Annotated in this window: 51 protein-coding genes (1 of these 51 only partly in view); 31 read left to right on the forward strand and 20 right to left on the reverse strand. The window is 69.2% G+C overall.

Annotated features, from left to right (window positions below):
- Positions 1 to 69: 69 nt before the first annotated feature.
- Both ACGF7Y_RS16850 and ACGF7Y_RS16855 read right to left on the reverse strand, forming a co-directional pair.
- Positions 70 to 237: a hypothetical protein gene (locus ACGF7Y_RS16850; protein ID WP_393234521.1), complete on the reverse strand. Its 168-nt coding sequence runs from the start codon at positions 235 to 237 to the stop codon at positions 70 to 72.
- A complete protein-coding gene (locus tag ACGF7Y_RS16855; RefSeq protein ID WP_157106552.1) occupies positions 234 to 398 on the reverse strand; it encodes a hypothetical protein in 165 nt (54 codons plus the stop codon). The genes ACGF7Y_RS16850 and ACGF7Y_RS16855 overlap by 4 nt, the downstream gene beginning before the upstream one ends.
- 198 nt (positions 399 to 596) lie before the next feature.
- Between ACGF7Y_RS16855 and ACGF7Y_RS16860 the strand changes: the two genes are divergently transcribed.
- From ACGF7Y_RS16860 to ACGF7Y_RS16870, 3 genes are all read left to right on the forward strand, one after another.
- Positions 597 to 1,343 (forward strand): helix-turn-helix transcriptional regulator, encoded by a 747-nt coding sequence (locus tag ACGF7Y_RS16860; RefSeq protein WP_393234523.1) that lies wholly within the window; start codon positions 597 to 599, stop codon positions 1,341 to 1,343.
- Between the two features lie 98 nt (positions 1,344 to 1,441).
- Positions 1,442 to 2,629, forward strand: a complete 1,188-nt coding sequence (locus ACGF7Y_RS16865; protein ID WP_393234526.1) for a helix-turn-helix domain-containing protein — start codon at positions 1,442 to 1,444, stop codon at positions 2,627 to 2,629.
- Positions 2,630 to 3,137: 508 nt separating this feature from the next.
- Positions 3,138 to 4,847: a glycoside hydrolase domain-containing protein gene (locus tag ACGF7Y_RS16870; protein WP_393234529.1), complete on the forward strand. Its 1,710-nt coding sequence runs from the start codon at positions 3,138 to 3,140 to the stop codon at positions 4,845 to 4,847.
- A 56-nt stretch (positions 4,848 to 4,903) separates the two neighbouring features.
- Here ACGF7Y_RS16870 and ACGF7Y_RS16875 read toward each other — a convergent pair whose 3' ends face one another.
- Together ACGF7Y_RS16875 and ACGF7Y_RS16880 are read right to left on the reverse strand one after the other, a co-directional pair.
- A complete protein-coding gene (locus ACGF7Y_RS16875) occupies positions 4,904 to 5,329 on the reverse strand; it encodes an HIT family protein (protein WP_393234532.1) in 426 nt (141 codons plus the stop codon).
- A gap of 50 nt (positions 5,330 to 5,379) precedes the next feature.
- Positions 5,380 to 5,757, reverse strand: coding sequence for a PH domain-containing protein (locus tag ACGF7Y_RS16880; RefSeq protein WP_040864711.1), 378 nt, complete (start codon positions 5,755 to 5,757; stop codon positions 5,380 to 5,382).
- 131 nt (positions 5,758 to 5,888) lie between these two features.
- Here ACGF7Y_RS16880 and purD point away from each other — a divergent pair, with 131 nt between their 5' ends.
- Positions 5,889 to 7,160, forward strand: coding sequence for a phosphoribosylamine--glycine ligase (gene purD, locus ACGF7Y_RS16885; protein ID WP_393234535.1), 1,272 nt, complete (start codon positions 5,889 to 5,891; stop codon positions 7,158 to 7,160).
- A 203-nt stretch (positions 7,161 to 7,363) separates the two neighbouring features.
- Here purD and ACGF7Y_RS16890 read toward each other — a convergent pair whose 3' ends face one another.
- Positions 7,364 to 8,350, reverse strand: coding sequence for a M23 family metallopeptidase (locus tag ACGF7Y_RS16890; RefSeq protein ID WP_393234537.1), 987 nt, complete (start codon positions 8,348 to 8,350; stop codon positions 7,364 to 7,366).
- A 54-nt stretch (positions 8,351 to 8,404) separates the two neighbouring features.
- On the opposite strand from ACGF7Y_RS16890, the gene ACGF7Y_RS16895 reads away from it, so the two are divergent.
- From ACGF7Y_RS16895 to ACGF7Y_RS16910, 4 genes are all read left to right on the forward strand, one after another.
- Positions 8,405 to 9,574, forward strand: a complete 1,170-nt coding sequence (locus tag ACGF7Y_RS16895; RefSeq protein ID WP_393234540.1) for a pyridoxal phosphate-dependent aminotransferase — start codon at positions 8,405 to 8,407, stop codon at positions 9,572 to 9,574.
- Between the two features lie 127 nt (positions 9,575 to 9,701).
- Positions 9,702 to 10,400: a TetR/AcrR family transcriptional regulator gene (locus ACGF7Y_RS16900; protein WP_245548814.1), complete on the forward strand. Its 699-nt coding sequence runs from the start codon at positions 9,702 to 9,704 to the stop codon at positions 10,398 to 10,400.
- A gap of 6 nt (positions 10,401 to 10,406) precedes the next feature.
- Positions 10,407 to 11,828, forward strand: coding sequence for an adenylosuccinate lyase (gene purB / locus ACGF7Y_RS16905; RefSeq protein ID WP_393234543.1), 1,422 nt, complete (start codon positions 10,407 to 10,409; stop codon positions 11,826 to 11,828).
- Between the two features lie 378 nt (positions 11,829 to 12,206).
- Complete coding sequence (locus ACGF7Y_RS16910) at positions 12,207 to 12,629, forward strand: HIT family protein (RefSeq protein ID WP_393234546.1); 423 nt, start codon at positions 12,207 to 12,209, stop codon at positions 12,627 to 12,629.
- Between the two features lie 37 nt (positions 12,630 to 12,666).
- On the opposite strand, the gene ACGF7Y_RS16915 is transcribed toward ACGF7Y_RS16910, so the two are convergent.
- A complete protein-coding gene (locus ACGF7Y_RS16915) occupies positions 12,667 to 13,755 on the reverse strand; it encodes an alkene reductase (RefSeq protein WP_393234548.1) in 1,089 nt (362 codons plus the stop codon).
- A 46-nt stretch (positions 13,756 to 13,801) separates the two neighbouring features.
- On the opposite strand from ACGF7Y_RS16915, the gene ACGF7Y_RS16920 reads away from it, so the two are divergent.
- The 3 genes from ACGF7Y_RS16920 to ACGF7Y_RS16930 all read left to right on the forward strand — a co-directional run bounded on the left by ACGF7Y_RS16920 (position 13,802) and on the right by ACGF7Y_RS16930 (position 17,199).
- Positions 13,802 to 14,173, forward strand: coding sequence for a MerR family transcriptional regulator (locus ACGF7Y_RS16920; protein WP_393234551.1), 372 nt, complete (start codon positions 13,802 to 13,804; stop codon positions 14,171 to 14,173).
- A gap of 10 nt (positions 14,174 to 14,183) precedes the next feature.
- Positions 14,184 to 16,355 (forward strand): S9 family peptidase, encoded by a 2,172-nt coding sequence (locus ACGF7Y_RS16925; protein ID WP_393234554.1) that lies wholly within the window; start codon positions 14,184 to 14,186, stop codon positions 16,353 to 16,355.
- Between the two features lie 142 nt (positions 16,356 to 16,497).
- Positions 16,498 to 17,199, forward strand: coding sequence for a DUF2334 domain-containing protein (locus ACGF7Y_RS16930; protein ID WP_393234556.1), 702 nt, complete (start codon positions 16,498 to 16,500; stop codon positions 17,197 to 17,199).
- 120 nt (positions 17,200 to 17,319) lie between these two features.
- Here ACGF7Y_RS16930 and ACGF7Y_RS16935 read toward each other — a convergent pair whose 3' ends face one another.
- Entirely contained in the window at positions 17,320 to 18,711 is a 1,392-nt protein-coding gene (locus ACGF7Y_RS16935) for a glutamate decarboxylase (RefSeq protein ID WP_393234559.1), read from the reverse strand.
- Positions 18,712 to 18,915: 204 nt separating this feature from the next.
- Here ACGF7Y_RS16935 and ACGF7Y_RS16940 point away from each other — a divergent pair, with 204 nt between their 5' ends.
- The gene (locus tag ACGF7Y_RS16940; RefSeq protein ID WP_393234562.1) at positions 18,916 to 20,271 is read left to right on the forward strand and encodes a dipeptidase; all 1,356 of its coding nucleotides are present in this window, start codon (positions 18,916 to 18,918) and stop codon (positions 20,269 to 20,271) included.
- Between the two features lie 2 nt (positions 20,272 to 20,273).
- On the opposite strand, the gene ACGF7Y_RS16945 is transcribed toward ACGF7Y_RS16940, so the two are convergent.
- On the reverse strand, positions 20,274 to 20,918 hold the full coding sequence (locus tag ACGF7Y_RS16945; protein WP_393234564.1) for an MBL fold metallo-hydrolase: 645 nt from the start codon (positions 20,916 to 20,918) through the stop codon (positions 20,274 to 20,276).
- 131 nt (positions 20,919 to 21,049) lie between these two features.
- On the opposite strand from ACGF7Y_RS16945, the gene purS reads away from it, so the two are divergent.
- The 4 genes from purS to ACGF7Y_RS16965 all read left to right on the forward strand — a co-directional run bounded on the left by purS (position 21,050) and on the right by ACGF7Y_RS16965 (position 24,582).
- On the forward strand, positions 21,050 to 21,286 hold the full coding sequence (gene purS / locus ACGF7Y_RS16950; protein ID WP_062968638.1) for a phosphoribosylformylglycinamidine synthase subunit PurS: 237 nt from the start codon (positions 21,050 to 21,052) through the stop codon (positions 21,284 to 21,286).
- Complete coding sequence (gene purQ, locus ACGF7Y_RS16955) at positions 21,283 to 21,960, forward strand: phosphoribosylformylglycinamidine synthase subunit PurQ (RefSeq protein ID WP_040864722.1); 678 nt, start codon at positions 21,283 to 21,285, stop codon at positions 21,958 to 21,960. The genes purS and purQ overlap by 4 nt, the downstream gene beginning before the upstream one ends.
- A 654-nt stretch (positions 21,961 to 22,614) precedes the next feature.
- The gene (locus ACGF7Y_RS16960; protein ID WP_393234572.1) at positions 22,615 to 23,046 is read left to right on the forward strand and encodes a MarR family winged helix-turn-helix transcriptional regulator; all 432 of its coding nucleotides are present in this window, start codon (positions 22,615 to 22,617) and stop codon (positions 23,044 to 23,046) included.
- A gap of 237 nt (positions 23,047 to 23,283) precedes the next feature.
- Entirely contained in the window at positions 23,284 to 24,582 is a 1,299-nt protein-coding gene (locus ACGF7Y_RS16965) for a M18 family aminopeptidase (RefSeq protein ID WP_393234574.1), read from the forward strand.
- Here ACGF7Y_RS16965 and ACGF7Y_RS16970 read toward each other — a convergent pair.
- A complete protein-coding gene (locus ACGF7Y_RS16970; RefSeq protein WP_393234577.1) occupies positions 24,531 to 25,844 on the reverse strand; it encodes a glycosyltransferase 87 family protein in 1,314 nt (437 codons plus the stop codon). The two genes, ACGF7Y_RS16965 and ACGF7Y_RS16970, sit on opposite strands and share 52 nt — an antisense overlap.
- A 128-nt stretch (positions 25,845 to 25,972) precedes the next feature.
- On the opposite strand from ACGF7Y_RS16970, the gene purL reads away from it, so the two are divergent.
- Positions 25,973 to 28,267, forward strand: coding sequence for a phosphoribosylformylglycinamidine synthase subunit PurL (gene purL, locus ACGF7Y_RS16975; RefSeq protein ID WP_393234580.1), 2,295 nt, complete (start codon positions 25,973 to 25,975; stop codon positions 28,265 to 28,267).
- A gap of 61 nt (positions 28,268 to 28,328) precedes the next feature.
- On the opposite strand, the gene ACGF7Y_RS16980 is transcribed toward purL, so the two are convergent.
- On the reverse strand, positions 28,329 to 28,619 hold the full coding sequence (locus tag ACGF7Y_RS16980; RefSeq protein ID WP_393234583.1) for a YiaA/YiaB family inner membrane protein: 291 nt from the start codon (positions 28,617 to 28,619) through the stop codon (positions 28,329 to 28,331).
- A 185-nt stretch (positions 28,620 to 28,804) separates the two neighbouring features.
- Between ACGF7Y_RS16980 and ACGF7Y_RS16985 the strand changes: the two genes are divergently transcribed.
- From ACGF7Y_RS16985 to ACGF7Y_RS16995, 3 genes are read left to right on the forward strand one after another with little or no spacing between them, the layout of a single operon-like run.
- Complete coding sequence (locus ACGF7Y_RS16985; RefSeq protein WP_393234586.1) at positions 28,805 to 30,538, forward strand: alpha/beta hydrolase; 1,734 nt, start codon at positions 28,805 to 28,807, stop codon at positions 30,536 to 30,538.
- A gap of 32 nt (positions 30,539 to 30,570) precedes the next feature.
- Positions 30,571 to 31,191: a CPBP family intramembrane glutamic endopeptidase gene (locus ACGF7Y_RS16990; RefSeq protein ID WP_393234589.1), complete on the forward strand. Its 621-nt coding sequence runs from the start codon at positions 30,571 to 30,573 to the stop codon at positions 31,189 to 31,191.
- A 49-nt stretch (positions 31,192 to 31,240) separates the two neighbouring features.
- A complete protein-coding gene (locus ACGF7Y_RS16995; protein WP_393234592.1) occupies positions 31,241 to 31,633 on the forward strand; it encodes a sterol carrier family protein in 393 nt (130 codons plus the stop codon).
- Between the two features lie 74 nt (positions 31,634 to 31,707).
- Here ACGF7Y_RS16995 and ACGF7Y_RS17000 read toward each other — a convergent pair whose 3' ends face one another.
- Positions 31,708 to 32,976, reverse strand: coding sequence for a YhgE/Pip domain-containing protein (locus ACGF7Y_RS17000; RefSeq protein WP_393234680.1), 1,269 nt, complete (start codon positions 32,974 to 32,976; stop codon positions 31,708 to 31,710).
- Positions 32,977 to 33,191: 215 nt separating this feature from the next.
- On the opposite strand from ACGF7Y_RS17000, the gene purF reads away from it, so the two are divergent.
- The 6 genes from purF to purM all read left to right on the forward strand — a co-directional run bounded on the left by purF (position 33,192) and on the right by purM (position 41,817).
- Positions 33,192 to 34,784 (forward strand): amidophosphoribosyltransferase, encoded by a 1,593-nt coding sequence (purF, locus tag ACGF7Y_RS17005; protein ID WP_040864730.1) that lies wholly within the window; start codon positions 33,192 to 33,194, stop codon positions 34,782 to 34,784.
- A 463-nt stretch (positions 34,785 to 35,247) separates the two neighbouring features.
- Positions 35,248 to 36,783 carry an ABC transporter substrate-binding protein gene (locus ACGF7Y_RS17010; protein WP_393234683.1) on the forward strand — a complete coding sequence of 512 codons (1,536 nt, stop codon included), beginning with the start codon at positions 35,248 to 35,250 and terminating at the stop codon, positions 36,781 to 36,783.
- Positions 36,784 to 36,905: 122 nt separating this feature from the next.
- A complete protein-coding gene (locus tag ACGF7Y_RS17015) occupies positions 36,906 to 37,919 on the forward strand; it encodes an ABC transporter permease (RefSeq protein WP_393234595.1) in 1,014 nt (337 codons plus the stop codon).
- Positions 37,920 to 37,954: 35 nt separating this feature from the next.
- Positions 37,955 to 38,929: an ABC transporter permease gene (locus tag ACGF7Y_RS17020; protein ID WP_245659803.1), complete on the forward strand. Its 975-nt coding sequence runs from the start codon at positions 37,955 to 37,957 to the stop codon at positions 38,927 to 38,929.
- On the forward strand, positions 38,922 to 40,610 hold the full coding sequence (locus ACGF7Y_RS17025) for an ABC transporter ATP-binding protein (RefSeq protein ID WP_393234597.1): 1,689 nt from the start codon (positions 38,922 to 38,924) through the stop codon (positions 40,608 to 40,610). Before ACGF7Y_RS17020 ends, ACGF7Y_RS17025 begins: the two co-directional genes overlap by 8 nt.
- A 130-nt stretch (positions 40,611 to 40,740) precedes the next feature.
- A complete protein-coding gene (gene purM / locus ACGF7Y_RS17030; RefSeq protein ID WP_040864733.1) occupies positions 40,741 to 41,817 on the forward strand; it encodes a phosphoribosylformylglycinamidine cyclo-ligase in 1,077 nt (358 codons plus the stop codon).
- A 148-nt stretch (positions 41,818 to 41,965) separates the two neighbouring features.
- On the opposite strand, the gene ACGF7Y_RS17035 is transcribed toward purM, so the two are convergent.
- From ACGF7Y_RS17035 to ACGF7Y_RS17050, 4 genes are all read right to left on the reverse strand, one after another.
- Positions 41,966 to 42,175 carry a DUF3073 domain-containing protein gene (locus ACGF7Y_RS17035; RefSeq protein WP_040864734.1) on the reverse strand — a complete coding sequence of 70 codons (210 nt, stop codon included), beginning with the start codon at positions 42,173 to 42,175 and terminating at the stop codon, positions 41,966 to 41,968.
- 175 nt (positions 42,176 to 42,350) lie between these two features.
- Entirely contained in the window at positions 42,351 to 43,304 is a 954-nt protein-coding gene (locus ACGF7Y_RS17040; protein ID WP_393234599.1) for an asparaginase, read from the reverse strand.
- A complete protein-coding gene (locus ACGF7Y_RS17045; protein ID WP_393234602.1) occupies positions 43,301 to 44,020 on the reverse strand; it encodes an MOSC domain-containing protein in 720 nt (239 codons plus the stop codon). The genes ACGF7Y_RS17040 and ACGF7Y_RS17045 overlap by 4 nt, the downstream gene beginning before the upstream one ends.
- 101 nt (positions 44,021 to 44,121) lie before the next feature.
- The gene (locus ACGF7Y_RS17050) at positions 44,122 to 45,285 is read right to left on the reverse strand and encodes a YgfZ/GcvT domain-containing protein (RefSeq protein WP_393234604.1); all 1,164 of its coding nucleotides are present in this window, start codon (positions 45,283 to 45,285) and stop codon (positions 44,122 to 44,124) included.
- A gap of 134 nt (positions 45,286 to 45,419) precedes the next feature.
- Here ACGF7Y_RS17050 and ACGF7Y_RS17055 point away from each other — a divergent pair, with 134 nt between their 5' ends.
- From ACGF7Y_RS17055 to cydC, 5 genes are all read left to right on the forward strand, one after another.
- Positions 45,420 to 46,340 (forward strand): aminodeoxychorismate lyase, encoded by a 921-nt coding sequence (locus ACGF7Y_RS17055; RefSeq protein ID WP_040864737.1) that lies wholly within the window; start codon positions 45,420 to 45,422, stop codon positions 46,338 to 46,340.
- A 240-nt stretch (positions 46,341 to 46,580) separates the two neighbouring features.
- Complete coding sequence (locus ACGF7Y_RS17060) at positions 46,581 to 48,074, forward strand: cytochrome ubiquinol oxidase subunit I (RefSeq protein ID WP_393234607.1); 1,494 nt, start codon at positions 46,581 to 46,583, stop codon at positions 48,072 to 48,074.
- Between the two features lie 9 nt (positions 48,075 to 48,083).
- Positions 48,084 to 49,115: a cytochrome d ubiquinol oxidase subunit II gene (gene cydB / locus ACGF7Y_RS17065; RefSeq protein ID WP_393234610.1), complete on the forward strand. Its 1,032-nt coding sequence runs from the start codon at positions 48,084 to 48,086 to the stop codon at positions 49,113 to 49,115.
- 4 nt (positions 49,116 to 49,119) lie between these two features.
- The gene (locus ACGF7Y_RS17070) at positions 49,120 to 51,114 is read left to right on the forward strand and encodes an ABC transporter ATP-binding protein/permease (RefSeq protein ID WP_393234613.1); all 1,995 of its coding nucleotides are present in this window, start codon (positions 49,120 to 49,122) and stop codon (positions 51,112 to 51,114) included.
- A gap of 226 nt (positions 51,115 to 51,340) precedes the next feature.
- On the forward strand, positions 51,341 to 53,125 hold the full coding sequence (gene cydC, locus ACGF7Y_RS17075; protein WP_393234615.1) for a thiol reductant ABC exporter subunit CydC: 1,785 nt from the start codon (positions 51,341 to 51,343) through the stop codon (positions 53,123 to 53,125).
- A gap of 358 nt (positions 53,126 to 53,483) precedes the next feature.
- Here cydC and ACGF7Y_RS17080 read toward each other — a convergent pair whose 3' ends face one another.
- The 5 genes from ACGF7Y_RS17080 to ACGF7Y_RS17100 all read right to left on the reverse strand — a co-directional run.
- Complete coding sequence (locus ACGF7Y_RS17080) at positions 53,484 to 54,191, reverse strand: FABP family protein (protein ID WP_393234618.1); 708 nt, start codon at positions 54,189 to 54,191, stop codon at positions 53,484 to 53,486.
- A 189-nt stretch (positions 54,192 to 54,380) separates the two neighbouring features.
- Positions 54,381 to 54,686: a DUF1416 domain-containing protein gene (locus ACGF7Y_RS17085; RefSeq protein ID WP_040864741.1), complete on the reverse strand. Its 306-nt coding sequence runs from the start codon at positions 54,684 to 54,686 to the stop codon at positions 54,381 to 54,383.
- A gap of 5 nt (positions 54,687 to 54,691) precedes the next feature.
- Positions 54,692 to 55,525, reverse strand: coding sequence for a sulfurtransferase (locus tag ACGF7Y_RS17090; protein ID WP_393234621.1), 834 nt, complete (start codon positions 55,523 to 55,525; stop codon positions 54,692 to 54,694).
- A 29-nt stretch (positions 55,526 to 55,554) separates the two neighbouring features.
- Entirely contained in the window at positions 55,555 to 56,049 is a 495-nt protein-coding gene (locus ACGF7Y_RS17095) for a DUF4395 domain-containing protein (RefSeq protein ID WP_393234623.1), read from the reverse strand.
- 287 nt (positions 56,050 to 56,336) lie between these two features.
- Positions 56,337 to 56,486, reverse strand: partial view of a thioredoxin family protein gene (locus tag ACGF7Y_RS17100; RefSeq protein ID WP_393234626.1) — the final stretch only. The gene runs 288 nt beyond the window's last position; the window shows 150 of its 438 coding nt (coding positions 289-438); the start codon falls outside the window, past its right edge; its stop codon occupies positions 56,337 to 56,339.

Consider the following 56,486-nt stretch of genomic DNA (forward strand, 5'->3'; position numbering starts at 1 on the left):
TTGTAAGCGAGCGGTCGTCAGTTCAATCCTGACAGGGGGCTGGATGTCGCAGCCGCTGCGCGTCTGAGCTCAGTGGTAGAGGCCGTGCTCGCGGAGATAGCGCTCCGCGCTCAGCTTTCGCGGACACGGCGGGGCGCAGCTCGCGTGCAGTTTCATCAGCCCTCGCGCGTGCTCGTCGTCGGCAGGCATATTGCCGTCTTCGCAGTAGTCCTCCACCCAGGAACGCCGCGTCGTCATCGCTGCTCGTCCTCCAGCCGCGCGAAGATCTCACGCGCCGAGACCGACTCGTCCGGCTCGCCGCCGAGGTCGAGTAGCCAGGGCAACACCCAGAAGACGAGTATCAGCAGTCCGCCGACGGCGGCCATGACGATCAGGGTGACTGCGAGCTCTGCGGGCATTCTGGTTACCCCTTCATGTGTTGTGTTGTGTTGTGGTGTGGTTGGTAGGCGCCCGGCGCCGAGGAGGTCGGGTCTCGACCCGACGCCGGGGCCATATCCAGACTCGGCTGACGGGGTGTGTCCGCGCGATGACGTAACCGGCGTCAATGCACCTCTATTCAGGGCGACATTAAGGCGTCAAAGGGCTACCGTGGCGACATGGCTTCCGCACCTAATACGGCACTGCGCGCGGCCCGCAACGCGCGCCTGATGAGCCAGGACGACCTGGCGCGGGCACTCCGGGAAGCCGGGTGCGCCAGTGCGACCAAACGCCTTGTGCAGCGCTGGGAATCCGGGCTCACCGCCAACCCACGGCCGTCGCACGCGCGGGCTCTGGAGAAAGTGATGCGGCTACCGATCGAGTCGTTGGGGTTCGGTGCCGTGATGGCCGGCCGAAGTCTCTCCGGCGGTGAGGACGGAACCGAGGTCGACTCCGCTATCGGTGAAGTCGCGCCCGAACAGTTCGCCGCCGCACGGCGACCGAGGACGCCAGGCAACTACTCGGGGATTTGGCTATCCCGCTACGAGTACTACTCGTCTGGGCGAGATGCCACGTTCACGGCTGTACACCATGTCGTGGTGTTGCAGCACGACGGCCGCCTGACTGTGCGCTCCTTGCCGAACTCCGCGCAGTCCTCCATGGAAATGGACCTGACCGTTGACGGGCACGTCGCTACGGGCACATGGCGCGAACACACTGCCCAGGACGGTTACTACCGCGGTGCCTACTACCACGGGGCTATCCAACTGCTGATCGAGCTGACCGGCGCACGGATGGCGGGTAAGTGGGTCGGGTTCGGCAAGAGTTTCGAAATCAACTCCGGGCCGTGGGAGTTGGTGTTGCAGGACTCCTCGACATCCAAGGCCGCGATCGACGCCTACGACCGCCCGCCGGACCCGGCTTGAGGGATGTCGCGTCGCCTCCAACCCGACGCCGGGGCCTGCGAATACCTTGTCCTGAGTGAGACCCCGCGAAGCGGCACATCGTGTGTCACCGTGGAGACATGGACGATGCCGGGATCGGGGAACGGACCGCCAGGGCGCGCAAGCTGGTTCGGCTCACACAGATACAGCTCGCGCAGAAGGCGAACGTCTCGATTTCGCTGCTGCGCAAGGTCGAGCGAGGCACCCGGCCTGCCTCGCCCGCGTTCGTCGCAGCCGTGGCAGCCGCTCTCGGGGTGAGCATCGAGAACCTGACCGGGCAGCCCTACACCCCGGCGGGTGACGATGCCGGAGCGCACGCCACCATTCGCGAGTTGCGCCGGAAGCTGCTGGCATTCGACGACGAACCTCCGAGTGCGCCGAGCACGCTGGAAGAGTTGACGGCCACGCTGCGTCGGGTTCAGGAGAGCAGGGGTCGCGGCCGGTACGGAGATCACACTGCCGAACTGCCGGAGGTGATCCACGGTTTGCATGTGCTCGCGAGCGACGAGCCTTCCGGGCATCGTGTGGAGAAGATCTATGCGACGCTCGCCTACGCCTACAACAGCGCGTCGTCGGTCGCCTACCGGTACGGCTACCTCGACCTCGCTGGACTGGCCGCCGAGCGCTGCGTGTGGGCCGCTGAGCGCAGTGGTGACCCGGTGTGGCCGCTCGCGGCGGAATACCATCGCGCGCTGATCCTGCTGTATTCCGGCGCGTACGCCGGTGGGCTGCGGATCATCGAACGCGCGCACGCCGCCGCCGAACAGTTGCCTGCGACACCGGAAGTCCTCGCGGTGCGGGGCGCGTTGCACTTGCGCGGGTCGATACTGTCGGCCCGCGCGCTCGACGCCGACACCGCCGACACGCATCTCCGGGAAGCACGCCGGATCGGCGAGGCGATCAGCTCCGAGCGGTATCAGGAGTACGGGACCGGGTTCCAGTTGTCGAACGTCGAGATCCACTCCGTCGCTGTGCCCGTCGAGTTGTCCGATGGCACGACCGCGGTGAGCCGCGCCGAGCGGATTCGGCTACCGGCATCGGTCACACCGTCCCGTGCCGGGCATCACTGGATCGACGTGTCGCGCGCGTGGTTGCTACACGGTGACAAGCAGCGCGCCCTCACCAGCCTCGACCAGGCGCGCCGGATCGCACCGGGCCTGACGCGCAACCATCCCCAAGTCCACGAGACCGTGCGCGTGCTCGCCCACGCCCGCCGTGGCACCGATTCCCTGGCCCGGTTCGCGAAGTGGGCCAACGTCAAGATTTGAGCTGAAAGACCAGGTTTCCCGGCTGCCCTGGGAGACGCAGTCTCCTTGCGGGCGGCGAGACCACGCTGACCGGGTTCGGTCGCCACTTCCTCATGGTGAAGGTCGGCAGTGAGTGGTTCCGGGTGTCGCCGAACGTATCCGGTGCGAATTCGGCCGGAAACGTCGGGCGATTCGTCGTCGGACCCGGCCGAAATGGCCGAGCGAAGCGGCCGACCAGTATGGCGAACGCTAGCGAACTGTCAGCAGATCTGATTACCGACCGACGAGCATGTTTTCGGCTACGAGTCTGTTTGTAGTCTGGTGTGCGCAAACATCTCTCGCAAAGGGCCTGTTCAGGTCACAGGCAAACACCAGATGAGCCACAAACGGGACATGTCGGCATACTTCGCGCACACTGGGTGAACCTAGCTGTATCGGGTTCTTCATCTGCCGAAAGTTGCTGAGATGGACGAATACAACGCGTCGCTGCCGACCGATACGCGGGCTCGTACGAGCACGGGGGTGCGCGATGACTGAGCTGATCGATTTCTCCGCAGCCCTTATCGATCCGCAAGCGATCAAGGACGCCGGATACGCGGGCGTCATCGGTTACTTCAGCGATTCCCGTCCGGGCGCGAATTTCGGTGCGAAGCCGCTGCGGCGGGAATACTGCGACCGATTGCGCGCCATCGGGCTCGAGATAGTGAGCAATTACCAGTACGGCAAGGGTGAGACGTCGGATTGGAAAGGCGGTTACGACGCGGGCGTGCGTCATGCGCGGATCGCGCTGGATTACCACCTCGCGGCCGGCGGGCCACGTTTCCGTCCGCTGTACGCCCCGGTCGACGCGAATCCGTCTTTGGCGGAGTGGAATTCGCTGATCGCTCCGTTTCTACGGGGCTGGGCATCGGTGGTCGGATGGGAATGGACCGGTATGTACGGCAATGCCCGGTGCATCGACTGGGCACTCGAGGACGGTGTCGCCTGTTGGTTCTGGCAACACAACTGGTCCGGCGATTCCTCGATCAACGGCGACCATCCCGCCGCGCACCTCCATCAGATCCGCATCGACAGCGATCGGGTCGCAGGCGTCGTGGTGGATGTGAACAAAGTCCTCGCCGACGACTACGGCCAGTGGTCGAAGGCCATCTCGAATCCAGGGGGAGCCATGCAGAAGCCGGATTACGTCGAACTGGACCGAATGGGCGACTCCGCCTCCAGCAGGCACGGGGCGCGCGTCGAGAACTTCCTGCTACACACTCAGGAAGGCAACGGAACGGCCGAGAGCCTGGCCAACTACCTGAACAATCCGGCGAATGGGGTGAGCTACCACTACACCGTGCGCGATCGCGTGGTGGTAGACGTGGTCGACACCGATCTGGCCAGTTGGTCGGTGCTGGACGCGAACTCGTTCACGATCAACCTCTGCTTCGCGGGCAGCCGTGCCGCGTGGAGCCGCAACGACTGGCTCAGCATCCGCGACGACATCCGGATCGCGGCCTGGCTCGCGGTGCAGGACGCGCGCAAATACGGGTTCGACACGTATGTCATCGCGCCGCCTTATCAGCGGCGCCAGGGCATCTCCGACCACAAGTACGTCACCGAGTGTCTCGGCATCGGCACGCACACCGACGTGGGACCGAATTTCCCCTGGGACGTGTTCGCCGACGACGTGCGCGGTTTCGCCACCGGCGAGCCGACCGGGTCGGAACCGAACGCGATCAACGATTGCGCGGCCGCGAATCCATGGCTGGGCACCCGGATCACGCAGGGTGAGATCGCGACGCCCGACGGCGCGGGCCGCTTCGCCCAGTTCGAGCACGGGTACATCTATTGGCATCCGGATACCGGTGCGCACGCCATCCCGGAGACGCTGTGGGGAAAGTTCGAGCAGTTGGGCTGGGAGGCGGGTCCGCTCGGCTACCCGATCACCGACCGTGCCGTGCTTTCCGGGCCGGACGGCCAGGCGGCGGGTGAGGTGCAAGGCTTCCAGGGCGGGGCGCTCTACCGGCGGCAATCCAGCGGCAGCGTCTACTGGGTGCACGGCGCGATCCGCGACCGCTGGAACCGCGCGGGCTACGAGAACGGGCCGCTTGGCTGGCCGGCGAGCGACGAGATCCCCTGGGACACCGGCACCTATCAGGATTTCGAGCACGGCCGGATCTATTGGACACCGGCCCAGACGCTCGCGACGGTGGCGGTCGGAGGGGTGGATACTCCGCTGCGCGACGTGGGTTGACGGATCGAAGCGGAAGGTCCGACCGCGAGCCGCGGCCGGACCTCGCCGAATGCGATTCAGTCGGGGACGTTGCCGCCGTGGCCGAGGTCGCGCAGTGCCTGCTTGATCTTGGCCTGGGCCTCGTCCAGGGACTCGGGGCTCGGATTCGGGTCGGCGCCGGAGATGTCGAAGTTGCCCATCGAGAAGGCGGGGAACACATGGACGTGCAGGTGCGGCACCTCCAAGCCCGCGATCAGCAGACCGGCGCGCGGGGCCTCCCAGGCAGCACGCACGGCCTGGCCGATCTTCTGGGCGACGGCGGTGAGCCGGGCGAAGGTGTCGGCCTCGACGTCCTGCCACTGGTCGATCTCTTTGCGAGGCACCACGAGGGTGTGACCAGGGGTGACCGGGGCGATGGTGAGGAAGCCGACGAACTCGTCGTCCTCCCAGACGAAACGGCCCGGGAGCTGACCGGCGATGATCGCGCTGAAGACAGAAGCCATGTCCCGCAGCGTAGACGGGCCGGTGCGCCGGGGAGCCGTACCGGCCCGCGCTACACCGCGACGAAATGCGACAGGATGCCCTGCACCTCGTAGATGTCCACCTGGCGGTTGAACCGCTTCAGCAGCGGTTCGGCGGTGCCCGCGATCCAGATGGCCAGCTCGGCGTCCAGATCGAAGGTGCCCGCGGTCTCCACCGAGAAATGGGTGATCGCGCGATACGGCACGCTGTGGTAGCTCACCTTGCGGCCGGTGACGCCCTGCTTGTCGATGAGGATCAGGCGGCGGTTCGTGAACAGCATCGCATCCCGAACCAGCAGGTAGGCGGCATAGACCTGTTCGCCGCTGCCGAGGAGCTTGCCGTACTCCTGTTGCGCCTGCGCGGGATCGATCCGGCCGGCGTTGCCCATCAGTCCGTCGATCAGACCCATTCTCAGCACTTCCTTCGGGTGCTCCGGTGGCAGGAGCGGTCAGGCCCCACATCCGTTGTCCCTATTCATCATCCCCTTCGCGCGCACCGGCAGCGGCGAAGACGGCGAACGGCTCGTTTAGGCTGTCTGCCGTGCGTGTACTCGTCATCGGTTCCGGAGCCCGTGAACATGCCCTCGTCCTGGCCCTGCGCCGGGACCCCGCGGTGACCGCGCTCTTCGCCGCCCCCGGCAACGCGGGCATCGCCCAGCACGCGCAGGTCCGCCCGGTCGACCCCTGCGCCGCCGAAGACGTCGTCGCGCTGGCCACCGAAGTGGATGCCGACCTGGTGGTGATCGGTCCCGAGGTCCCGCTGGTGCTCGGCGTCGCCGACGCGCTGCGAGTCGCGGGCATCCCGTGCTTCGGCCCGTCGGCCGCGGCCGCCCGGATCGAGGGTTCCAAGGCATTCGCCAAGGATGTGATGTCCGCGGCGGGCGTGCGCACCGCGCACAGCGAGGTGGTGGACAACCCGGCCGAGCTGGACGACGCGCTCGACCGCTTCGGTCCCACCTGGGTGGTGAAGGACGACGGACTCGCCGCGGGCAAGGGCGTGGTGGTGACCGCCGACCGCTCCGCCGCGCGCGAGCACGGGGCCGAACTGCTCGAGCAGGGCCACCCGGTGCTGCTGGAATCGTTCCTGGACGGACCGGAAGTCTCGCTGTTCTGCCTGGTCGACGGCGAGACGGTGGTCCCGCTACTGCCCGCGCAGGACCACAAGCGCGTCGGTGACGGTGACACCGGGCCCAATACCGGCGGCATGGGCGCTTACACGCCGCTGCCCTGGCTGCCCGAATCGGCCGTCACCGCCATCGTCGATGACGTGGTGAAACCCGTTGCGGCCGAATTGGTGCGGCGTGGCAGCGGGTTCTCCGGCCTGCTCTACGCGGGGCTGGCGATCGGCGCGGCCGGGCCCGCCGTGGTCGAATTCAACTGCCGCTTCGGCGATCCCGAGACGCAGGCGGTGCTCGCGCTGCTGGACAGTCCGCTCGGCGAGCTGCTGTACGCCACCGCCACCGGCACGCTGGCGCAGGTCGCCCCGCCGCGCTGGCGCGACGGCTCGGCGATCACCGTGGTGCTCGCCGCGGAGAACTACCCGGGCCGCCCGCGCCTCGGCGACGCGATCTCGGGAGCGGGCGAGGGCGCGCTCGACGAGAACGCGACGGTGCTGCACGCGGGCACCACGCAGCGCGAGGACGGCGCTCTGATCTCCGCGGGTGGACGGGTGCTGAACGTGGTCGGCGTCGGCGCCGACCTCACCGAGGCCCGCACCCGCGCCTACGACCGCATCGCCGCGATCAAACTGCCGGGCAGCCACTACCGCACGGACATCGGCTTGGCCGCCGTCGAAGGCCGCATCGAGGTCTGAGCCGGCGGCTCGGCGGACTGTGCGCTGCCCCTCGGATCGCTGATCCTGCGCTCGGTCGGCAGTCAGTTCGACAGCGCAGGCGCGATCCGCCGCGGCCATGTGACCGAACCCGTGGCCGACCGTCTTCGACCACGACTCGCGCCGCGGGTCGATCCTCGGGTGCGCGGAGTCGTCTCCGATACCGCTGAGCAGACGCGCGTTCCTCAGCCGAACGTGAGTCCGCGCACCGCCAGCCACTGCTGCGGGTCCACGTGCTGCGCGCCGACGATCACCTCGAAGTGCAGGTGCGGGCCGGTGGAGTCGCCGCGGTTGCCCATGCGGGCGATCTGCATTCCCGCGGGCACCCGCTCGCCGACCGAGACGAAGAAGTCGTACATGTGCCCGTAGACGGTGATGCTGCCGTCGTCGTGGCGGATGCGTACCCACAGCCCGAAGCCCTGCGCCGGTCCCGCGTCGATGACCGTGCCGTCGGCGACCGCGTAGATCGGGGTGCCGATCGGGCCCGCGATGTCGATACCGGCGTGGAAGGTGCCCCAGCGCGACCCGAAGCCCGAGGTGAACACGCCGTGCGCGGGCAGCGCGAAGCCTCGGCCGCTCGGCGGCATCGCCCCTGGCTGCACCGGCGCGGTCGCGGTCATCCACGGCTGACGCTCACCGGCGACGGCGGCGGCCGCCTCGGCCTTCGCGCGTTCCAGCGTCGCGCGCGCGGCGGCCGCGACCACTGCCTGTTCGCGCAGCCGCTCACCATTGGCGATCGCGTTCAGCAGCCGCGTCACCGACGGTGGGGTGCTCTGCATCTGCGGCGGATACGCCACGGCCACGCGCTGGCCGCGATCCGGCGCGGGAGTGCGACCGGTGACCGTCCCGGCGAACGACGTGTCGCCCGCGGCGAAAACCGCGGTCGCGACGAGCCCGGCCAGCAGCACCTGGTGCTTGCGCGCCAGTGCGAGCAACTCCTCGCCGGTGGGTTTGCGCCGCCACAGGTCGCGCGGGTCCGGTTTGCGCTCCCACCAGGCTCGCGGGTGGCGGCGGCGGGCCCACAGGGCGCGGGGATCGAGCTTGCCGCCACCCCCGATGAGCCGCCTGCCGGATCGTCGCGGCGAGCGCGCGCGCCAATCGCGCGGAATGACGCCGACACCGGCCACTCCGCGCACTCGGTCGAGCCCGCCTCGTCGAGACTTATCGAGCATCAGGGGAGACCATAACCGCGGCCGCGCGGTAATAGGTGCTCTACCGTCTGTCGAGTGTCCAGAGAATCTCGCCGGTCGACCATTCCACCTTTCTACGTGATGGATGTCTGGAAAGCCGCCGCGGAACGCGCCCGGACCCACGGTGATGTGCTCGTGCTCGCCGCCGGGCAGCCGTCGACGCCCGCGCCCGCGCCGGTCCTGCGCGCGACCGAGCTGGCCATTCGGTCCGAATTGCTCGGTTACACCGAGACTTTCGGCATCCTGGCGATCCGGGAAGCGATCGCCGAACACCATCGAGACACCTATGGTTACCGGGTCGATCCGGACGACGTGGTGGTGACGACCGGCTCGTCCGGCGCGTTCTCGCTGATCTTCCTCGCCGCGTTCGACCCGGGCGACACCGTCGTGGTCGCCCGTCCCGGTTATCCGGCCTATCGCAACACCCTCGCCGCGCTCGGCTGCCGGGTGCTCGAACTCGACTGCGGCGCGCAAACCAGATTCCAGCCCACCGTCGCCATGCTCGATGCGCTCCCGGAGCCGCCCGCCGGTCTCGTGGTGGCCAGCCCCGCCAACCCCACCGGCACCATGATCGCCCCCGCCGAACTCGCCGCCCTGGCCCGCTGGTGCGAGGAGCGCGGCACCCTGCTGATCTCCGACGAGATCTACCACGGCATCACCTACGACAGCGTGGGCGCCGACAACGCGACCTCGTCGGCCTGGGAGACCTCGCGGGAAGCGGTGGTGATCGGCTCGGTGTCCAAGTACTTCTCCATGACCGGCTGGCGGCTGGGCTGGATGCTGGCCCCGAGCGGGCTGCGCCCCGCGTTGCAGCGGCTGGCCTCGAACCTGACCGTGTGCCCGCCCGCGATCTCCCAGTACGCGGCGTTGCACGCCTTCGGCGCCGAGGCCAAGGAGGAACTCGACGGGCACGTCCGGCGGTACGCGGTGAACCGGCGGTTGCTGCTGGACGGGCTGCCGAAACTGGGCATCACCGAACTCGCCCCCGCCGACGGCGCCTTCTACGCCTACGCCGACATCGGTCACCTCACCGACGACTCCCGCGCCTGGTGCGCCGACGTACTGAACCACACAGGCGTCGCGCTCGCGCCGGGGGTGGATTTCGACACCGTCAACGGACACCGCACGGTTCGTTTCTCGTTCGCCGGAGCCACCGCCGACATCGAGGCGGCGCTGCTGCGTCTAGGGCACTATCTAGGTGGGTGATGCCCTGCCCGGCAAGAACTTTCCGCAGTTCGGCACCCTGGCCGCGCGGATGCGGTAAAACAACCTTGGTTGCTTTTCCTCGCTGATTTCCCCTGGAAGAACTGATGACGACTGGCACGATGGCACGGTGATCACCGCGACGACCCCGAAAGGCGAACGGCGTCGCCAGGCTTTGATAGCCGCCGCCGCCGAACTCCTGCTCGAAGGCGGGTTCGAGGCGGTGCGGCACCGTTCGGTTGCGACGCGCGCTGATCTGCCCCTGGCGTCGACCACCTACTACTTCGAATCCCTGGACGACCTCATCGCCCGGGCGGTCGAGTTCAGCGGCAACGCCGAGCTGGACGCGATGCGCAGGCGGGTCGGCGAGGTCAGCCACCGCCGCCGCGGCGCTGAGGCCACCGTCGACCTGGTGCTCGACCTCCTGGTGGGCAGCGACGGCCCCGACGAGGGCGCGCGCGGGCAGCTGATCGCCCGCTACGAGCGTTCGGTCGCCTCGGCGCGGCACCCGGAGCTGCGCGAAGTCCAGCTCCGGTTGCGCGCTCAGCTGGACGAGCTGCTGGCCGACGTGCTGCGCCGCTCCGACCGGATGGTGCGGCCGGAACAACTGCGCAGGCTGGTCGCGGTGGTGGACGGCGCGGTCGTCGCCGCGCTCACCGAGATCGACCCCGAACCGCGGCGGATGGCCCGCGGCGCGCTGCTGGAAGTCATCGACATCGTCGCGCCTCCGGCGCGGGCGGCCACCCCCGAACCGGCGGCCTACGCGAGCGCGGACGGCCCCGTGCGCGCCACGCCCCAGCAAGTGGATCGTTACCGCGCACTAGACTGACCGGACGTGAGCATCGTCCCCAATGTCCTCGCCACCCGTTACGCCAGCCCGGAGCTGGTGCACCTGTGGTCGCCGGAGCACAAGATCGTCCTCGAGCGGCGGCTGTGGCTGGAGGTGCTGCGGGCACAGGCGGAGCTGGGCGTCGACGTGCCCGACGGGGTCATCGCGGACTACGAGCGGGTGCTCGACGAGGTCGACCTCGCCTCCATCGCCGAACGTGAGCGGGTCACCCGGCACGACGTGAAGGCGCGCATCGAGGAATTCAACGCGCTGGCCGGTCACGAGCACGTGCACAAGGGCATGACCAGCCGCGACCTCACCGAGAACGTGGAGCAGCTGCAGATCCGGCTCTCGCTCGAGCACGTGCACGCCCACGGCGTCGCGATCGCCGCGCGACTGGCCGAGCGCGCCGCCGAATACCAGGCGCTGGTGATGGCCGGCCGTTCGCACAACGTCGCCGCGCAGGCCACCACGCTGGGCAAGCGGTTCGCCTCCGCCGCCGACGAATTGCTGATCGCGCTGACCAGGCTGCGCGAGCTGATCGACCGTTACCCGCTGCGCGGGATCAAGGGCCCGATGGGCACCGCGCAGGACATGCTCGACCTGCTCGGCGGCGACCCGGCCAAGCTCGCCCGGCTGGAGCAGCAGGTGGCCCGGCACCTGGGTTTCGCGACCGTGTTCACCAGTGTCGGCCAGGTCTACCCGCGCTCGCTCGATCACGACGTGCTCTCCGCGCTGGTGCAGGTGGGCGCAGGCCCGTCCTCGTTCGCGCACACCATCCGGCTGATGGCCGGGCACGAGCTGGTCACCGAGGGTTTCCAGCCCGGGCAGGTGGGCAGCTCGGCGATGCCGCACAAGATGAACACCCGCTCCTGCGAACGTGTCAACGGCTTGCAGGTGGTGCTGCGCGGTTACGCCTCGATGGCGGCCGAGCTGGCGGGCGCGCAGTGGAACGAGGGCGACGTGTTCTGCTCGGTGGTCCGCCGCGTCGCACTGCCGGACGCGTTCTTCGCCATCGACGGCATGATGGAAACCTTCCTCACCGTGCTGGCCGAGTTCGGCGCCTACCCCGCGGTGGTCGCCCGCGAACTGGACCGTTACCTCCCCTTCCTCGCCACCACCCGCATGCTCATGGCCGCTGTCCGCGCCGGTGTCGGTCGCGAAACCGCGCACGAGGTCATCAAGGAGCACGCCGTAGCGGTCGCCCTGGCCATGCGCGAGCAGGGCCGCGAACCCGACCTGCTGGACCGCCTCGCCGCCGACCCGCGCTTCCCCCTCGATCGTCCCGCCCTCGACGCCGCGCTGTCCGACAAGTCCGCCTTCGTCGGCGCGGCCGAAGCGCAGGTCGCCGACGTCGTCGGGCAAGTGCAGAAACTGGTCGACCGGTACCCGGACGCGGCACGGTATTCGCCGTCGCCAATCCTCTAGCGGGACTGCGCCTTTCGCGACGGAATCGTTCGTCGGCATGATCGGGGGCCGGTATTGTCCCTCGGTGCCCATTCACGCCTTCGTGGACGAGTCGATTCGTCGCGACCGCTACATACTGTGCGCCGCGCTCGTTCCCACCCCGCAGCTCGACCATGCACGAGCGCTGGTTCGAAATTTGTGTCTGCCCGGGCAGCGGCGGTGGCATTTCGCGAAGGAGCCAGACCAACGGCGTCGGCAAATTCTCTCCACGATGGCTCGATGCGAAGACGTGCGTGTCGCGGTCTTCGTCGGGAAAGGCGCCGGGTACCGCACCCGTTGTGTTCGAGCTATGCGATTGCGGAGCACGAACGCGACAGATGACCGCATAGGCTGCGGGTCGTGAATCCCTACACGATTTTCGCCGATATCGTTGCCGGGCGGGCGCCGTCGAGCAAGGTCTACGAGGACGACGATGTGGTGGCGTTCATGGACATTCGGCCGATGACGCCGGGGCATCTGCTGGTGGTGCCGAAGGTGGCGGCGCGCAGTCTGGCGGAGCTCGATCCGGTGGTCGGGGGAAAGTTGTTCCAGGTGGGGCAGCGGCTCGCGGCGGCGATGCGGGCAAGTGAGGTGGGGTGCGACGGGGTCAATTTCTTTCTGGCGGACGGGGTGACGGCGGGGCAGGAGGTCTTCCATGTGCATCTGCACGTCATCCCGCGCACCCCGGGGGACGGCTTCGGGTTGCGTGGCCGCCCGACCAGTCCGCGGCGGGAGGATCTGGATTATCTCGCCGCCTCGATCCGGGGTGCGCTGGGGGACTGAGTCCGCAGGCTCGGCCTCCGCCCTTCTGAGGGACGGGTCAGTCGCGCACCAATTCGGCTGCCGTCCAGTTCGGATAGTCGCTGTAGCCCTCGGCGGTGCGGCCGTAGAGGAATTCCTCGCGAATGGGAGCCAGGGGCAGGTCGTAGCGGATGCGGTGCACGAGATCGGGATTGGAGATGAACGATCTGCCGAACGAGACCAAGTCGGCGAGGCCGGCGCGCAGCACCTGTTCGGCGCCCGCCGCCGTGGTCGGTTCGCGGTTCTCGCCGATGTTCGCGATGAGCGTGCCGTGCCAGCGCGGCCGCAGGTCACGCAGCGCGGGGTAGCGGTCGTCGTCGGTGAGGTGCAGGTACGCCAGGCCGCGCCGGTCGAGTTCGGCGACGAGTGCGCGGTAGAGCGGGCCCGGGTCGGCCTCGGACATGTTGAACTGCGGATTGCCCGGCGAGAGCCGGATGGCGGTGCGTTCCGCGCCGATCGCCCCGGTCACCGCGTCCACCACCGCGAGGGGCAGCCGCATGCGGTTGACGATCGAACCGCCGTATTCGTCGTCGCGCAGGTTGGTGTTGTCGGCCAGGAACTGGTGCAGCAGATAGCTGTTCGCGCCGTGGATCTCGACACCGTCGAAGCCCGCGTCCATCGCATTGCGCGCGGCGGCGGCGTAGTGCTCCACGGCTGCCGCGATACCGGCGCGATCGAGGGCGGCCGGCGTGATCGGATCGGCCTTTCCGCCGTCGATCAGGTGCACCCGGTCGTCGTCCAGCACCGCCGACGGTCCGGCGGGCCAGGACCCATCGATCCGGGCGAGCGGGTGGCCCTTGCGTCCCCCGTGCATCAGTTGCGCGAAGATCCGGCCGCCGCGCGTGTGTACCGCCTCGGTGACCCGGCGCCACGCCGCGACATGCGCGGGGGTCTGCAAGCCGGGCACCCAGGCTTCGCTCTGGCCGGTCGAATGCGGCCAGATGCCCTCGGTGACGATGAGCCCGGCCGTCGCTCGCTGGGCGTAGTAGTCGGCGACATCGCCGGTCGGCGAGCCGTCGGGCAGCGAGCGCAGCCGGGTCATCGGCGACATGACGATCCGGTTGGGCAGGTCGAGCGGATGGTCGCGGTATTCGGTCAACAGCAGCATGGCTGTACCGTAAAACCTGACATTGATGTTAGGTCAAGGAGTGAAAGTGCGGATCGGTGAACTGGCCGAGCGGACCGGCGTGAGCGTCCGGTCGCTGCGGTACTACGAAACCAGAGGTCTGCTGGCCGCGCAGCGGTCCTCCGGCGGGCAGCGGGAGTATCCGGAGGCGGCGGTCGACCGGGTGCGGCGCATCCAGGAGATGTTCGCCGCGGGCCTGCACAGCGACACCATCGGCGAACTGCTGCCGTGTATCCACGACGTCGACGGCACACCCAATGCCACGGCGACGCCGTTCCTGGTGGAGAAGCTCACCGAGGAACGCGCCAGAATCGATCAGGCGATGCGCGATCTGCGCCGGACGAGCGACGTGCTCGACGGCATCATCCGTGCGGCGGGTGGCGAGGCCTCCGGACAGTAGGGTGGACGCCATGGCTCTCGACAGCGGAACGATCTCCGAACCCGGTAGCGGCGCGGTGGCGCCGCCGGTCGCCGAGACGGTGCCCACCCGGCGGGTGCACCACGGCGACGTGTTCGTCGACGAGTACGAGTGGCTGCGGGACAAGGAGAATCCCGACGTCATCGCCTATCTGGAGGCGGAGAACGCCTACACCGAGGCGCAGACCGAGCACCTGAGCACGTTGCGCGAGACGATCTTCGACGAGATCAAGGCGCGCACCCAGGAGACCGACCTCTCGGTGCCGACCCGGCTGGGCGAGTACTGGTACTACTCGCGCAGCTTCGAGGGCAAGCAGTACGGCGTGCACTGCCGGTGCCCGATCGCCGCGGGCGCCCAAGGCATCGACGAGTGGACTCCGCCCCAGCTGAGCGCGGAGACCGAGGTCCCGGGCGAAGAGGTGCTGCTCGACAGCAACGAGCTGGCCGAAGGGTACGACTTCTTCGCCCTCGGCGCGTTCTCGATCAGTCATGACGGCACGCTGCTCGCCTACTCGGTGGACAACGTCGGTGACGAGCGGTACGTGCTGCGCTTCAAGGATCTGCGCACCGGCGAGCTGCTCGGCGACGAGATCGCGGGCACGGCACCGGGTGCGACCTGGTCGCTGGACGGCAGCCACGTCTTCTATCAGACCGTCGACGAGTCCTGGCGGCCCGACACGGTGTGGCGGCACCGGCTCGGCAGCACCGATCCGGACGTCAAGGTGTTCCACGAGCCCGACGAGCGCTACTGGGTGAGCATCGGCGCCAGCCGCTCGGAGAAGTACCTGATGATCTGGGTCGGTTCCAAGATCACCAGCGAGGGCTGGGTGCTGGAGTCCGACGATCCCGAGGGCGAGTTCCGCGTGCTGCTGCCGCGCCGCGAGGGTGTCGAGTATTCCGCCGAGCATGCGGTGATCGGCGGCGAAGACCGCTTCCTGATCCTGCACAACGACGTGGTGGACGGCATCAAGGCGGAGAACTTCGTGCTGGCCGAGGCGCCGGTCGACGACCCGTCGAACCTGACGCCACTGATCGGGCATCGCGAGGACGTGCGGCTCGAGGACATCGACGCGTTCCGCGACCACCTGGTGCTCAGCTACCGGCGCGAGGCGCTCACCCGGATCGCGGTGTGGCCGCTGACCGCCGACGGTTACGGCGAGCGGCGCGAACTCGACATCGATCTGGAACTCTTCGCGGTCGGCGTCGGAGCCAATCCGGAGTGGGCCCAGCCGACCCTGCGCATCGGACTGACCTCGTTCATCACGCCGATGCAGGTATTCGACTACGTCCCGGCCACCGGCGAGCTGCTGTTGCGCAAGGAACAGCCCGTGCTCGGCGGCTACGACGCGAACGACTACGAACAGCACCGGCAGTGGGCGGTCGCCGAGGACGGCACCCGGATTCCGATCTCGCTGGTGCGGAAGAAGACCACCGCGGCCGACGAGCCCAAACCGTTGCTGCTCTACGGCTACGGCTCCTACGAGGCGAGCATCGACCCGTCGTTCTCGGTCGCCCGCCTGTCGCTGCTGGATCGCGGCATGGTCTTCGCGGTCGCGCACGTGCGCGGCGGCGGCGAGATGGGCAGGCTCTGGTACGAGCACGGCAAGACGCTCACCAAGAAGAACACCTTCACCGACTTCGTGGCCTGCGCCCGGCATCTCGTCGACGCGGGAGTCACCGCCCCGGACCGGATGGTCGCCGACGGCGGCAGCGCGGGTGGCCTGCTGGTCGGCGCGGTGGCGAACCTGGCCCCCGAGCTGTTCGCGGGCATCCTGGCGAACGTGCCGTTCGTCGATCCGCTCACCTCCATCCTCGACCCGTCGCTGCCGCTCACCGTGATCGAGTGGGACGAGTGGGGCAACCCGCTGGCCGACAAGGACGTCTACGAGTACATGAAGTCCTACTCGCCGTATGAGAACGTCGAGGCCAAGGACTATCCGGCGATCCTGGCGATCACCAGCCTGAACGACACCCGCGTGCTGTACGTGGAGCCCGCGAAGTGGATCGCCAAGCTGCGCGCCACCGCCACCGGCGACGCGCCGCTGCTGTTGAAGACGGAGATGAGCGCGGGCCACGGCGGCGTCAGCGGGCGCTACGAGAAGTGGCGGGAAGTGGCCTTCGAACACGCCTGGCTGCTCGACACGGTCGGTCTCGCCGACGCGTAACGCACCGCCCGATCGCCGGGCGCACCGGTGAAAGCGGCGCGCCGACCGCGGGGCGAGCGGCCGACGCAGGCGTGACGGAGTGTTCGCCACCTGGTCATATAGCCTGCACGTCGCGGACACGTGCGGCTGGCACCGTGGATGCATGAACGCTGAGCTGGTCGTATCGGTCTCCGGGATCAGGGACACCACCCGGGACACGGCGATGGGGTTCGCCGAGGAGATGGATCGGCGCGGCGTGCCCCTCTCGCTGCTGGTGGCTCCGCGGCTGAAAGGCAAATACCGGTTGCTCGACGACCCGGCGACGCAGGCCTGGTTGCGCGGCCGCCGGGCCCGCGGCGACGCCATCGTGCTGCACGGCTACGACCAGGCGGCCACCAAGCGGCGGCGCGCCGAGTTCGCCGCGCTGCCCCGGCACGAGGCCCGATTGCGGTTGACCGCCGCGGATCGCGTGCTGGAGCAGGCCGACCTGCGTACCCGGCTGTTCGCGGCCCCGCGCTGGGATGCCTCGACGGGCGCGCTGGACGCGCTGCCCGAGGTCGGTTTCCGGCTGGCGCTCGGGTTGACCTCGATCATCGACCTGGAGCGCAATATGGCGCAGAAGTCCAGGGTGTACGGCATCGGCGAGGGCTTCCGCGCCGAACCCTGGTGGTGCCGCGCCCTGGTCATGGGCGCCGCGCGCACCGCCCGTCGCGGCGGCGTGCTGCGACTGGCCGTATCCGCCGCGCAGCTGACGCGTTCGGGCCCCCGGCAAGCCGTGCTCGATGCCGTCGACCTGGCGCTGTTGCACGGTGCGGCGGGAACGACCTACCGGTGGGAGCCCTTCCCGGCCGTTCGAGCCGCATGACTGACGCCGCGGGCGGCGGCGGGTCGGCCCCATCGCCCGTGGCCGGTCGGGACCGCCGTGGCGCGACCGATCGGCGCCGCCGCCCGCGAATGGCGTAGCCGGGCGGCGGCGCTGTCACGATCAGGACGGAGCGATCGTCGTCTCCGGCACCGCCGCCGTCGCGTCGTGCGTGAAGCCGCCCGCCTCCGCGCGCGTGAGTGAGGTCGAGAACGGCCGCCGCCGCAGCTGTTCCATGCAGCGGCCCAGATCGGCGATCAGCATGTCGGCCATGTCGACGGTGAAGCCGTGGCGCAGCACCGCGCGCATCACCGTCTCGTCGTTCCGGTCCGCGGGTAGCGGATAGGCCGCGATCAGCCAGCCTCTGGAGCGCAGCCGGTCGGACAAGTCGTAGAGGTTGAAGCCGGGATCACCGGTCAGGCGCCAGCACACCGCCGCGATGCCGCGCTGCGGATCGCCGTCGTGGATCAGCTCGAAGACCCCGAGGCCGCGCACGCCCGCGGCCAAGTGCTGCGCCACCCGGTAGATCGCGGATTGCACCCGGGCGTAGCCGGCCCGCCCCAAGCGAATGAACTGGTAGTACTGCGTGATCGCCTGCCCGCCGGGCCGAGAGAAGTTCAGGTTGAAGGTGGCCATGCTGCCGCCGAGGTAGTCGACGTCGAAGATCAACTCCTCCGGCAAATCATCGGCTTCGCGCCAGATCGCCCAGCCCGCGCCGAGGGGGGCCAGGCCGGTCTTGTGGCCGGAGGCGTTGATCGACTTCACCCTGGGCAGCCGGAAATCCCAGACCAGATCCGGTGCGGCGAAGGGGGCGAGGAAACCGCCACTGGCCGCGTCGACGTGGATCGGGATGTCCCAGCCCTTCTCGCGCTCGAGCGCGTCGAGCGCCGCGCTCGCCCCGGCGACGTCTTCGAACAGGCCGGTGTAGGTCTGCCCGAAGGTCGGGACGACCATCATGGTGTTCGCGTCGCAGTACTCGGCGAGGTCGTCGGGATGCATGGTGAGCCGATCGCCGCGCAGCGGGATCTGCCGGATCTCGACGTCGAAGTACCGCGCGAACTTCTCCCAGCACACCTGGACGGGGCCACAGACGAAGTTGGGCGTCCCGGTGCCGCCACCCTTGCGCCAACGGAACTTCGCCGCGAGCCCGCCGAGCATGGCCGCCTCGCTGGAGCCGATGGTCGAGGTGCCGTGCGTGCCGGCCGGGTCGGGCGCGTGCCACAGATCGGCGACCATCCGCACAGCCCGGCGCTCCAACTCGGCCGTCTGCGGGTATTCGTCCTTGTCGACGATGTTCTTGTCCAGGCATTCGGCCATCAGCCTGCGCGCCTGGTCCTCCACCCAGGTGGTGCAGAACGTGGCCAAGTTCATCCTCGAGACGCCGTCGAGCATCAGTTCGTCGTGCACGATCTCGTACGCGACCTGCGGGAACATTTCGTGCGGGGGAAATCCGGCTCGCGGCGCGGACCGGCCGAGCCCCGGCAGGGCGAACAGATCATCGGCTGCTTCGGACATGCGGGCCTCCCGGTCGACAGGGTGCGGGTGTGCCTCATCTCTCGCGGAGGATGCCCTGCGATAGCTGACATCTTCCCTCGCTCACCTTGACACACCGCGGCCGTCCCGCGGAGGTACTTCGCCTTCGCTCCGGAGACGTCTCGTGCGCGGACACCCGCCCAGCTGTGCGAACTTCACCCGAAAGGCCGGGGATAGGGTTGGGGGATGACAGACGATGTGCGTGTCGCGGCACTGCGCAGCGCGGTGGCGGAGTTGATGAAACAGGCGAAAACCGATCTGGCTCAGCTTGTTTCGTTCAAGTCGGTAGCCGATCCCCGGCAGTTCTCTCCCGAGGAGTGCGACGCGGCGGCGCAGTGGGTGGCCGACGCGTTCGCCGCAGCGGGGCTCACCACGGTCGGCCTGCACGAAACGCCGGACGGCACCAAGGCGGTGGTCGCCTCGCGGCCCGCTCCCGATGGTGCGCCGACGGTGTTGCTCTACTGTCACTACGACGTCCAGCCCCCGATGGACGAGGCCGCATGGCGCACCCCGCCGTGGGAGTTGACCGAGCGCGACGGGCGCTGGTACGGGCGCGGCAGCGCCGACTGCAAGGGCAACATCGTCATGCACCTGACGGCTCTGCGCGCGCTCGGGGCGGATCTGCCGGTGGGGGTCATCGTGGTGGCGGAAGGCTCCGAGGAACAGAGCACGGGGGGACTGGAGCGGTTCGTCGAGGCCGAGCCGGAACTGCTGCGCGCGGACGCGATCGTCGTGGGCGACTGCGGTAACTTCGCCGCGGGTGTGCCGACCCTGACGCAGACGCTGCGCGGCGGAGTGAACGTGGTGGTCACGGTCGAAACGCTCGCCGGCCCGTTGCATTCCGGCATGTTCGGCGGCCCGGCTCCCGACGCGCTCGCCGCGCTGATCCACCTGCTTGCCTCGCTGCGCGACGAGCGGGGCAACACCACCATCGACGGGTTGCCGAACGATCAGGTCTGGCCGGGCGTCCAGTATCCGAGCGAGCAGTTCCACGCCGACGCGCGCGTCCTGCGCGATGTCGAACTCGTCGGCGACGGCACCGTCGCCGACCTGCTCTGGGCGCGGCCGGCGCTGACGGTGCTCGGCATCGACGCGCCTCCGGTGGTCGGCTCCGCCGCCGCCATCCCCGCGGTCGCGCGCGCCCGGCTGAACCTGCGCATTCCGCCGGGCACCGACCCGGATCAGGCGCACCGGGCGCTCGTCGCGCACCTCGAGGCGCACACGCCGTGGCGCGCTGAGCTGACCGTCGAGCTGGAAGGCGCCGGAGCACCGTTCCGGTCCCCGACCGGCGGACCGGCGCGCGCCGCGATGGAAGCGGCGCTCGCCGCGTCCTACGGTCGTCCGGCGACCACCCAGGGGCAGGGCGGCTCGATCCCGCTGTGCAATGTCTTCGCCACCACCTACCCGGACGCGGAGATCATGCTGCTGGGGGTCGAGGAACCGAAAGCCCTGATTCACGCGCCCAACGAGAGCGTGGATCCGAAGGAGATCGAGCACATGGCCCTGGCCGAGGCGATCTTCCTGGCGACCTACGCCGGATAGCGCTACAACTCGGTGTCGTTCTCCGGGTCGAGCACCCGGAATTCGGTTCCGGCGGGAGCCATTTCGGACAGCCTGCCGAAGTAGATGCCCTGCGCCTCCGCGCGGATGATGCCGTAGTGGATGGGCAGCGCGACGCGCGGAGCGACCGCGCGCAGGTAGTCGACGGCTTCGCTGACCCGCATCCACGGCGCTGCGGCGGGCGCGGCCAGCACGCCGACCGGGACCGGCGGCACCCACAGCGAGTCACCGGGGTGCACGAGCTGCGCGGGGTCGTCGGCGGTGCCCAGCTGGAAGACGGTGTTGTCGATCACGGGGATCTCCGGATGGATCACGGCGTGCCTGCCCCCGCCGCCGGTGATCCGGAGATCGCCGAGGGTGAGCACGTTGCCCGCGTGCACCGCCTCCCACCGCTCGCCGCGCTGCTGAGCGGTCTGCGGATCCGACAGCAACCGCGCGCCGGGGTTCGCCTCGACCAGCGCCTCGATCCGGTTCGGGTCGATGTGGTCGGGATGCTGGTGGGTGACCGCGATCGCGTCCAAGCCGGTGAGACCCTCGAAGCCGTGCGAGAACGTGCCCGGATCGAACAGGATCTTCTTGCCGTGCAGCTCGACGAGGAGACAGGAGTGACCGAAGTGGGCTATGCGCATGCCGCCATGCTAGCCACGCCGGGTGTGTTCTCCACGACATCGCGGGCGTCTCGGCGCACCCCGCGGATGCCGGGCTCGACCAGCACAACTACGCTGCTGAGGTAACCCCCCAACCACATGAGGAGCAACGCGTGGCACGAGTCGTGGTCGAGGTGATGCCGAAGGCCGAGATCCTGGATCCGCAGGGGCAGGCCATCGTCGGCGCACTCCCGCGCCTGGGATTCGAGGGCATCTCGGACGTGCGCCAGGGCAAGCGATTCGAACTCGACGTCGATGACAACATCGACGACGCGGCGCTCGAGCAGATCGCCGAATCGCTGTTGTGCAACACCGTGATCGAGGAGTGGAAGGTGGTTCGCCTCTCATGAGCGCGCGCATCGGGGTCATCACCTTTCCCGGCACGCTCGACGACGTGGACGCTGCCCGGGCGGTGCGCCTGGCCGGCGCCGAGGCGGTCAGCCTGTGGCATGCCGACGCCGACCTCAAGAGCGTCGACGCGGTGATCGTGCCCGGCGGCTTCTCCTACGGCGACTACCTGCGCGCGGGCGCCATCGCCCGGTTCGCGCCCGTCATGGGTGAGGTCGTGCGTGCCGCGGGCGCCGGACTGCCGGTGCTGGGCATCTGCAACGGCTTCCAGGTGCTGTGCGAGGCCGGGTTGCTGCCCGGCGCGCTGACCCGCAACGAAGGGCTGCACTTCATCTGCCGCGACGAGTGGCTGACCGTGGAGTCGGTGTCGACGGCGTGGACCTCCCGCTTCGAGCCGGGCGCTCAGATCCTCGTCCCGCTCAAGTCCGGTGAGGGGCGCTACCAGGCCTCGGAAGCCGTGCTGGACCAGCTCGAGGGCGAAGGCCGGGTGGTCTTCCGCTACGCGAGCGGCAACCCGAACGGCTCGCAGCGCGGCATCGCGGGCATCGCCTCGGCGAACGGTCGCGTCGTCGGCTTGATGCCGCACCCCGAACACGCCACCGAGCCGCTGACCGGGCCCAGTGACGACGGTCTCGGCCTGTTCCTCTCGGTACTGGACTCGCTGGTAGGGGTGTAGTCCTCCAGCGTTCGTATTCGTCTTTCCGCTGGTGCGGTCGACGATCTCGAAGTCGACCCGATCCGCGCGGGCGATACATCCGCGCTGGATTGCCTGGTCGCCTCGGAAACTCCGGACGCCGCAAAAGGTTTCGAGAACCAGGCCCCGGTCGAGGGCGTCGAGTATCTCGGGCACTTCCAGCAATCCGGCCGTCCGCTCTGGCGCGCCCGGTGTGTGGACGGCTTCGTAGGTGGCGTTGCCGAAGCTGGTGAGCGCGGGCGCGAATGCGCCGTACCGCGCGCGGTAGCGGGTCATCCGGTCCCGCCCATCGGGTGTGCGGTGGTCCAGGAAGAAGCTGGGCGCCACGAAGAAGTCGTGATCGGCGTCCGGTGACGGCGTGCATCATGTCGGTGGACGGCGGCGCGGAGACCTCGGCCGACGTCCGCCTCATCGATATTCGTAGTACGAATTTCGCGCCCCAGAATTCCCGCACTCCGGTTGATTTCATCGGCCGTGACGGATATCGCCGCGTCGCAGGACTGCGCCTTGATACCGCCCGGTCCCTGTCGCGGAACTATGTCGAGGACCTCGATCGTCCCCGCAGGGCTCTCGAACGACGTCGACATTCGGTACTCTGCTTCTCGTTCGAGCGAAATTCACGGCAGGCGGGAAATAATGACGTCCATTGTAAGCGGAAATTCGACGCTACATGGCGCGCTGCGTGCCGCGGAGCGCGGTTGGGTGCGGCATCTGGACGCGGCGTTGTGCGCCAGGCAGCTCTCGCCGGACCAGTGGTCGATGCTGTCGAATCTGTGCGGCGACGCGGGGATCACCATGACCGAACTGGCGGCCAGATCGCAGCTGGCGCCGTCCTCGGCCACCAGACACGCCGACTATCTGGCCGAGCGCGGCCTGATCTTCCGGCTCGCCGCGCAGGACGATCGCCGCCGCATCCTCATCGGCCTCAGCAGGCTCGGCGCCGACCTGGTCACCGAGGTGCGCGCGGAGGAGGCGCGTGCCGAACAAGAGTTGCGCGGGCGCATCGGCGCGCGCCGATATACCGAACTCATGCGATTGCTCGACCTGGTTTCCATCGCCTCGGAGTAATACTCCGAAGTACCGACATTCATCCGATGAATGCCGCGAGCGCCCGATTCGTGATCGGACGCCGGACCATTCTCGCCCTTATGTTCCGGGGCGAATCGACTCGTGCCGAGTAGTGATTCAGCGGGCCGATTTCTCGCGATTACCGCATCGGCCACGTCGTATTCGACCGAGTATTCGGCACACCCGCCGATCGACCGGGACACACCGGTCACGGCCCGCTTGCCTAGGATCGCAGGCATGCCCGCCTCCACCACCGCAGCCACGGCCGCTGGGCTGTGCGCGTTCATCGATGCGTCTCCGTCGCCGTTCCACGTCTGCCGCACGGTCGCCGAGGAATTGGACGCTCGGGGATTCACCCGGCTCGCCGAGTCGCAGACCTGGCCGTCGAACGGCACGGGCAGGCACTACGTGGTGCGCGGTGGGTCGCTGGTGGCCTGGGCCGCAGGGGACACGGCGGGCGCGACCCCCTTCCGTGTGGTCGGGGCGCACACCGACAGCCCGAACCTGCGCGTCAAGCAGCATCCCGACCTGACCTCGGCGGGCTGGCAGCTCGTGGGGCTGGAACCGTACGGCGGCGCGTGGCTGAACTCGTGGCTGGATCGCGAACTCGGCGTCTCCGGACGGTTGAGCGTGCGCGACGGAAACACGGTGGGCGAGCGCCTGGTTCGCATCGATGAGCCGATCCTGCGGGTGCCGCAGCTGGCCATCCACCTCTCCGAGGACCGCAGGGGCGTCACGCTGGACCCGCAGCGGCACGTCAACGCGGTGTGGGGCGCTGGGTACGAGGCGGCATCGTTCATCGATTTCGTGGCCGATCGGGTGGAGGTCGATCCCGAGGACGTGCTCGGCTGGGAGCTGATGACCCACGACCTGACACCGAGCAGGCTGATCGGGCGGGATCAGGACTTGGTCAGCGCGCCCCGCCTGGACAACCAGGGCACCTGCTTCGCGGGCCTCCAAGCGTTCCTCGCCGCGATCGACACGCCGGGGGCGGCGATCCCGGTGCTGGCCATGTTCGACCACGAGGAGGTCGGCAGCCAGTCCGACCGCGGCGCGCAGTCGGATCTGCTGCCCACGGTGCTGGAACGCATCGTGCTCGCGCGCGGCGGCGGCCGCGCCGATTACCTTGCCGCGCTGGCCGGTTCGGTGTGCGCGTCCGGCGACATGGCGCACGCGACGCACCCGAACTATCCGGAGCGCCACGAGCCCGCGCACCGCATCGAGGTCAACGGCGGGCCGGTGCTGAAGGTCAATCAGAACCTGCGCTACGCCACCGACGCCACCGGCGCGGGAGCGTTCGCGCTGGCCTGCGCGCAGGCCGCGGTCCCGTTGCAGCGCTACGTGCATCGCGCCGACCTGCCCTGCGGCTCCACGATCGGGCCGATGACCGCGGCGCGCACCGGCATGCCGACCGTCGACGTGGGCGCGCCGCAGCTGGCGATGCATTCCGCGCGCGAGCTGATGGGCGTGTTCGACGTCCCGGCCTACGCCGCGGCGCTGGCCGCCTTCCTCACGCCGGAGGCCATCGGGCGGTAGGTGAACACCGCGACGAGGAACACCGCGAACGTGGCCAGCACGTAACTGCTTCCGATGATCTGCTGCCACCAGGCCCACTCCAGCTCGCGGTCGCGCGAGTGCGGCAGCAGCCAGTGCGGGCCGATCAGGAACAGCACGGCGCCCGCCGCGATCACTCCGATCGCCCGCGGGCTGCGCGCGCCGCGCACCATGAGGTCGGCGGTGAGCACCAGCGCGGGCGCGATCCACACCCAGTGATGCGACCAGGACACCGGCGAGACCAGCAGCACCGCCGCGGCGTTCACCAGCAGCGCCGCCGCGGTCGCGCCCGCTTCGAGCAGCCTGCGCATCCACACCGCGGCCAGCGCCACCGCCAGCACCGACAGCGTGATCCACAGCAGAGTGGCCGCCGTGTCGTCGATGCCCAACCGGAAGGCCATGCCCTTGATGGACTGGTTACCCGCGAAGTAGGGCGGTCCGATCCGGCCGGTGTCGGCGAGGGTGTGGAACCAGTAGTCCACGGAATCGGCAGGGAACAGCAGGAATCCGAGACCGACCGCCGCGATCGCGGACACCACCAGCGTGCCCGCGGCCTTCCAGTCCTTGCGCAGCACGAAGTACAGCAGGTATCCGGCCGGGATCAGTTTCACCGACACCGCGATGCCGATCAGCATGCCGCGCGGCCAGAACGGCTTGCGCGCCAGGCAGTCCAGGGTGATCGCGGCCATCAGCACCAGGTTGATCTGGCCGAAGCCGAAGGTCTGGCGGACCGGTTCGAAGAACTGTGCCACCGCGACCGCGCCGACGACCAGGGCGAGCACGGCCGGCCGGGACAGGTCGGGACGCAACCGAGCCAGCACCAGCCACAGCGAGATGGCCAGGGCGGCTACGGAGGTGACGACCACGACCACCTCGGCGATCACCAGCGGCATCAGCGCCAGCGGCGCGAAGAACAACGCGGCCAAGGGCGGATAGGTGAACGGCAGCCCGATCCCCTCGACCGGTGGCATCGGGCCGTACAGGTCGCCGCCGTCCAACCAGACCCGGGCGCCGTTGCGATAGACCTGCAGGTCGATGTAACCGTGCCACCAGTGCGCCAGCAGCGAGACGAGCGCCGACACCGCGAACAACGCGGCAGCAGCAATCAGCCAGCGCACTTGCCGTGTCCCGGGGTTCGGCGACGCGTCACCGGGCGCGGCTCCCGATTCCCCGCTCCGGGCCGACGCGGCGTCCGAGGCGATCGATCGCTCACCCGGATTCGCGACCCCCGATCCTTCGTTCACCGGCTCAGACTAGCCGGTGCGTGTGGCCCGTACCCACTGCCTCTAGACTTACACCCAGGCATCTCGCCGCCCCCCAGTGACAACGCTCGTCGCTTCACAATGCCCGGCCGAAAGGACCCTGGTACTCCGTGACTCCGCAGGTCGACACCGTCAGCGCAGCCGCAGCAAACCCCGACGTGCCGCAACCCTACAAAGAACTCGGGCTCAAAGACGACGAGTACGCCCGGATCAAGGAGATCCTCGGCCGCAGGCCGACGGACGCCGAACTGGCGATGTACTCGGTGATGTGGAGCGAACACTGCTCCTACAAGTCCTCGAAGGTGCATCTGCGCTACTTCGGCCAGACCACCACCGACGAGATGCGCGAGTCCATGCTCGCGGGCATCGGTGAGAACGCGGGCGTCGTCGACGTCGGCGACGGCTGGGCGGTCACCTTCAAGGTGGAAAGTCACAACCACCCCTCCTACGTCGAGCCGTACCAGGGTGCGGCCACCGGCGTCGGCGGCATCGTGCGCGACATCATGGCGATGGGCGCGCGCCCGATCGCGGTGATGGACCAACTGCGCTTCGGCGCCGCGGACGCGGCCGACACCCGACGCGTGGTGGACGGCGTGGTGCGCGGCGTCGGCGGCTACGGCAACTCCCTCGGCCTGCCGAACGTCGGCGGCGAGACCGTGTTCGACGCCTCCTACCAGGGCAACCCGCTGGTGAACGCGCTGTGCGCCGGCGTGATGCGGGTCGAGGACCTGCACCTGGCCTTCGCCTCCGGCGCGGGCAACAAGATCGTGCTGTTCGGCGCGCGCACCGGCCTGGACGGCATCGGCGGCGTCTCGGTGCTGGCCTCGGACACCTTCTCCGGTGACGAGTCCGGCTCCGGCCGCAAGAAGCTGCCCTCGGTGCAAGTCGGCGACCCGTTCACCGAGAAGGTGCTCATCGAGTGCTGTCTCGAGCTGTACGCGGCGAAGCTGGTGGTCGGCATCCAGGACCTCGGCGGCGCCGGGTTGTCCTGCGCCACTTCCGAGCTCGCGGCGGCCGGTGACGGCGGCATGCACATCGAGCTGGACAAGGTGCCGCTGCGCGCGACCGGCATGACGCCCGCCGAGGTGCTCTCCAGCGAGTCGCAGGAGCGCATGTGCGCGGTCGTCACCCCGGAGAACGTGGACGCGTTCATGGCCGTGTGCCGCAAGTGGGATGTGCTGGCCACGGTGATCGGCGAGGTCACCGACGGTGACCGGCTGGTGGTCACCTGGCACGGCGACACCGTGGTGGACGTGCCGCCCCGCACCGTCGCGCACGAGGGCCCGGTCTACGAGCGCCCGCTCGCGCGGCCCGACGAGCAGGACGCGCTGATCGCCGACACCCCGGACCGGCTGGCCCGGCCGGAGACCGCCGACGAACTGCGCGCCACGCTGCTGCGGATGATCTCCAGCCCGCAGCTGTGCAGCCGCAAGTGGATCACCGAGCAATACGACCGCTACGTGCGCGGCAACACCGTGCTCGCCGACCAGGCCGACGCGGGCGTCATCCGGATCGACGAACAGACCGGCCGCGGCATCGCACTGGCCACCGACGCATCCGGCCGCTACACCAAGCTGGACCCCTACGCCGGTGCGCAGCTGGCGCTGGCCGAGGCCTACCGCAATGTGGCCACCACCGGCGCGACGCCGAAGGCCGTCACCAACTGCCTGAACTTCGGTTCGCCGGAGGACCCCGGCGTGATGTGGCAGTTCCAGCAGGCCGTGCGCGGCTTGGCGGACGGCTGCGTGGCGCTCGGCATCCCGGTCACCGGCGGCAACGTCAGCTTCTACAACCAGACCGGCCAGACCGCGATCCTGCCCACCCCGGTGGTCGGCGTGCTCGGCGTAATCGACGACGTGCACCGCCGCATCCCGACCGGCCTCGGGCTGGAGCCGGGCGAGACGCTGATCCTGCTCGGCGAGACCCGCGACGAGTTCGGCGGGTCGATCTGGTCCCAGGTGGAGCACGAGCATCTGGGCGGCGTGCCGCCGAAGGTCGACTTCGCACGCGAGCAGCTGCTCGCGGAAGTGCTGACCGCCGGTTCGCGCGACGGCATGATCAGCGCCGCGCACGACCTCTCCGAAGGCGGGCTCGCCCAGGCCGTCGTCGAAGCCGTGCTCGCCGGTGAAACCGGTTGCCGCATCCTGCTTCCCGAGGGCGATGACCCGTTCGTCACGCTGTTCTCCGAGTCGGCGGGGCGCGTGCTGGTCGCCGTGCCGCGCTCGGAGGAGACCAGGTTCACCCGGATGTGCACCGCGCGCGAACTGCCATGGGTGCGTATCGGCGTGGTCGATCAGGGCTCGGATTCGCTCGAGGTGCAGGGCCAGTTCTCGATCCCCATGGACGAGTTGCGGACCGCGCACGAGGGCACGCTGCCGAAGCTGTTCGGCGCGGGCACTGTCTGACGAAACGCCCACCTGGGCGGGCCTGAACCCCTCGTTACCGGGCCCGCCCAGGTGCGCGTATTCAGGCGACGGAATGGAACGGATCGTGCTCGGAGAGCAGCTTCTCCATCCGCGCCTGATCGATGCGACCGTTTATGGTCGCCGCCTCGTGCTGGTCGCGGACCACCTTCGCCAGCGTGAAGGTGCTCGTGACCAGGAAGAGCATGGACATCCCCAGGAATCCGCGCTGCCAGACATCCAGTGGCAGCGCGTAGATGCCGATGCCGATGCCGACGAAGCTGATGCCGAAGGCGAGCGAGGCCTGCGCGACGTATGCGGCGCTGGCTTTCGTCCGCGTGGTCGTTGTGCTCATGGATAAGAGTTTCCGGACGGCGCGGCCCGAGCACCCCTGTACAACTACTCGAGCGGAATGGGTAGTTGCCATTCGGAAAATCCGTCCGTTCACGGGCCCCGCGGGCGGTGTGATCCGCGCCCGGTGCGCCCGCGTCGCGGTGGGCGACGCGCCGGGCCGTCGGTGCCGACCGCCATACTGATCGAATGCTGGAGAGCGCCGGGACCATGCGAAAGCTGCGTACGCGCGCGGTCGCGACGACCCGGAACGCCGAGGACGTCATCGATCTCAACTACGTCGGCCTGGTCGTGGCCACCGTGTTCTTCGCACTGTCGGTGACGCCGTCGCTGCTGCCGCGCGACTGGCTGTTCCAGGGGTTGATCAGCGGGATCAACGCCGCCATCGGCTACGGCGCCGGCTGTTTGCTGGAGTGGCTGTTCCGGTTGTGGGTGCGGCCACGGTTGAAGATCTCGCCGCCGCCGACGTGGGCGCGTTACGCGATCAAGTCCGCCGTGCTGCTCACCGCCGCGTTGAGCGCCGCGCTGATGCTGATCCAGTCGGCGCGGTGGCAGCGTGAGATCACGGCGTTGATGGGCATGGAAGGCACCACCACGCCCGCCTACCTGCGCACCGGTCTGCTCAGCCTGGCGGTCGGCGTCGCGGCCGTCTCGGCCTATCGGACGCTGCGGGAGATCATCCTGTTCCTGGCCCGCCTGCTCAATCGGTGGGTGCGGATTCCACGCGAACTCGCGCCCGCCGCCGGGTTCCTGGTGCTGGTGGTGCTGGCGGTGACGATCTTCAACGGTGTGGCCACCCAGGCGTTCTTCGCGGTGGCCAATTCGGCCTTCAGCGTGCAGAACGACCACACCTCGGTGAACGCGGTGCAGCCGCAGCAGCCGGAACGCTCCGGCAGCCCGACCTCGCTGGCGAAGTGGGAGACCCTCGGTTTCGAAGGGCGCTGGTTCGTCTCGCACGGCCCCACGGCGAGCCGCATCACCTCGGTCACCGGCCGTCCGGCCAAGGAACCCATCCGGGCCTACGTCGGCTTGGAGTCGGGCGAAGGCGACGAGGGACCGGCCGAACTGGCGGTGGCGGAGCTGGAGCGAACCGGAGCGTTCGACCGGAAGGCGCTCGTGGTGGTCACCACCACCGGGACCGGGTGGGTGAACTCGCTGGCCGCCGGGGCGATCGAGTACATGTACGACGGTGACACCGCGATGGTCGCCACGCAGTACTCGTACCTGCCCAGCGTGCTGTCGTTCCTGGCCGACCGCAACAAGGCTGCCGCGGCGGGCAGGGACTTGTTCGACGCGGTGTACCAGCACTGGACCGCGCGGCCGCCGCAGGTTCGCCCCAAGCTGCTGGTGTACGGGGAGAGCCTGGGTTCGCAGGGTTCCGAGGCGGCGTTCGACGGCCTGGCCGATCTGCGGGCCAAGGTCGACGGCGCACTCTGGGTCGGCCCGCCCAATTCCAACCGGCTGTGGCAGCAGTTCGTCGCCCGCCGCGATCCGGGGTCCAGGGAGGTCCAGCCGCTGTACGCGGACGGGTTGGTGGTCCGGTTCGCCAGCGACAGCGCCGATCTGGCGCGGCCCTCGACGGAGTGGCGGCCGCCGCGCATCGCGTATCTACAGCACGCGTCCGACCCGATCGTCTGGTGGTCGCCGGACCTGATCTTCTCGCGCCCGGATTGGCTGTCCGAGCCGCGCGGCTCGGACGTCTCCTCCCAGATGCGCTGGTGGCCGTTCGTCACCTTCTGGCAGGTGGCCGCCGACCTCACCAACGCGCAGGGCGTCACCGACGGGCACGGACACCGCTACGGCAGTCTGGTGCTGGACGGCTGGGCGGCCATCGCCGCGCCGCCGGACTGGACCGCGGAGCGTTCCGAACGAATCCGGGCCGAAGTCGAGGCCGCCGAGGATTACGAGCGGACAACCAAGTGAGACGGACGCGGGTCGCGAGAATTATTGCGGCCGTGGTATTTCCGTTGATCTGGAGCAACGTGGTCCTGCCCCGCCTCGGTCTCGGCATACGCGGGCGAACCGCGGCCAATGCCGGTTTCGCCACCGCGTACGCGCTCGCGTCGCGCGCCGAGCCGGGCCGTGACTCGTGGCGTGGCGTGCGCTGCGGGCTGCTCGCCGCCTCGGGCGTCGTGGCCGGTTACGTCGCAACCCTTGCTGTTCCATCGCTGCGATGGCGACTGGCCGAACTCGCCGAACGCGGGCCGGACGTGTCGACGGCGGAGTGGGCGGCCGTGCACATCCCCCTCGGGACCGTCTACAGCGAGGAACTGGTTTTTCGCGGCACGCTGGATCCCCTGCTGGACCACGTCTTCGGCCCGCGCACGGGTGCGTTGCTCGGCGCGGCGACTTTCGGGCTCTGGCACATCGCTCCCGCGCGGGCCGTTGGCGACAGCGTCCCCGCCACCGTGGCCGTCACCGCGGCGGGCGGCCTCGTGTTCGGTCGGCTGCGCCGCCGCACCGCGGGCACCGTCGCCCCGGCGCTGTTGCATCTCGCCATGAACGCGGGCGGGGCGATCGCGCCGCGCTTGGCCCGCCGCATCGACGCTTCCTCGCGCGGATCCCGGCCTGCGTAGTACGGCTTGGGGACAACTGTGGATGGATTCGGGAAGTAGGGTCGCGAAGGTGGCAGGACGAGGGACGGTCGACCCGGCGCAAACGAGGGCAGCGGTGGCGGTGGTGAGCGAGTGGTTGCGGGACGAGTCGGTCGACGCGCCCGCGCGCGCCGAACTCGCGGCGGCGGTGCGGACCACGGCGCGCTCGCTGGCGGCCTCGGCTCCGGGACATTCGGTGGAGGTGCGGGTACCGCCGTTCGTCGCCGTGCAGTGCGTCGAGGGGCCGCGGCACACCAGGGGCACCCCGCCGAACGTCGTCGAGACCGACCCGCGCACCTGGCTGCTGTTGGCCACCGGCCTGCTCGAGTTCGACGACGCCGTCGCCTCCGGCGCCGTCACCGCCTCCGGCACCCGCGCGGCCGAGATCGCTCATTGGCTCCCGATCGTCCGGGCCACCGCCTGAGGTCCGCGCCCGAGCGGTGCCGACGGGTCGGTCGAGGTGTGCTCGGAAACCGGTGATTCGCGGCGTGTTCCGGTTCACGCCTGGACGATGTTGCGGCGCTCCAGCCCCTTACGGTCGTAGAAGCGGGTGACCGCCGCGCCCAGCACCAGCCCGATCGCCAGCCCCAGGACGGCCATCCACACCCCGCGCGTGAGTCCCGCCTCGAAATTCGCGTCGAAGTACAGGATCGACCGCACCCCGAGGAACACCTGGTGCATGGGCTCGAAGGAAGCGAGCGAGCCGAAGTATCGCGGCGTCGCCTCGATCGGCACGGTGCCGCCGGAGGACGGCAAACCGAGGATGACGAACAGGATCAGGTTCACCAGCAGGCCCGCCGAGCCGATCGCCGCCAGCATGGACAGCCCGGTGACGCCTACGGCGGTGAGGGCCAGCACGCTGTAGAGATACAGGGCGAGCGGATTGCCGATCGGCATGTCCAGCAGCTTGCCGACGACCAGGAACACCGCGGAGACGATGCTCGCGGCCAGCACGAACACGCCCCACTTGATCAGCAGCGTCCTGAACCGGGAGATCGGCGTGGACGGGTAGTGCACGTACCAGGGGCCGTACTCGGTGGGCACGAAGCCGAGTTGCGCGTCGATCATGGTGTGGATCACCATCGCGCCGACCACACCGGCCAGCAGGAGCAACAGGGCGTAGAAGAACGCGGTCAGCCCCTGCCCGCTACCGTGCGGCAGCGGGTGGTACTGCTGCGTGACCACCTCGATGGGCGACGCCAGCGCGACCTTGGTCGCCCCGGTCAGCTCGGGCGCGGGCGGACCGCCGGGCGGCGGGGCGAGCTGCGCGGTGACCTGATCGAGCAGCTGCTTGCCGACCTGCTTGTTCACCTCGGTGAGCGCCTCGTCGCCGACCCGGAGCACGATCTGGGTGCCGAACGCGCCGGTGCGCGGATTCGTCTGCAACGTGATGATCGGCCGCTGGATGTCGCCCGGTATGACACTGCCCACACCCAGATTCCCGAGCCGCTTACTGAAATCGCTCGGGATTATGATCGCGCCGTAGACCTGTCCGGACTGCATCTGCCGCTCGGACTCGTTGATGCTGATCACCCGCAGGTCGACCTTGTCCGACGGCACCCCATCGGACAGCGCCTGCGTGATCTGGTCGCCGAAATTCACCTTCCGCGCGGTGCTCCCGTTGCCGATGGTGTCGCCGACGTCCTGGTTGACCAGGGCGATCGGGAAATCGTGCAGGTTCTTCTCCGGATCGACGACGTAGTCGAGGTACATGATGCCCAGCAGTGCGGTGAGCAGGCTCAGCACCGCGAGGGGGAAGAGCACCATCCGAGGCCATGGCCTGCGCCCGGGGGCCGCACCCGACTCCGCCGTGCTCGCGTCGTCCGTAGTCGTCACGGTGCGCACCGTAACAGCTGCCCGCGTCGCACCGGCCGCGCTTGGGGCACCCGGATTGCTGCTCGGATGCGGCGGCGGTGTCGGTGCGCCACCGAGCACCCGTAGAATGAAATCTGCCCCCAGCCCGCCCGAACAGGGAGCAAACGGTGACCAACGCCGAACTGCCGGTCCAGAGCATTTCCGCCCCCTCCTGTCCCGCCCCGGACGTCAACGAGAACGAGCCACGCGAGGAGTGCGGAGTCTTCGGAGTCTGGGCGCCGAGCGAAGAAGTGGCGAAGCTCACGTATTACGGGCTTTACGCGCTGCAACACCGCGGACAGGAGGCGGCGGGCATCGCGGTGTCGGACGGCTCGCAGATCCTGGTCTTCAAGGATCTGGGTCTGGTCAGCCAGGTGTTCGACGAGCAGACGCTGGCGGCCATGCCGGGTCACATCGCCGTCGGGCACTGCCGCTACTCCACCACGGGCGGGGTGACCTGGGAGAACGCGCAGCCCATCTTCCGCACCACCGCGGTCGGCTCCGGACTTGCCCTGGGGCACAACGGAAATCTGGTCAACACCGCCGAATTGGCCGGTCGCGCACGCGAACTCGGTCTGCTCGGCGCTTCCGTCCGGGGTGGGCGCCCGCAGCCCGCCGCGGCGACGTCCGACTCCGACGTGGTCACCGCGCTGCTCGCGCACGCCTCCGCCGACTCGAGCATCGAGCAGGCCGCGATGGAACTGCTGCCCACCTTGAAGGGCGCGTTCTGCCTGACCTTCATGGACGAGCACACCCTCTACGCCGCGCGCGACCCGCACGGCGTCCGCCCGCTGTGCCTGGGCAGGCTGGAGCGTGGCTGGGTCGTTGCCAGCGAGACGGCCGCGCTGGACATCGTCGGCGCCGCGTTCGTCCGCGAGATCGAACCCGGCGAATTGCTGGCGATCGACGCCGAAGGCGTGCGCTCGATGCGCTTCGCCAACCCCGAACCCAAGGGCTGCGTCTTCGAGTACGTGTACCTGGCCCGGCCGGACAGCACCATCGCGGGCCGGTCGGTGCACGCCACCCGGGTGGAGATCGGCCGGCGCCTCGCGAAGGAACACCCGGTAGACGCCGATCTGGTGATCCCGGTCCCCGAATCCGGTACGCCGGCCGCCGTCGGCTACGCGCAGGGGTCGGGAGTGCCCTACGGCCAGGGTCTGATGAAGAACGCCTACGTCGGGCGCACGTTCATCCAGCCCAGCCAGACCATCCGGCAACTGGGCATCCGGCTCAAGCTCAATCCGCTGCGCGAGGTGATCCGGGGCAAGCGCCTGATCGTCGTGGACGACTCGATCGTGCGCGGCAACACCCAGCGCGCGCTCATCCGGATGCTGCGCGAGGCGGGCGCGGTGGAGATCCACGTGCGCATCGCTTCGCCGCCGGTGAAATGGCCGTGCTTCTACGGCATCGACTTCGCCTCGCGGGCGGAACTGATCGCCAACGGCGCGGGGACCGAAGGCGACGTCGCGGACATGGTCGAGGGCGTGCGCCGGTCGATCGGCGCGGACACCCTCGGCTACATCTCGCTCGACGGCATGGTCGCCGCGACCGAACAGCCGCGCTCGCGACTGTGCTGCGCGTGCTTCGACGGCACCTACCCGATTCCGCTGCCCACCGAGGCGGCCATCGGGAAGAACGTGCTCGAGGGCATGCTCACCGGCCAGTCGGAGGCCGCGCTGCTGAGCGACAACGCGAATGCGAGCGCGCTGAGCCGTCCGTGAGCGGCCGCTGATCGCCTTGTGATCACCTGCGCCGGTGGGTCGCCCGCTCCGGGCGTCCGCCGGAATCCCTTTCGCCGCGGCGCGTGATGGTTTCGCCGGAAGCGTCCGCCGGTACCGTCATGTCCTGTCGCGCACTGTCGCGTGGCGTGCTCGAGACATGACGCCCCGCCCTACGCCGCCGTCCTGGACATACGACCGGTTCTACCGGCGGCCGTAGGCGCTGTGCATAACGCCTGCTGACAGGCTCGCGGATTTTCTTCGAAAACGTAACGTGCCGAAAATGCTTCGTAGGTACGGTGCCGATCAGACCGGAAGTTCACCCGCGTCCGCACCGGGCCCGCGATCCACGCCGAGCGCGGTGCGGCGCTCGAGAAGTGGGGCCGTGATGAGGAATTCGTGGTTGGGGCGGCGGATCGGGACGCGAACCATCGCGGCCGTCGGCTTATTGGGGTTGGCGGCGTCGATGCTGGCGGGCTGCGGTTCCGGGCGAACCGGCGAGGACGATGACGGCGGCGGCCTGGTGGCAGGCACCACCGACAAGATCTTCTCGCTCGATCCGGCGGCCGCCTACGACAACGGCTCGCTCGTCGCAGAGACGCAGATCTACCAGTACCTGCTGAACTTCGCGCCCGGCGACGCGACACCTCGGCCCGATGCCGCGCAGAAGTGCGAGTTCACCGCGCCCACGGTGTACACCTGCACGCTGAAGGACGGCCTGAGATTCGCCAACGGCAACCCGCTGACCGCCACCAGCGTGAAGTTCTCCTTCGACCGGATGCTGCGGATCAACGACCCGAACGGGCCCGCGGCACTGCTCGGCAACTTGGAGAAGACCGACGTGGTGGACGCGGGCACCGTCGCGTTCACGCTGAAGGTGGCCAACGATCAGACCTTCCCCGCGATCCTGCCCACCCAGGCAGGACCGATCGTCGACGAGAAGGTGTACGCCCCGGACCGGGTGCTGCCGGACGAGGATGTGGTGCGAGGCAAGGGTTACTCCGGCCCGTACACCATCGCCGGTTACGACAAGAACAAACTGGTCGAGTACCGGGCGTTCGCCGACTACAACGGCATCCTCGGCACACCGAGAACCAAGACGGTGTCGACGAAGTACTACGCCACCGCCGACAACATGAAACTCGACCTCCAGAACGGTTCGCTCGACGTCGGATATCGGTCGCTCACGCCCACCGACATCGAGTCGCTGCGCAACGACAGCAAGGTCACCGTGCACGAGGGCCCGGGCGGTGAATTGCGCTACCTGGTGTTCAACCTGAACACCATGCCGGGCGGTACGCCCGCGCAGAAACTGGCCGTGCGCAAGGCGGTCGCGTCCAGCGTCGACCGGGCCGCGCTGGCCGACGGCGTCTACAAGAAGACGTACCTGCCCGCGTATTCGTCCGTGCCGCAGGGCGTGCCGGGCGCGGCGGAGCCGTTCGAGGACATCTACGGCGCCCGGCCGAACAAGGATCAGGCGGCGAGATTCCTGGCCGACGCCGGGGTGCCGACCCCGGTGGAGCTGAATCTCCAATACAACCCGGACCACTACGGCTCCAGCAGCTCCGAGGAGTACGCGGCGATCAAGTCGCAGCTGGAGGCCACCGGTTTGTTCTCGGTCAACCTGCAATCCACCGAATGGGTGACCTACCAGCGCGAACGGGCCCGCGACGGCTACCCGCTCTATCAGTTCGGCTGGTTCCCGGACTTCCCGGACCCGGACAACTACCTCTCTCCGTTCTTCGGCCCGAACAACTTCCTGCAGTCGCACTTCGAGGACCCGGGCATCTCCGCGCAGCTGATCGCGCAGGCCACCCAGCCCGACAAGGACAAGCGGCTCGCGCAGATCCAGCAGGTGCAGCGCGACCTCGCGCAGAACTTCCTGCCGATCGTTCCGCTGCTGTCCGGCAAGCAGATCGCGGTCTCGGCCGCAGGCGTGCGAGGCGTGGAGCAGACGCTCGACGCGTCGTTCAAGTTCCGCTATACGGTGCTGAGCAAGTGAGTTCCGGCGAGACAGCCGGGCCCGAGGCGACGATATCGGCGGACAGCGCGCCGGCATCGGTCCGGGCCCGGCCCTGGGACCCGCGGAGAACAGGCAGGGGCGGCGACGATTCCCGGCACCGCATGTTGTCGCGCTACCTCGGTGTCCGCCTGCTGCTGATCCCGGTGACCGCGTGGATCCTGGTCACGGTCGTGTTCTTCCTGATGCGCGTGGTCGGCGATCCGATCAGCGCGGCCATGGGCGGGCGCATGACCCAGGAACAGATAGCGGCGCGCAAGGAGGCAGCCGGGCTCAACCGGCCGATCCTGGCTCAGTACCGGGACTACCTCTCCGGGTTGCTGCACGGGGATCTCGGCCGCTCCCAGGACAATCGGGAGATCAGCGAGGTGGTGCTCACCTACGGCGCGGCCTCGCTGGAACTGGTGTGCTGGGCGCTGATCGTCGCGTTCGCGATCGGCGTCCCGCTGGGCAGATACGCCGCCACCCACCGGGATTCGGCTGCCGACACCACGTTGCGCCTGCTTGCGATCCTGTTCTACGCCGCGCCGGTGTTCTTCGTCGGCCTGCTGCTCAAGCTGGTGTTCGCGGTGCGGCTGGGCTGGCTGCCGGTGGCGGGACGGGCGAGCACCAACGTGGAACTGCGGTTGCAGCACGTCTCGCCGAAGACCAACATCATGCTGATCGACGCGATCCTCTACGGCGACTCCGGCTACCTGCTCGACGTGCTGAGACACGCCGTGCTGCCCGCCGTCGCGCTTGGCCTGCTCACCGCGGGCATCTTCCTGCGGCTGGTGCGGATCAACCTGATCCAGACCCTGCGCGCCGACTACGTGGACGCCGCACGGGCGCGCGGTCTGTCCCGCCGCGTGGTGACCGGGCGGCATGCCTTCCGTAACGCGATGATCCCGATCGTCACGGTGATGGGCATGCAGATCGCCATGATGCTCGGCGCGTCGGTGCTCACCGAGACCACGTTCGAGTGGAAGGGCCTGGGCTACCAGTTCGCGCAGTACCTGTCGGCGCGCGACTTCATCGCCGTGCAGGGCATCGTCGCGTTCATCGCGCTCATCGTGGCGGTGCTGAGCTTCGTGGTGGACGTCCTGGTTGCGCTGATCGATCCGAGGGTGAGGTTCTGATGACCGCTCCGGAACTACTGAACGAACCTCCGGTCATGCCGTCCGCGCCGCGAAGGGGCGTACCCGGCCTGCGGTTGTTCGCGATGACCGCGGGGTTGCAGCGCGCGACGCTGATCCTCGGGCTCGCGTTGGTCGGCGTCTTCGTGGTCGCCGCCGTGCTCGCTCCGCTGATCGCGCCGTACGGGTTCGCCCAGAGCGCCGCCGACGGTGTCGAGTTCGCCCGCCAGCAGGCGCCGTCGGCCGAACACTGGTTCGGCACCTCGGTGCGCGGCGAGGACGTGTTCTCCCGGGTGATCTACGGTGCGCGCACCGCACTGTGGGTGATCGCGATCTCGCTCGTGCTCTCGCTGCTGATCGGGGTGCCGCTGGGGCTGCTGTCCGGCTATGCCGGGCGATGGCCGGACCGGCTGCTGGTGCTGTTCATGGACGCGATGTACGCGTTTCCGACGCTGCTGCTGGCGATCGTGGTGTCCATCGTGGTCGCGGGCGGCCGCTCGACCAGCCTGGGCGGTGTGCTGTCCGCGGCGGTGGCCATCACGGCGGTCTTCGTGCCGCAGTACTTCCGCGTGGTGCGCAACGCGACCGTGGCCGTGAAACAGGAGCCGTACGTCGACGCGGCCCGGGTGACCGGTGCGTCGACCACGCGAATCCTGTTCCGGCACATCCTCGCCAACGTCACCCAATCGCTGCCGGTGATCGTCACGCTCAACGGATCGGAGGCCATCCTCACCCTGGCCGGGCTCGGCTTCCTCGGTTTCGGCATCGAACCGACCCAGGCCGCGGAGTGGGGCTTCGACCTGAACAAAGCGCTGTCGGACGTTTCCAACGGCATCTGGTGGACCGGCGTCTTCCCCGGCGTCGCCATCGTGCTCGTCGTGCTCGGCATGACCTTGGTGGGCGAGAGCCTCAACGAAGTGCTCAACCCCATCCTGCGCACTCGTCGCGCGGCGGCGGTGGCGAGCGCGCCCGGCGTCGCGCCGGGCGGCGGAAAGGACGTGACCGATGCCTGAGTCTTCCGCGGCCGACCGGGGCCGCCCGGCCCTGTCCGTCGAATCGCTGTCGGTCACCTTCGCCACCGACGCGGGGCCCGTGCACGCGGTCACCGACGTCTCCTACGCGGTCTATCCGGGAGAAGTGCTGGCCGTCGTCGGGGAATCCGGTTCGGGCAAGTCGGTGAGCTCGCGCACCGCGATGGGGTTGCTGCCCGCGACCGCCACCGTGGCGGGCCTGGTCACCCTGGGCACCGAGCAGGTCACCGCGATGAGCGAGAAGCAGCTCACCGCATTGCGCGGCGGTGCGATCTCGATGGTGTTCCAGGAGCCCGGACTGGCGCTGGACCCGTTGTTCACCGTCGGTTTCCAGATCGGCGAGGCGCTGCGGGCGCACACCGAGATGACCAAGAAGGCCGTGAGGGCGCGCGCGGTGGAGCTGCTGCGCCTGGTGGGGTTGCCCGACCCGGAGCACCGGGTGGACTACTACCCGCACCAGCTCTCCGGCGGGCAGAAACAACGGGTGATGATCGCCATCGCCATCGCCTGCGAGCCGAAGGTGATCATCGCCGACGAGCCGACCACGGCGCTGGACGTCACGGTGCAGGCCGAGATCCTCGCCCTGCTGCGGGACCTGCGCGACCGGATCGGCAGCGCGATCGTGCTGATCACCCACAACATGGGCGTGGTCGCCGACATCGCCGACCGCGTTGTGGTGATGCGCGACGGCGCGGTGGTCGAGCAGGCGCCGGTGGACGAGCTGTTCGCCCGGCCCACGGCCGAGTACACCCGCGCCCTGCTGGCCGCGGTGCCGCACCTGGGAACCGAACAGATCGAACACGGGCGGTCCGACCGCGCCGGAACCGCGACCGATCCGGTGCTCGAGATCCGCGACCTGGTGGTCGCATTCCCCGGCTCGTTCGGCAGGCCGCGGTTCCGCGCCGTGGACGGGGTGAGCCTGCGCATCGCGCCCGGCGAGACACTGGGCCTGGTCGGTGAATCCGGATCGGGCAAGTCGACCATCGGCCGCTGCGTGGCGGCGCTGCAACGGCCGACCTCCGGGACGGTGCGGGTGCGCGGGCAGGACATCGCGGGGCTGTCGCAGCGCAAGCTGCGGCCGATCCGGCGGCGCTTCGGATTCGTCTTCCAGGACCCGGCCAGTTCGCTGAACCCCCGGCTCACCGTGGGGGAGTGCGTGGCGGAGCCGTTGCTGGTGCACAAGGCCGGAAGCTCCGCGCAGATCCGAGCCAGGGTGCGCAGACTGCTCGACGACGTGCGTTTGCCCGCGGGTGTCGAAGGTCGGTACCCGCACGAGTTGTCCGGCGGGCAGCGTCAGCGCGCGAGCCTGGCCCGCGCTCTGGTGCTCGACCCGGACCTGCTGGTCGCCGACGAGCCGACCAGCGCGCTGGACGTCTCGGTGCAGGCGGCGGTGCTGGAGCTGTTCGGCCGGCTACAGCGGGAATGCGGCTGGGCGTGCCTGTTCATCAGCCATGACCTGGCGGTGGTCGATCAGCTCGCCGACCGGATCGTGGTGTTGCGTGACGGTGCGGTGGTCGAGGAGGGCGATCGCGATCGCATCCTGCGCGCGCCGCGAGAGGAGTACACCCGGCGCCTGGTCGCCGCGGTGCCGGTGCCCGACCCGGTGCGGCAACGCCGCCGCCGGGAGGAGGCCGGGCGGCTCGACGGGAACGAGACGGACTGATCGTCCGCTTTACGGTTGGTTCTGCCCTATTGTCAAGAGGGCGAGCCAACACCGGTGCGGGGTCGTTATCCGGCTCCGGTAGCGTGAGCAGGCATCTATCCGCCGATTCGGTTTGGAGCTTTCCCCGAAGATGACTGAACAGACCCCCAGTGGTGGTGCCTCATACGCCGCGGCAGGCGTGGACATCGAGGCAGGTGACCGCGCAGTCGAGTTGTTCGGGCCATTGGCGAAGAAGGCGACCCGGCCCGAGGTCCAAGGCGGCCTCGGTGGTTTCGCCGGGCTGTTCGCGTTGAAGGGCGGCTACCGGGAACCGCTGCTGGCGGCCTCCACCGACGGCGTCGGTACCAAGATCGCGGTCGCTCAAGCGATGGACAAGCACGACACCGTCGGCCTCGACCTGGTCGCCATGGTGGTGGACGATCTCGTGGTCTGCGGCGCGGAGCCGCTGTTCCTGCAGGACTACATCGCCATCGGGAAGGTCGTGCCGGAGAAGGTCGCCGAACTGGTCTCCGGTATCGCGGAGGGTTGTGTGCGCGCCGGTTGCGCGCTGCTGGGAGGCGAGACCGCCGAGCATCCCGGGCTGATGGACCCGGACGACTACGACCTGTCCGCCACCGGCATCGGTGTGGTCGAGGCCGACGCGGTGCTCGGTCCCGACCGGGTCCGTCCCGGCGACGTGGTGATCGCCATGGGGTCCTCCGGGCTGCACTCCAACGGCTACAGTCTGGCCCGCAAGGTGCTGCTGGACATCGACCGCATGTCGCTCACCGGCCACGTCGAGGAATTCGGCCGCACCCTGGGCGAGGAGCTACTCGAGCCGACCCGGATCTACGCCAAGGACTGCCTGGCGCTGATCGCCGAGACCGATGTGCGCACCTTCGCCCACGTCACCGGCGGCGGCCTGACGGCGAACCTGGCCCGGGTGTTGCCCGCGGGCATGGTGGCCGAGCTGGATCGCGGCACCTGGAACCCGGCGCCGGTGTTCAAGATGATCGCCCAGCGCGGCCGGGTGGAGCGGGCCGAGATGGAGAAGACGTTCAACATGGGCGTCGGCATGGTCGCCGTCGTCGCCCCGGAGGACGTGGACCGGGCGCTGGCGGTGCTGACCGCGCGGCACATCGAGTGCTGGACGCTGGGCACGGTCAAGAAGGCCAAGGACGCCGACGCCGTGCGCGCCGTCCTGGTGGGGGAGCATCCGCGGTTCTGACCGCGGCGAAGACACGTCAGAGTCCCGCATCCTCGTGCGATGCGGGACTCTGTTGTGTTGCAAGCCTTTTCGGCGCCTGTGACGTCAACCCGCGACAACGCTCGAAGGGGGAGGCCCGTCGGCCTCCCCCTTCAGACGTAAATCCGAGTCAGCGGCGCCAGTCGTCGTAGTCGTCCTCGTCCCAGCGGGACAAAGAGTCGTCCGCGTCGTGCTCATCGGACAGCACACCACCACTCCGCTGGGAGGTGGGGCTTCCCGAAAGCTCGCGCTGAAGGCTCGCGAAGTCGGTCGGCGTCGAGCTGTACTTCAGCTCGCGTGCGACCTTGGTCTGCTTTGCCTTAGCCCGGCCACGGCCCATGGCTGACCCCCTCGCGTCACAGCGGGGCGGCCTGGGGTTTGGTGGCGGCCCCGTTCGAATTAATACTCTTCCTGACAGACACTTTAGCGTGTGTCCGGCGGTCTCGCTTCCAGGAGTGGGTGAAGAACTCCGGAACCGGTGCCGTTTGCCCGCTTGTCGCCCCGCCGTGGAATACCTAGACCACGCCGGGTATCGCGCGAATCACACCGACTCGGGCGCCCCCGCCGAGCACCGCGGGGGCCGCGAGTTCCGCGTGCGCATCGGTCCACTCGATCCCCATCCGATGCAGAATCGCCAGCGTCAGCGGCATTCGCGCCCGATCGTGACCGTCTTCGATCTTGTACGCGAAAGCCGATCCGTCCGGCAACGCGCCTGCGTGCACACCGTCCGCGCCGATCTTGCACACCAGTCCCGGGGTGGCCTGCATGGTCAGCAGATCGGCCCCGTTCGTGCCGGAAATCACTCGCGGATGCGCGCGCACCGCGTCGGCGACCCGGCGTTCCGGGGTCCCGGGATCGGCCGTCGCCATGGCCGCGAACACCCGCGCGAGGTTGACCAGCGAGACCGGGATGATCGGCAGTCCGCAGCCGTCGATGCCCAGATCGGCTTCCGGCTCGCCGGTCAGGTCGGCCACCGTCGCGATCACCGCGCGCTGGAGCGGATGCGTCCGGTCCTGGTAGCCCTCGGTGGGCCAGCCGTTGATCGCACAGGTCGCGAGCATCGCCGCGTGCTTGCCGGAGCAGTTCATGTAGATCGGATGGGGCTGTTGCCCACCGGCGAGCGCCGCGGCGCGGGCGCGTTCGTCGTACGGCAGATCGGGCGGGCACGCCAGGGACGAGTCGGGCAGCCCGAAGCGGTCCAGCAACCTGCGCACCAGCGCGACATGGTCCGGTTCGCCGAAGTGCGAGGCGGTGGCGATGGCCAGTTCGGCGTCGTCGAGCGGCTGGAACCCATTGCGCAGGAGAGTGATCGCCTGCATCGGCTTGTTCGTCGAACGCGGGAAGATCGGCAGATGCACTTCGCCGAGCTCGAGGGTGGGCTCGCCCGCCGCGTCGAGCACCACCACCGAGCCGCGGTGCACGCATTCGCGGAAGCCCGAGCGGACGACTTCGACCAGTTCCACACTCACAGTTGCGCTCCCGTGCCGATGTCGTCGGTGCGGCCGGCCGCCGCGTGCCGGTGCGCCGCTGCCCGCGCGGCGTTGGTATGCCTGCGCGCGTGCCGTTCGACCTGCATGCGCACGTCGTCGGAGACGGTCGGCTCGTCGGCGAGCAGGATCGTCAACAGATCGAGATCGGCGCCGGTGAACAGGTCGCGGACGGTGATGCCGTGCTCGGGGACGTGCACCACCGAGATCCGGTCCCCCGCCGCGATCGTTCCCTCTTCGAGCACCCGCAGGTAGGCGCCGGTGTCGCTGCGCAGGGCGAACCGTTTGACCCACTGCTGCTCGCCGCTCCAGTGCTGGAACGTCGCGCACGGCACGCGCGGAGCGCTGACCTCCAGCAGAGTGTCGCCGACCGACCAGCGCGCGCCGATCACCGAGTCGCTGACCGGAAGTCCACCCACCCGGAGGTTTTCGCCGAACCACCCGGCGGGCAGGGTGCGGCCGAGTTCCGCGCCCCAGCGTCGGGCGTCCTCGTCGGCGTAGGCGTAGATGGCCTGATGCACGCCACCGTGATGCTTGGTGTCGCAGACGTGGTCGCCGTCCAAGCCGAGCGCTCGCACCGCGACCCGGCCCGCCACCGGTCGCTTGTCGATAGCGGTGCGACCCACCCGGGTCGGCACCTCGAGGTCGGCGTGCACGACACAGGCGGCGAGCACCTCGCCGGTATCACCGACGCGCATGGGCAGCGCTCCTCTCGTCACGGATGGGGAGGCTCGGCGCTGAGCAGGGGTGCGGGTGCCGGCTGGAAAAGTCCCACGCCGAACGGTGTTTCGTCAACGGATCAACGCCCGCGCAGCCGGTCGACCGCGAGCCTGCCCGCCTGCGGCTCGTCGTCGGAGGGCATCGAATCGGGATCGATGGACGCGGCCACCGGGCCGGCGGCCAGCGCGGTATCGGCCGGAACGGCGCGCTTGACCAGGGCGAGGGCGATCGGGCCGAGCTCGAAGTGGTCGACGACCGTGCCGAGCCTGCCGACCGTGCGGCCACCCGCGGTGACGTCGTCGCCGCTAACCGGGCGCTCGTCCGCCGAGCCGTCCAGGTGCAACAGCAGCAGGTGCCGCGGCGGCTTGCCGAGGTTGTGCACCCTGGCCACGGTCTCCTGGCCGCGATAGCAGCCTTTGTCCAGGTGGACCGCTCCTTGCTCGGGGACGCCGCCGATCCAGCGGGCCTCGTGCGGGATCGTGCGCTCGTCGGTGTCCAGGCCGATGCGCGGGCGAACGGCAGCGACGCGCAACGCCTCGAAGGCCCACATCCCGGCGGGGGTGGCGCCGGCCGCGGTGAGCCGGTTCCAGAGGTCGGTCAGCCGGTCGCGGGGGATGATCAGGTCGAAGGAGTCCGCCGTCGGCCACGGCATCCGGCGCAGGAAGCCGCCGCCGGGCAGCGGCGCCGCCTCGTACATGCCGGGCAGAGCCGGGACCCCGAGCGCTTCGGTCAGCCCGGCGACTCCCGGTCCGAGCAGGCTCAGCACCGCGTGATCGGCGGCTTCGACCGGCTTGGCGTCGGCCCAGAAGACCATCTTCTGCAGGAATGCGAGCAGGTCGGGACCGCGCTCGGCCTCGGTATCGATCCAGACGGTGCCGTCCAGCTCGGTGAGCACGAAGTGATGCTGCACCCGGCCGTTCAGATCCAGGTCGAGGTTCTCGGCGGACCGGCCGTCGCCGAGGGCGGCGACATGCTGACTGGTGATGGTGTGCAACCAGGTCAGCCGCTCCGCGCCGGTGATGCGCAGGACGAATCGGTGCGAGCGGTCGACGATCGCGGCGCGCTCCACCGCGGCGCGCTGTTCGCCGAACGGATCGCCGTAGTGCCAGGCGACGGCGGCGTCGGGCGAACCCGCCGCTCCCGCGACGGCTCCCGACACACTGAGCAGGGGGCTGGGCGCAACGACCACGGACACCTTCTCCACTCTAGGCGGGTCCGCCCGGCAGTGCGCGAACCGGGCCATGGGGCCGCGGTCCGGCATAGCCGATCGGCATTGCCCGAGCATTACGGCGGGCGCTGCGGTGCGGCTGCACAAAAGGTCTGGCAAAAGCGGCCGTGACATAGGCATTGGCCGCTCACACCGCCTACGCTCGTCGCATGGTGGATCGAGTTCTGGTAACTCTCGATGGTGCGGTCCGAGATGTGGATGCGCCGTTGTTGTTCGCGGACGATATCGGCGTATTGCGGGGCGACGGTGTGTTCGAAACGGTGCTCGTGCGCGCGGGTGTCGCGTGCGCGATCGAATTTCATCTAGGCAGACTGCGCCGCTCCGCGCAGGCGCTCGATCTGCCCGAGCCCGAACTGGGCAAATGGCGCGAGGCGGTGGAGATCGCCGCCAAGGAATGGGGCAGCGAACGCGAAGGCGTGCTGCGGCTGGTGCTGACCCGAGGCCGCGACTCCGAGCTGGCGGGCACGCCCGACAAGGTCAAGACCGGCGATCTCGCCGCCGCCGTGCCGGTGCCGACGGCTTTCGTGCTCGTCGTGCCGGTGCCCGAGCGTGTGGAGAAGGCCCGCACCGAAGGCGTCGCCGTGGTGAGCCTCTCGCGCGGCATCTCGGTCGACCTCGCGCAGGCGGCGCCCTGGCAGTTACTCGGGGCCAAGACGCTGTCCTACGCCACCAACATGGCCGCCCTGCGGTTCGCCGCGCGGATGGGCGCGGACGACGTGATCTTCACCAGCACGGAGAATCGGGTGCTGGAGGGGCCGCGGTCCACCGTGGTGATCGCCCGCGACAAGCAGTTGATCACCCCGCCCGCGAAGAACGGCGTGCTGCCCGGCGTCACCCAGCGCGCGCTGTTCGCCGAAGCCGAGAAGGCCGGCTGGCGCTGCCGCTACGACTCGCTGTTCACCGCCGACCTGCTCACCTGCGACAGCGTCTGGATGCTGTCGAGCATCTCGCTTGCGGCGCGGGTCAATTCGCTGGACGGGCTGCGGATGTCCGCGCCGGACAACGCCCAGGAGATCATCGATCTGGTCGATCGCGGCATCGAGCGCGCGGGAGCCATCGGCGACTGGTGACGGGGTGTTCCGTCCGCGAAATCGGTTGTCGCGTCGGCCGGGCACGGAGGGCGGCGCTGCCGTGGCGAGGCGCCGCTCCGTGATCTCCGTCCTACTCGGGCGGCCACGGGGTGGCGATGAGCACGGAAAACAGGCGAAATGGGCGGCAATCGCGCTGGTGGCGTGGCCTAGGACTCATTGTTCCCCGTCGTCTCCGACGTAGTCTTACTACGACACGTCGTAGATACGCAGGAGGCCGGCTTGAACGCCTTGGACATCTCCCGATGGCAGTTCGGCATCACCACGGTCTATCACTTCCTTCTGGTGCCGTTGACCATCGGTCTCGCGCCGCTGGTGGCAGCCATGCAGACCGCCTGGGTCGTCACCGGCAAGCAGCACTGGCTGCGACTGACCAAGTTCTTCGGCAAGCTGTTCCTGATCAACTTCGCACTCGGCGTCGCGACCGGCATCGTGCAGGAGTTCCAGTTCGGCATGAACTGGAGCGAGTACTCCCGGTTCGTCGGTGACGTGTTCGGCGCCCCGCTCGCGCTGGAAGGCCTGATCGCCTTCTTCATGGAGTCGACCTTCCTCGGGCTGTGGATCTTCGGCTGGAGCCGGTTGCCCAAACTGCTGCACCTGGGCGCGATCTGGATGGTCGCGATCGGCGTGAACGCCTCGGCGTACTTCATCGTCGCGGCCAACTCGTTCATGCAGCATCCGGTCGGCGCCAGCTACAACCCGGAAACCGGTCGCGCGGAGCTACAGAGCATCGTGGAGGTGCTCACCAACAACACCTTGCTGGCCGCTTTCCCGCATGTGGTCGCCGGATCCTTCTTGACGGCGGGCACTTTCGTCGCGGGCATCGCGGGATGGTGGATGGTGCGCAATGCTCGCAGCGGCGACGAGGCGAAACTCGCCGAGGCGCTGGCGATGTGGCGGCCCGCGGCGCGGGCGGGCATCGCCGTGCTGATCGTGTCGCTGGCGGCGCTGGTCTACACCGGTGACGTGCAGGGCAAGCTGATGTTCGAACAGCAGCCGATGAAGATGGCCTCGGCGGAATCGCTGTGCCACACCGCGCTCAACCCGGACTTCTCCGTGCTCACCGTCGGCACGCACAACAACTGCGACAGCGTCACGCACGTGCTCGAAGTGCCGTACGTGCTGCCCTGGCTGGCGGAGGGCGAGTTCACCGGCGTGACCTTGGACGGCGTCGTCGACCTGCAGAAGGCCTACAACGAGAAGTTCGGCGTCGGCGACTACCGCCCGAACCTGTTCGTCACCTACTGGTCGTTCCGCGCCATGATCGGTCTGTCGGCGGGTTCGGCGCTGCTCGCGCTGGCCGGGCTGTGGCTCACTCGCCGCGGCCGGGTACCCGACCAGCGCTGGTTCTCCTGGCTGAGCCTGCTGGTCATCCCGACGCCGTTCCTGGGCAACAGCGCCGGATGGGTGTTCACCGAGATGGGGCGCCAGCCCTGGGTGGTCGTGCCCAACCCCACCGGTGACCCGAACCTGCGCCTCACCGTGCAGCAGGGCGTCTCGGACCACTCGCCCGGCGTCGTCCTGTTCTCCCTGATCACCTTCACGCTGCTGTACGGCGCGCTCGCGATCGTGTGGTTCTACCTGATGCGCCGGTACGTGATCCACGGACCCGATCCGGCCGCACCCGCCGCGTCCGAGCCGCACGGCACGGACCCGACCTCGGGCGGCCGCACGGCCGAAGAACCCGCCGTCGAACACCTTTCGTTCGCCTACTAGGAGCCGGCGATGAGTCTGCAAGAGTTCTGGTTCGTCCTGATCGGCGCGCTGTTCACCGGCTACTTCGTGCTGGAGGGCTTCGACTTCGGCGTCGGCATGCTCATGCCGATCCTCGGCAAGGGGTCCGACCGGCGCAGGCGCGCGGTGCTCAACACCATCGGGCCGGTGTGGGACGCCAACGAGGTCTGGCTGATCACCGCGGGCGCCGCGATGTTCGCCGCGTTCCCCGAGTGGTACGCCAGCCTGTTCTCCGGCTTCTACCTGGCCTTGCTGCTGGTGCTCGTCGCGCTGATCCTGCGGATCTGCGCGATCGAGTACCGCGGCAAGATCGACGACCCGCGCTGGCGGGCCGGCTGCGACATCGGCATCGGCATCGGTTCCTGGGTTCCGGCGCTGGCCTGGGGCTGGGTGTTCGCCAATGTCGTGCACGGTGTTCCGCTGAACGAGAAGAAGCAGTTCGCGGGCTCGGTGGCCGACTTGTTCGGGCCCTACGCCCTGCTCGGCGGATTGGCGACCGGGCTGCTGTTCGCGCTGCACGGAGCGATGTTCCTGGTGCTCAAGACGGCCGGCGAGGTACGCGACGACGCCCGTCGCACCGCCCGGCTGCTGCTGGCTCCGACGGTGGTCGTGGTCGGCGGATTCGGATCGTGGACCCAGCTGTCCTACGGGACCGGCTGGACCTGGATCCCGCTGGCGCTGGCGGTACTCGGCCTGGTCGTCGCGGCGGCCGCCGACTTCGCCCAGCGTGACGGGTGGGCGTTCACCGGCACCACGGTGACCGTCGCGGCGGCGACCGCGCTGCTGTTCGGTTCACTGTTCCCGAATGTGCTTCCGTCGACGCTCGACGCGGCATTCGACCTGACGATCCACAACGCGTCCTCCACGCCGTACACGCTGAAGGTGATGAGCTGGGCGGCGGCGCTGGCCACCCCCGTCGTGCTGGTGTACCAGGGCTGGACCTACTGGGTGTTCCGCAAGCGGATCACCGTCGAGCAGATCCCTCCCCCGGTCGGCCTGCCCATGCGGCGCGTGCAGGACTGACGCCATGGCCCGCCCGCCGATCGACCCGCGCCTGTGGCGGTACGCCCGCTCGGCGCGCGGCTACCTGGCGCTGAGCGTCGCGCTGTCACTCGTCGTCACCGCGGCGATCGTGGTCGCGGCGCTGCTGATCGGGCGGGTGCTGGCCGGGGTGGTCATCGACCCGGGTTCGCGCACGCTCGGCGCGTGGACGGTCGAACTGGTCGTGCTCGCGCTCGTGATCGCGGGCCGGGTGCTCGCCACGTGGTCGCAGTCCCGGCTGGCGCATCGAGCGGGCGCGAGCGTGGTGGCGGAGCTGGAGGGCGCGGTGCTCGCGGCGGGCGCACGGCTGTCGCCTCGCGAACTCGACACGCGCCGAACGGAGTTGGCCGTGGTCGTCGGCACGGGCCTGTCCGGGCTGCGCGGCTATCTCGTCGGCTACGTACCCGCTCTGCTGCTGGCGGTGCTGGTGCCGCCGATCGTGCTCGCCGTCATCGCGGCCCACGATCCGACCTCCGGGGTGATCGCGGTGATCACCTTGCCGCTGATCCCGATCTTCATGATCCTCATCGGGCTGCTGACCCAGGGAAGAGCCGAAGCCACCCTCGCGGCCACCACCCGGTTGTCGGACCAATTGCTCGACCTGTTCGCGGGCATGCCGACGTTGCGCGCGCTCGGCCGCGAGACGGGCCACGCGGAATCCGAACCAGACGCCGCACACACCATGCAGCACCGCGTCCGCGATCTCGGTGACGCGCTGCGGCAACGCACCATGCGGGCGCTGCGCATGGCTTTCCTGTCCTCGATGGTGCTGGAGATGCTCGCGACCCTCAGCGTGGCCCTGATCGCGGTCTCCATCGGGCTGCGGCTGGTATTCGGCGAGATGAGTCTCTACGCGGGCTTGGTGGTGCTGGTGCTCGCCCCCGAGGTGTACCTGCCACTGCGCATGGTGGGCGAACGTTTCCACGCCGCCCAGGACGGCATGGCGGCCGCGGACAAAGCGTTCGCGATTCTCGAGTCCACTCCGGCCGCGCACGTCGGCGGCGGGCACGTCACGGCCCTCGACGAAAATCCGCTCGCGTCGCTGCCTGGCCACGGTGCGGAGGGTGCGGCGGCCCCGGACGCCGACGACGAGCCGCTCGAGCGGGTGCCCGGCCACGGCGTGCAGGGGGCGGCGGCGACCGGCCCCGGTGACGAGCCGCTCGAGTGGGGGCCCGGCCACGGTGTGCCGGGCGCGGCGGCAGAACCGGCGGGCGGTGCTGCGAGCGACGACGACCGAGCTATCCGGGGGCGGGCCATGGCGACGGTTCGTCGCGACAGCTCCGCAGGCCCCGGCACGGTCGAACTCCGCGATCTCTCGGTGCGGGCGCGTGACGGGTACGCCCCCGCGGGTCTGTCGGCGGTCCTGCGGCCCGGCTCCCTCACTGTGCTCGCCGGTCCCAACGGCAGCGGCAAATCGACCGCGGTGCAGGCGATCCTGGGCTTGATCGCGCCTGACCGAGGCGTCGTGACCGTCGACGGTGTCGACATCCGTGAACTGGACCCGGACGGATGGTGGGCGCGCGTGGCGTGGCTGCCGCAGCGGCCGGTGCTGGTACCCGGCACGCTGCGGGACAACCTCGAACTACTCGGCGCGCGAACTGCGGACCGGGCCGCCCGCGGCCCGGCGCGCGTCATCGACGATCTCGAAGCCGCCTGCCTGGCTACCGGCTTCGACGCCGTGCTGGCGGATCTGCCGGACGGCTGGAACACCGTGGTCGGCCCCGGCGGCATCGGCCTGTCACTCGGCCAGCGCCAACGCCTCGCGCTGACCAGGGTGCTGGCCACCGATCGCCCGATCCTGCTGCTGGACGAGCCGACCGCGCACCTCGACGCCGCCGCCGAAGCCACCGTGCTGGCCGCCCTCCAGGTCCGGGCCCGCGCGGGCGCGACGGTCGTCGTCATCGGCCACCGCCCGACCGTGCTGGCCGCCGCCGATCAGCTCGTCCAGGTACGCGCCGACCTCGCGGAGATCCTGCGGTGAACGCGCGAAGATCATGCGACTCGCATGGAAGCCGTCCGCGGATCACCTTTCCAGGCGTGGTTCGGCGTGACGGTCGGGCCGATGCCGATCGCGCCCGGTCACGTCATAGGGCCTGCGTCGGCGAGAAAGCTCGTTCAGTGAGCGGCGCGAATTGTGCGGAAGACCCGCTGATGGTTGGCCGCGGTTCGCGAGCCGACGCGAGGGACGGGCGAGAGGGGCGCTCGCGATGACGCGGGCCGTTTCACGCGATACCACGACGTTCGGTGATCTGCGCCGGATGTGGACGCTGCTCGAATTGTCCCGCGGGCGGGTCGCGGTGGCGATCGGGTGGGGTGTGCTGGCGCTGGGCAGCGGGCTCGGTCTCGCGGCGCTGGCGGCCTGGCTGATCGCGCGAGCCTGGCAGATGCCGCCGGTGCTCGACCTGAGCATCGCCGTCGTCGCGGTGCGCGCGCTGGGCATCTCGCGCGGCCTGTGCCGGTACCTGGAACGTCTCGCCACGCACGACGTGGCCCTGCGCGCCATGACGACCGCGCGCACCACGGTCTACCGCACGCTGGCTCGCTCGGATTTCTGGCTGCGCCGACCCGAGGTCCCGCGCAGCGGGCACGACCGGTCGGATGCGCCCGCCGGGGAGACGAAGCCGCCGCGCCGCGGTGATCTCCTGGTCCGCGTCGGCCGTGACATCGACGACCTGGGCGCCGTGGTGGTCCGCGTGTTCGTGCCGGTCGCGGTCGCCCTCGTCCTCTCGGTCGCGGCCGTCGCGCTCCTGGCCACGATCTCCCCGGCCGCTGCCGGCGTCCTGGCGGGTGCGCTGGCCTTGTCCGGCATCGTCGCGCCGTGGTTGTCGGCCGCGGCGGCGTCGGAGGCGGAACGCGCCGTCCGCGCCGACCGCGCCGAGTTCACCGCGCAGGCTTTGACAGTCCTCGACCACGCGGCGGAATTGCGCGTCGCCGGTCGTCTCGACGCCGCTCTCGACGCGGCCGCAGCGGCGTCACGCCGAGCCGTCGCCGCCGAGGACCGGGCTGCCCGGCGCAGCGCCTGGGCCGCCGCCGCCACGCCGCTCTCGATCGGCGCCGCCGTGCTGGGCGCCCTGCTGATCGGCATCACCCTCTACGGCCCCGATGGCGGTGCCGCGGGCGCGATGACACCGATGGCGCTGGTCGTCCTGGTTCTCTTGCCCCTCTCGGCCTTCGAAGCGGTCGGCCCGCTGCCCGCAGCGGCGCAGGCCCTGACGACCGCCCGTGCCGCGCTGCATCGCCTGGACGGATTCGAATCCGGTTCGCCCACCGGCACGGCGACCGACCCCTGTGACTCCCGGCCCGGGTACGACTCGGAGCCGGAAGGACGGCGGACGAGCCTCGCCCCCTCGGCCCGGTTGCAGGACGCGCGCGTGCCGGAACTGCCTCGGGGCAGGCGGATCGCGGTGGTCGGCCCCAGCGGCGCGGGCAAGACGACTCTGCTGATGAAGTGGGCGGGGTTGTTCGGCACACCGCGCCCCGGCATCACCTTCTTCGCCGAGGACGCGCACCTGTTCGGCACCTCGGTGCTGGAGAATCTGCGGGTAGCGCGTGGCGATCTGACCGCCGAAGACGCCGAGAAGGCTTTGCGGACAGTCGGTCTCGGTGACTGGCTGGACGGGCTGCCGGAGGGGGTGCACACCGGCCTGGCCGGGGGAGCGGCCGCTGTGTCGGGCGGACAGCGTCGCCGGATACTGCTCGCGCGGGCGCTCGTGTCACCGGCTCGGGTGTTGCTGCTCGATGAACCGACGGAGCACCTGGAGGCCGAGCCCGGGGCGCAGCTGCTGCGAGACCTGCTGGACGTCGACAGCGGCATCGTGGAACCCGATCGCATCGTGGTCGCAGTCACACATCAACTGCCGGACGACCATCAGGCCGACACGGTGCTCCGGATCACCGCATCAGGCCTGGTCACAACGGAATTCGCGGCCCGAGCCACAGCGTGTGACGCTCCCGATTCCGCCCACCGAGAAATTCCGTTGCCGAGCTGCTGACACGCCGCTAGATTCGTTCGTACACGAGGAAGGAGGTGGTTCGACGAATGGATATTCATAGGACACGTGAGGTGGCTGTCCGCTAGCGCCACCGCTGCAGGTGGATTTCGCCCGCGCGAGCGCTGAGCGAATTCCAGGCAGTCACCCGGCCCCCGAGCCCCGGTCTGTCCGACCGGACCTGTGCGATGAAAGTCGCACCGGTATGGCTCGGGGGCTGTTCTGTTCCGCCCCTCCGGGTATTCGGGCCGTACCGGTTGGGTCGTTCGGGTTGATCACAGGTCCCACGTCCGGGCGTGGGGAGTCTCGGGCGTACCCGATGGGTTACTCGTGTTCTTTCGAGACCAGCTGTCGCGTCGACTCAGCCGATGTAGCGCTGGAGGCGGGCCGAGAGGCGAGGTTCGAGGGGGCCGTCGGCTACGACGCGTTCCTCGACGTAGGCCAGATCGCCACCTTCGACGATGCCGTAGAGGCGCTTGGCGCCGCCCACGACGATGCCTGATTGGCTGCGGATCACCACGTCGGTGGCCAGTTCCCAGGACGACTGGGTCAGCGCCTGGCCGTAGAACAGCTCGACGATGCCGCTGCTGTGCGACAGCAGCAATTCGATGACCTCGTCGTTGCCGTCGATGCCGACCCGCCAGAAGCCGCTCTCCCGCAGGTCGGGGCCGCCGTAGTCGCCGTCGGCCTCGATCACCCAGGACCGGGATTCCCAGGCCAGGTAGTCGCCACCGTCGTGCGAGACGACGATCTGCTGGCCGAACCGGTAGTCCCCGCGCTCGGGGTCGTTGCCCTCGCCCTCGCCGCGCCACACGCCCACCAGCGGGAGCAGCGCGAGCATCGAGGCGCTCAGATCCGGGCCGAGGCGCAGATTGGCGGTGTCCTCGGGCAGCGGAAGATCCGGTAGGACCGGGATGTTTCGCGCGCCGGTCGATCTCGCCCGTTCGGCGGCGTCGGCCACGGCCTGGTCACCGCTGCGGCGACCGGCGGAATCGGCCGGAGCGGTTCCGTTCAGTTGTTCACTCGCTCGCTCGGCCGGGTTGGAACCTTCGCTCGCGAGTTCGCTCATGATTCGGTGAACAGCCGGTAGAAGACGTAGAGGCCGAACCAGCCGATCAGAACGGCCACGGCCACCAGCAGAATCTCGAAGAAGAGGACCACGATCCGAGTCTAACGACCCCCTCGTCGCGGCACGCAAACGGCCCCGGTGCTTCCGCGGAGCGGAAAGCGACCGGGGCCGTTCGACCGGTGTGGCGTCTTACTTGGCGACCGTGACGTCGACCGAGTGGATGCCCGCGCCCTCGGGGCGCACCTCGGCCGAGCCGTTGCCCGCCGAGGAGAGCGCACGGACGGTCCACGAGCCGGGAGCCGCGAAGAACCGGAAGTCACCGGTGCCCGACGCGACGACCTCGGCGGTGAAATCACCGTTGCCGTCGAGCAGGCGCACGAACGCCCCGCCCACCGGCTGGCCGTCGGCGCTCAGGACACGGCCGGTGATGACCGTTTCCTTCTCCACGTCGACACCGGCCGGGATGGCCTGACCCTGGGTAGGTGCTGCACACATATCTCTTACTCTCCCAACTCGATCGGAGCGCCGACGAGCGAGCCGTACTCGGTCCAGCTGCCGTCGTAGTTCTTGACGTTCTGGTGGCCGAGCAGTTCCTGCAGCACGAACCAGGTGTGCGAGGAGCGCTCGCCGATCCGGCAGTAGGCGATGGTCTCCTTCTCGCCGTCCAGGCCGGCTTCCTTGTAGATCTCGGTCAGCTCGGCATCGGACTTGAAGGTGCCGTCCTCGTTCGCGGCCTTGCTCCACGGCACGTTGATGGCGCCGGGGATGTGGCCGGGACGCTGACTCTGCTCCTGCGGGAGGTGGGCGGGCGCCAGGATCTTGCCGGTGAACTCGTCGGGCGAACGCACGTCGACCAGGTTCTTGGCGCCGATGGCCGCGATGACCTCGTCGCGGAAGGCGCGGATGGACAGGTCGGGCGCCGACGCCTTGTACTGCGTGGCGGGCCGGTTCACCGCCTCGGTGGACAGCGGACGGCCGTCGAGCTCCCACTTCTTACGGCCACCGTCGAGCAGCTTGACGTTGTTGTGGCCGTACAGCTTGAAGTACCAGTAGGCGTACGCGGCGAACCAGTTGTTGTTGCCGCCGTACAGGATGACCTCGTCGTCGTTCGAGATGCCGCGGGCCGAGAGCAGATCGGAGAACTGCTCCTGGTTCACGAAGTCGCGACGAACCTGATCCTGCAGGTCCTTCTTCCAGTCGAGCCGGACGGCACCCTCGATGTGCCCACCGTCGTAGGCGGAGGTGTCCTCGTCGACCTCGACGAAGACGACGCCGGGGGCGTTGAGGTTCTCTTCGGCCCAGTCAACGGAGACCAGGACATCGGAGCGAGCCATTGTTTTCCTTTCAGAGATGACGAGCAGGGTCAGTTCGATGCCGGTGACGGGCTCCGGCGGAGACGGGCGACCAGCGGGTAGATCTGGCAACCCAGGCAGATCCCGAACGCCGCGTTCAGGAACGCCGCGAACAGGGCAAAGCCGGCGAACACCGCGCCGACGACTGTGGAGCCGAGCGCGAAGCCCAGCAGGCTGACGGCCGCGAAGACGAAACCGAGCAGCTGCGCGAACCGCAGCGGCGCCGTCGGTTCGGTCGTACTGGTCGGCGCCAGGCGCGGCGCGACGAATGCCGCGTAGATCCGGCCATACGGATGCCGGCGCGGGCCGAGGGCCGCGCCGATCGCGAAGACGACCGCCTGCAGGGCGATCAGGATCGCGGCCGCGCCGGGCGAGAACGCGGCGGCGAGCAGGACGACCACGAGGACGCCGGTGGTCACCCATGCGGCGAAGCGCGGGCCGCGGACATCGACCTTGTCTGCGGTAGTGGGTAGCGTTCCGGAACTGTTACGGATCTGGGTGGACATTGTGCGTACTCCTGCGCTGGGAAAGTCCGATGACTGAAGATTTGCCAATTCGCCGGGGGATCGTGAGATCACTCGCGCGGCGAACAGGGGTCGGCGTCAGGAAATCCGGGGAAGCCGACCGATCAGCGGCACAGGCAGCAACAACCACCGAGCCGACACAGATCCACTGTGCGGCGTCGGGTGAGCATCAGCTCGTGGTTGGAAAGCACGTCAGCAGTTTACCCAATTCGGCGGGGGAATTGGACCCGGGGTGGATCACATCCGTCGAGGGGACTTGTCGTCGCAGCTCAGGCCGCTGCGGTCAGCGGCTCCAGCGCGGACTGCAGATCGGTGGCCTTGGGCACGCCGGAAATGCGGAACCGTTCCCTGCCCGCGGTGTCGAAGACGAACGTGGTGGGCAGCGACAGCACGTTCAACTCCCGCGCGAGAGCTGGCTC

The organism is Nocardia sp. NPDC047654, from assembly GCF_043205035.1.
Taxonomy (GTDB): Bacteria; Actinomycetota; Actinomycetes; order Mycobacteriales; family Mycobacteriaceae; genus Nocardia.

What these genes read in the sequence shown, in the direction of transcription:
- ACGF7Y_RS16925 (WP_393234554.1), top strand. Translation starts at nt 14,184, where the DNA reads ATGGCTCTCGACAGCGGAACGATCTCCGAACCCGGTAGCGGCGCGGTG.
- ACGF7Y_RS16965 (WP_393234574.1), top strand. Translation starts at nt 23,284, where the DNA reads ATGCCCGCCTCCACCACCGCAGCCACGGCCGCTGGGCTGTGCGCGTTC.
- ACGF7Y_RS17015 (WP_393234595.1), top strand. Translation starts at nt 36,906, where the DNA reads ATGTTGTCGCGCTACCTCGGTGTCCGCCTGCTGCTGATCCCGGTGACC.
- ACGF7Y_RS16960 (WP_393234572.1), top strand. Translation starts at nt 22,615, where the DNA reads ATGACGTCCATTGTAAGCGGAAATTCGACGCTACATGGCGCGCTGCGT.
- cydB (WP_393234610.1), top strand. Translation starts at nt 48,084, where the DNA reads ATGAGTCTGCAAGAGTTCTGGTTCGTCCTGATCGGCGCGCTGTTCACC.
- ACGF7Y_RS16930 (WP_393234556.1), top strand. Translation starts at nt 16,498, where the DNA reads ATGAACGCTGAGCTGGTCGTATCGGTCTCCGGGATCAGGGACACCACC.
- ACGF7Y_RS17050 (WP_393234604.1), bottom strand. Translation starts at nt 45,285, where the DNA reads ATGGCCCGGTTCGCGCACTGCCGGGCGGACCCGCCTAGAGTGGAGAAG.
- ACGF7Y_RS16870 (WP_393234529.1), top strand. Translation starts at nt 3,138, where the DNA reads ATGACTGAGCTGATCGATTTCTCCGCAGCCCTTATCGATCCGCAAGCG.
- cydC (WP_393234615.1), top strand. Translation starts at nt 51,341, where the DNA reads ATGACGCGGGCCGTTTCACGCGATACCACGACGTTCGGTGATCTGCGC.
- ACGF7Y_RS17010 (WP_393234683.1), top strand. Translation starts at nt 35,248, where the DNA reads ATGCTGGCGGGCTGCGGTTCCGGGCGAACCGGCGAGGACGATGACGGC.
- purM (WP_040864733.1), top strand. Translation starts at nt 40,741, where the DNA reads ATGACTGAACAGACCCCCAGTGGTGGTGCCTCATACGCCGCGGCAGGC.
- ACGF7Y_RS17080 (WP_393234618.1), bottom strand. Translation starts at nt 54,191, where the DNA reads ATGAGCGAACTCGCGAGCGAAGGTTCCAACCCGGCCGAGCGAGCGAGT.
- ACGF7Y_RS17095 (WP_393234623.1), bottom strand. Translation starts at nt 56,049, where the DNA reads ATGTCCACCCAGATCCGTAACAGTTCCGGAACGCTACCCACTACCGCA.
- ACGF7Y_RS16915 (WP_393234548.1), bottom strand. Translation starts at nt 13,755, where the DNA reads ATGCTGCTGTTGACCGAATACCGCGACCATCCGCTCGACCTGCCCAAC.
- ACGF7Y_RS17055 (WP_040864737.1), top strand. Translation starts at nt 45,420, where the DNA reads ATGGTGGATCGAGTTCTGGTAACTCTCGATGGTGCGGTCCGAGATGTG.
- ACGF7Y_RS17020 (WP_245659803.1), top strand. Translation starts at nt 37,955, where the DNA reads ATGCCGTCCGCGCCGCGAAGGGGCGTACCCGGCCTGCGGTTGTTCGCG.
- ACGF7Y_RS16945 (WP_393234564.1), bottom strand. Translation starts at nt 20,918, where the DNA reads ATGCGCATAGCCCACTTCGGTCACTCCTGTCTCCTCGTCGAGCTGCAC.
- ACGF7Y_RS16860 (WP_393234523.1), top strand. Translation starts at nt 597, where the DNA reads ATGGCTTCCGCACCTAATACGGCACTGCGCGCGGCCCGCAACGCGCGC.
- ACGF7Y_RS17070 (WP_393234613.1), top strand. Translation starts at nt 49,120, where the DNA reads ATGGCCCGCCCGCCGATCGACCCGCGCCTGTGGCGGTACGCCCGCTCG.
- ACGF7Y_RS17035 (WP_040864734.1), bottom strand. Translation starts at nt 42,175, where the DNA reads ATGGGCCGTGGCCGGGCTAAGGCAAAGCAGACCAAGGTCGCACGCGAG.
- ACGF7Y_RS17045 (WP_393234602.1), bottom strand. Translation starts at nt 44,020, where the DNA reads ATGCGCGTCGGTGATACCGGCGAGGTGCTCGCCGCCTGTGTCGTGCAC.
- ACGF7Y_RS16850 (WP_393234521.1), bottom strand. Translation starts at nt 237, where the DNA reads ATGACGACGCGGCGTTCCTGGGTGGAGGACTACTGCGAAGACGGCAAT.
- ACGF7Y_RS17000 (WP_393234680.1), bottom strand. Translation starts at nt 32,976, where the DNA reads ATGGTGCTCTTCCCCCTCGCGGTGCTGAGCCTGCTCACCGCACTGCTG.
- ACGF7Y_RS17085 (WP_040864741.1), bottom strand. Translation starts at nt 54,686, where the DNA reads ATGTGTGCAGCACCTACCCAGGGTCAGGCCATCCCGGCCGGTGTCGAC.
- ACGF7Y_RS16855 (WP_157106552.1), bottom strand. Translation starts at nt 398, where the DNA reads ATGCCCGCAGAGCTCGCAGTCACCCTGATCGTCATGGCCGCCGTCGGC.
- ACGF7Y_RS16865 (WP_393234526.1), top strand. Translation starts at nt 1,442, where the DNA reads ATGGACGATGCCGGGATCGGGGAACGGACCGCCAGGGCGCGCAAGCTG.
- ACGF7Y_RS16985 (WP_393234586.1), top strand. Translation starts at nt 28,805, where the DNA reads ATGCTGGAGAGCGCCGGGACCATGCGAAAGCTGCGTACGCGCGCGGTC.
- ACGF7Y_RS17090 (WP_393234621.1), bottom strand. Translation starts at nt 55,525, where the DNA reads ATGGCTCGCTCCGATGTCCTGGTCTCCGTTGACTGGGCCGAAGAGAAC.
- ACGF7Y_RS16980 (WP_393234583.1), bottom strand. Translation starts at nt 28,619, where the DNA reads ATGAGCACAACGACCACGCGGACGAAAGCCAGCGCCGCATACGTCGCG.
- ACGF7Y_RS16935 (WP_393234559.1), bottom strand. Translation starts at nt 18,711, where the DNA reads ATGTCCGAAGCAGCCGATGATCTGTTCGCCCTGCCGGGGCTCGGCCGG.
- ACGF7Y_RS16880 (WP_040864711.1), bottom strand. Translation starts at nt 5,757, where the DNA reads ATGGGTCTGATCGACGGACTGATGGGCAACGCCGGCCGGATCGATCCC.
- purQ (WP_040864722.1), top strand. Translation starts at nt 21,283, where the DNA reads ATGAGCGCGCGCATCGGGGTCATCACCTTTCCCGGCACGCTCGACGAC.
- ACGF7Y_RS16890 (WP_393234537.1), bottom strand. Translation starts at nt 8,350, where the DNA reads ATGCTCGATAAGTCTCGACGAGGCGGGCTCGACCGAGTGCGCGGAGTG.
- ACGF7Y_RS16875 (WP_393234532.1), bottom strand. Translation starts at nt 5,329, where the DNA reads ATGGCTTCTGTCTTCAGCGCGATCATCGCCGGTCAGCTCCCGGGCCGT.
- ACGF7Y_RS17025 (WP_393234597.1), top strand. Translation starts at nt 38,922, where the DNA reads ATGCCTGAGTCTTCCGCGGCCGACCGGGGCCGCCCGGCCCTGTCCGTC.
- ACGF7Y_RS16940 (WP_393234562.1), top strand. Translation starts at nt 18,916, where the DNA reads ATGACAGACGATGTGCGTGTCGCGGCACTGCGCAGCGCGGTGGCGGAG.